The organism is Pseudomonas sp. DF11, assembly GCF_058148565.1.
The window spans coordinates 1,488,544-1,546,214 of record NZ_JBYVYN010000001.1 but is presented as its reverse complement, the minus strand read 5'-3'; the positions used below and the strand labels follow the sequence as shown (position 1 = coordinate 1,546,214).

The window sequence follows — 57,671 nt, the reverse complement described above, 5'->3', positions numbered from 1 at the left end:
CAGCCACGGCGCGCTGAGCAAGCATGCGTTCGCCTCGCAGCACTATTACGCCTTGAGCAGCGCCGATTGCGTGCTGCAATTCGCCACGTTCAACTTCGATGCCTTTGGCGAGCAACTGTTCGGCCCGCTGACCTGCGGCGCCTCGGTGTTGCTGCGCGGCAACGAAGTGTGGGACAGCGAAACCCTGTACCGCCAGATCGTCGAGCAGGGCATCACGGTCATGGACCTGACCACCGTCTACTGGAACATGATCGCCAAGGAGTTCGCCGCTGTCGGTCCGCGTGACTACGCGGCGCTGCGCCAGGTACACAGCGGTGGCGAGGCGATGCCGCCCGAAGGCGTGCAGGCCTGGCGCCGGGCCGGGCTTGAACAGGTCAAGCTGCTCAACACCTACGGCCCGACCGAAGCCACGGTCACGGCCACCACCCTTGATTGCAGCGACTATGTCTTCAATCGCCGACCACTGCCGCTGACCCTGCCCATTGGTCAACCGCTGCCAGGCCGGCACACCTATCTGCTGGATGCGCACCTTGAGCCCACCCCGGTGGGGGTGATCGGCGAGCTGCTGATTGGCGGCGAGTTGCTGGCGCGCGGTTACTTCCAGCGCCCGGGCTTGACCGCCGAACGGTTCATCCCTGATCCGTTTTCCACCACCGGCGCGCGCCTGTATCGCACCGGCGACCTGGCGCGTTTCAACACCTTGGGCCAGATCGAATACGTCGGTCGCGTTGACCATCAAGTGAAGATCCGCGGTTTGCGCATCGAGTTGGGGGAAGTCGAAGCACGCTTGCTGGAACTGGAGGCAGTCAGCGAAGCCGTCGTATTGGCGGTGCAGGGTGGCAGCAGCCTGCAACTGGTGGGTTACGTGGTGCCCCAGGACGCAGCGCTGGTGTCGGCCTCGGCCGAGGAGCAGGGCGCGGCGCGGGAAACCCTCAAGGCGCAACTCAAGGAGCGCCTGCCGGATTACATGGTGCCGACCCAACTGCTGTTCCTCGCGCAATTGCCGCTGAGTCCCAACGGCAAGCTCGACCGCAAGGCCTTGCCTTCAGTCGATGCCAGCCAGTTGCAGCAGGCCTTTATCGCGCCTCGCAGCGAGCTGGAACGAGGCATCGCGGCCATTTGGCAGGACGTGCTCAAGCTGGAGCAGGTCGGCCTGACCGACAACTTTTTCGAGCTGGGCGGCGACTCGATCATCTCGATCCAGGTGGTCAGCCGCTCGCGCCAGGCTGGCATTCATTTCACCCCCCGTGACCTGTTCCAGCATCAAACCGTGCAAGGGCTGGCGCGTGTCGCGCAGCAGGGCGGCAGTGGGCTGGTCATCGATCAGGGAGCAGTCATTGGCGAGCTGCCGTTGCTGCCCATCCAGCAAGTGTTTTTCGAGGACGCCATTGCCCAGCGTCACCACTGGAACCAGGCCGTCTTGTTGCGCAGCCATCTGCCGTTGCAAACACCGGCGTTGTTACAGGCGCTCAACGCATTGCTGGCGCATCACGATGCCTTGCGTTCGCGTTTCATCGAAACCCCCGACGGCTGGCGTGCCGAGGTGGCGCCGGTGGAGGTCGACCCTGAGCTGCTGTGGACGGCGGACAACCTGAGCGCCGCCGAGCTGGAGGAGCTCTGTGCCAAGGCCCAGTGCAGCCTGGATCTGCAAAATGGCCCGCTGTTGCGTGCGGTACTGGCGAGCATGGCCGATGGCAGCCAGCGTCTGCTGTTGGCCGTGCATCACCTGGCCGTGGACGGTGTGTCGTGGCGCATCCTGCTGGAAGATCTGCAACGGGCTTATCAACAGGCCAGTGCTGGCGGCGCCATCAAGTTGCCAGCCAAGACCAGCGCCTACAAGGCCTGGGGCGAGCATTTGCAGGCCTATGCCAGCACCGAAAGCGTGCAAGCCGAATTGACGTTCTGGCAGCAACAACTGCAAGGCGCTGTGGTCGATCTGCCTTGGGATAACCCCCAAGGTAGCCGGCAGAGCCGTTACGCCAAAGTGCTGCACAGCCGTCTCGACAAAAACCTCACCCAGCAACTGCTGCAACAGGCTCCCGCAGCGTATCGCACCCAGGTCAATGACCTGCTGCTGACCGCCCTGGCGCGGGTGATCTGCCGCTGGACCGGGCAGGCCGACACCCTGATCCAACTGGAAGGCCATGGCCGCGAAGAGTTGTTCAAAGGCGTCGATCTGACCCGCACGGTGGGCTGGTTCACCAGTCTGTTCCCGGTGCGCCTGACCCCGGCCGATAACGTCGGGGCCGCGATCAAGCAGATCAAGGAGCAACTGCGGGCGATCCCGAACAAGGGCATCGGTTTCGGTGTGCTGCGCTACCTCGGCGATGACACGGCACAGGTCCGTCTCAAGGCCTTGCCCTTGCCGTGCATTACCTTCAACTACCTCGGCCAGTTCGACGGCAGTTTCGATGCCCGCGAGGGGGCGCTGTTCAGCCCGGCGGGCGAAAGCGCCGGGCTCGAGCAGAGCCCCGATGCACCGCTGGACAACTGGCTGGGCGTCGAGGGCCAGGTCTACGACGGCGAGCTCGACTTGCGCTGGACGTTCAGCGATCAGCAATTCAACGAGGCGACCATCGCCCGCCTGGCCGATGACTATGCCCGCGAACTGGAAGCGCTGATCGGCCATTGCTGCTCGACCGATGCCATGGGCGTCACGCCGTCGGACTTCCCGCTGGCGCGCATCACCCAGGCGCAGCTGGATGCGATCCCGGTGTCGGCTGCTGCTATCGAAGACATTTATCCCCTGTCGCCGATGCAGCAGGGCATGCTGTTTCACACCCTCTACGAGCAGGGCACCGGCACCTACATCAACCAATTGTGCGTGGATGTCGACGGCCTGGACCCCGAGCGTTTCCGCGCCGCCTGGCAGGCGACCGTGGACGCCCATGAGATCCTGCGCAGCGGCTTCATCTGGCAGGGCGAGTTGCAAGAGCAGTTGCAGATCATCCACCGCCGTCTGGCGCTGCCCTACACCGTGCTCGATTGGCGCGCACGCCATGACGCCGCCCAGGCCCTCGAGGATTTCATTGCCGCTGACCTGGCCCGGGGCTTCGACCTGACCCAGGCCGGGCTGCTGCGGGTCACGCTGATTCAACTGAGCGATGCGCGCCATCACCTGATCGTCACCAACCACCATATCCTGATGGACGGCTGGAGCAGCGCGCAGATGCTCGGCGAAGTCCTGCAGCGTTATGCCGGTCAACAGCCGCCGCGCCCGGTCAGCCGCTATGCCGATTACATCCAGTGGCTGCAGCGTCAGGACGCCGCCCTCAGCGAAGCGTTCTGGCTGGAGCAACTGGCCGATCTGCAGGAGCCGACCGTGCTCGCCAACGCTGCGGCGGCGAGTGCTGAAGTGCGCAGTGAAAGCGGTCATGCGCTCAGGCATTACACGCTGAACGCGCCGCGCACTGAACGGCTCAACGCGTTCGCCCGCCAGCAGAAGGTCACCGTCAACACCCTGGTGCAGGCGGCGTGGCTGCTGCTGTTGCAGCGTTACACCGGCAGCGCCTGCGTGGCGTTCGGCACCACCGTGGCCGGGCGGCCGGCGGAGCTGGTGGGCATCGAGCAGCAGGTCGGCCTGTTCATCAACACCTTGCCGGTGATCGCCGGCTCGCGTCCGGACCAGACGGTCGCGGCCTGGCTGGCCGCCGTACAGGCGCAGAACCTGAGCCTGCGCGAGTTCGAGCACACGCCGCTGGCGAGCATCCAGCGCTGGGCCGGGCAGGGCGGTGGCGCGTTGTTCGACAGCCTGCTGGTGTTCGAGAACTTCCCGATTTCCGCGGCGTTGCAACGTGGCACCGCCCAAGGTGTGGTGTTCGGTGAAGTCGCCAACCAGGATCAGACGCACTACCCACTGACCCTGGGCGTGACCTTGGGCGAGACGCTGGCGCTGCACATGAGTTTCGATCAGGCGCATTTCAGCGTCGCAACCATCGAGCGCTTGAGTGCACAACTGCTGCACTTGCTGGAGCGATTCGCCGACTCCGCCGAGCGTCGCCTCGGCGAGATTGCCCTGGCCACTGACGAGGAGCACCAGGCGCAACAAGCCGCCAACCACCCGCAGCCATACCCGACCGACATCGCCGTACACCAGCGCATCGCCGATCTGGCAGCGCGCAAACCGCACAGCACGGCGGTGATCTTCGATGACCAGCGCTTCAGTTATGGCGAGATCGACCGCCGGGCCAACCAACTGGCTCACGTGCTGATTGCCCGTGGCGTGGGCCCGGAAACCCGGGTCGGCGTGGCCCTGCCGCGCAGCGAAGGGGTGATTGTCGCGCTGCTGGCGGTGCTCAAGGCCGGCGCTGCCTACGTGCCGTTGGACACCAGCTACCCCCGTGAACGCCTGGCCTACCTGATCGAGGATTCAGGGCTGGCGCTGTTGCTCACCGATTCCCGAGTGTTGGCGCAACTTCCCCTGGAAGCCGCGGCCCAGGTGCTGGAGCTCGATCGCCTGGACCTGAGCCGGCAGCCGGCGGATGCACCATCGATCACTGTCGATCCGCAGAACCTCGCCTACGTGATCTACACCTCCGGTTCCACCGGCAATCCCAAGGGCGTGAGCGTGGCCCATGGTCCGCTGGCGATGCACTGCCAGGCCATCGGCGAGCGCTACGAGATGCGCGACAGTGATTGCGAATTCCATTTCATGTCCTTCGCCTTCGACGGCGCCCATGAGCGCTGGCTCACCAGCCTGACCCACGGCGCCTCGCTGCTGATTCGCGACGACAGCCTGTGGACCCCGGAACAGACCTACAACGCGATGCGCGAGCACGGCGTGACGGTGGTGGCGTTCCCGCCGGTGTACCTGCAACAACTGGCCGAACACGCCGAGCGCGAGGGCAACCCGCCGAAAGTGCGCATCTACTGCTTCGGCGGCGATGCGGTGCCCAACGCCAGTTTCGAACGGGTCAAGCGCGCCCTGGATCCGGACTTCATCATCAACGGCTACGGTCCGACCGAAACCGTGGTCACGCCGCTGATCTGGAAGGCCGGCCGCGAGGTGGCGTGCGGCGCCGCGTATGCGCCCATCGGCAGCCGCATCGGCGACCGCAGTGCCTACGTGTTGGACGCTGATCTGAACCTGCTGCCCCAAGGCATGGCCGGTGAACTGTACCTGGGCGGCAGCGGGTTGGCCCGGGGTTACCTGAACCGTCCGGGCCTGACGGCCGAGCGCTTTGTCGCTGATCCATTCAGCGCTGCAGGCGGCTTGCTGTACCGCACTGGCGATCGGGTGCGCCAGCGCGCCGACGGCACGTTCGATTACCTGGATCGCATCGACAACCAAGTGAAGATCCGTGGCTTCCGCATCGAGCTGGGTGAAGTCGAAGCCAGCCTGCAAGCCCTCGATGGCGTGCGCGAAGCGGTGGTGGTGGCCCAGGAAGGGGCGGCTGGCAGCGGCAAGCGCCTGGTCGCCTATGTGGTGGCCGATGAACCCGTGGGCAAGGATTTCGCCGAGCACCTGCGCGAGCAGCTCAAGGCAACCCTGCCGGCGCACATGGTCCCGGCCTATCTGCTGCTGCTTGAACGCTTGCCGCTGACCCCCAACGGCAAGCTCGACCGCAAGAACCTGCCCAAGCCTGACGTCAGCCACTTGCAGCACACCTACGTAGCGCCACGCAGTCCGCTGGAGCAACAACTGGCGGCGATCTGGCAGGACGTGCTCAAGCTCGGGCAAGTCGGCGTGCGGGATAACTTCTTCGAACTGGGCGGCGATTCCATCATTTCGATCCAGGTGGTCAGTCGTGCCCGGCTGGCCGGTATTCACTTCACGCCGAAGGATCTGTTCCAGCACCAGACCATCGAGGCCCTGGCCGTCGTGGCGCAGACCGGCGCGCCGTTGCAAGCGATCGACCAGCAACCGGTGACTGGCGAAACCGCGCTGCTGCCGATTCATCAGTGGTTCTTCGCCCAGCCGATTCCTGACCGTCATCACTGGAACCAGTCGGTGATGCTCAAGCCGGCCCAGACGCTGGATGCCCAGGCGCTGGAGCAGGCCTTGGGCGCGCTGATCGCGCACCACGACAGCTTGCGCCTGGACTTTATCGAACAGGGCGAAGGCTGGACCGCGCGCTATCGTGACGTCGAGGCGCAGGCCGCCGGCACGCTGCTGTGGCAAGCCGACGTCGCCGATCTCGCCGAGCTGGAAATGCTGGGCAATCAGGCCCAGCGCAGCCTGCAACTGGACGGCGGGTCGCTGATCCGTGGGCTGCTGGCGAACCTCGCCGATGGCACGCAGCGGCTGCTGCTGATCGTCCATCACCTGGTGGTGGACGGCGTGTCCTGGCGGATTCTATTCGAAGACCTGCAAAGCGCTTATCGCCAGACCCTGGCGGGCACGGCGGTGCAACTGCCGGCCAAGACCAGCGCGGTCAAAGCCTGGACCGCAGCGTTGCAGGACTACGCCACCAGCGCGCCCTTGCAGGCCGAGCTGGGCTTTTGGCAGCAACAGTTGCAAGGCGCTGCAGCAGGGTTACCGTGGGATAATCCCCAGGGCGGCCAACAGCACTGTCAAGCCGTGACGATCCGCACGGCACTGGATAAAACCCTCACCCGACAACTGTTGCAGCAAGCCCCGGCGGCCTATCGCACCCAGGTCAACGACCTGTTGCTGACCGCGCTAGCGCGAGTGATGGTGCGCTGGACCGGCGTGGACAGTGTCTGGGTCCAGCTCGAAGGTCACGGTCGTGAAGATCTGTTCGCCCATGTCGACCTGAGCCGCACCGTCGGCTGGTTCACCAGCCTGTTCCCCGCGAAACTGACCCCGGCTGCCGATCTTGGCGCTTCGCTCAAGCAGATCAAGGAACAACTGCGCGCCATCCCCAACAAGGGCATTGGCTTCGGCGCCTTGGCGCACCTGGGTGATGAGCACGCACGTCAAACCCTGCAAGGCTTGGCGAAACCGCAACTGACCTTCAACTACCTCGGTCAGTTCGACGGCAGTTTCGATGGCGCCGACGACGCCTTGTTCGTGCCCAGCACCGAGCGCGGCGGCGAAGAAGTGAACCTGCAAGGCCCGCTGGGTAGTCCGCTGGCCCTCGATGGCCAAGTGTTCGGCGGCGAGTTGGACCTGAGCTGGACCTTCAGCGCTGACCTGTTCAACGCCGCGACCATCCAGCGCCTGGCCGATGACTACGTGCAAGAACTCACGGCGCTCATCGCCCATTGCTGCGACCACCACAGCGGTGGCGTGACGCCGTCGGATTTCCCCCTGGCACGGTTGACCCAGGCGCAACTGGACACACTGGTCCCACACCCCCAGGCCATCGACGACCTCTATCCGCTGTCGCCGATGCAGCAGGGCATGCTGTTTCATACCTTGTTCGAACAGGACGGCGGCGACTACATCAACCAGCTGCGCCTCGACGTCGAAGGCGTCGATCCGCAGCGCTTCCGAGCGGCCTGGCAAACGGTGGTCGATGCCCATGACATCCTGCGCAGCGGTTTCTTCTGGCAGGGCGACCTGGCGCAGCCGGTGCAGATCGTCCAGCGCCGGGTCGAGCTGCCGTTCCGTGTGCTCGACTGGAGCGGGCATGCCGATCTGGATGGCGCCTTGCAAACCCTCGCCGATGAGGAACGTGCCCACGGCGTGGACCTGACCCAGGCGCCGCTGATGCGCCTGGTGCTGGTGCGCACCGGCACGTATCGTCATCACTTGATCTACACCAACCATCACATCCTGATGGATGGCTGGAGCAGCGCGCAGTTGCTCGGTGAAGTGTTGCAGCATTACCGGGGCGACAACGTGGCCCGTCCGGCCGGTCGTTATCGCGATTACATTGCCTGGCTGCAACGCCAGGACGCGGCCACCAGTGAAGCGTTCTGGACGCCTGCGCTGCAACGCCTGGAGACACCGACGCGGCTGGCCGACGTCATGCCAAAGCCGGCGCAGGCCGATGGCGGTTATGGCGATCACATGCAGGTGCTGGACGAGGCACTGACGCGCCGCCTGGAAGCCTTCGCCCGTGCCTCGAAAGTCACCGTCAACACCTTGGTGCAGGCGGCATGGCTGCTGCTGTTGCAGCGTTACACCGGCCGAGACACGGTGGCCTTCGGGGCGACGGTCGCCGGGCGTCCGGCGGATTTGCCCGGTATCGAGCAGCAGATCGGTCTGTTCATCAACACCTTGCCGGTAATCGCCAGCCCGCGAGCAGAGCAGTCCCTGGACAGTTGGTTGCAAACGGTGCAAGGGCACAACCTGGCGCTGCGGGAGTTCGAGCACACTGCGTTGCTGGACATCCAGCGTTGGGCCGGGCAGGGCGGTGAAGCGCTGTTCGACAGCCTGTTGGTGTTCGAGAACTACCCGATTGCCCAGGCCCTGGAGCAGGGCGCGCCGGATGGCCTGCGCTTCGGCCCGGTGGCCACCCAGGAGCAGACCAACTACCCGTTGACGCTGTTGGTGGGCCTGGATCGGCAGTTGTCAGTGCACATGAGCTACCAGCGGGCCAGTTTCGAGCCCGCCAGCGTGGCGCGCCTGGCGGCGCATCTGACCCAACTGTTGGGTCAGATGACCGCCGACGGCGAGCGCTGCCTGGGTGAGCTGTCGATGCTTGAGTTCGATGAGCATCAGCGCCTGACCCATGACTGGAACCCGGTTGACGCACCGTTCGAGCAAGCGCTGTGCATTCACCAGATGATTGCGCGCCAGGTTGCAACCGAGCCAGAGGCCTTGGCGGTGACCTTCGCCAACACGCGTCTGAGCTACCGCGAACTGGACGCTCACGCCAATCGCCTGGCCCATAAACTCATCGAACTGGGCGTGGGCCCGGAAGTGCGAGTGGGCGTGGCTATGCCTCGCTCCGAGCAGTTGCTGATCGCCTTGCTGGCGGTGCTCAAGGCCGGCGGCGCCTACGTGCCATTGGACCCGGACTACCCGACCGAACGCGTGGCCTACATGCTCGACGACAGCCGTGCGCGGGTGCTGCTGACTGAACACGCAGTGGCGGCGACGCTGAGCGTTCCGGCCGAGACCGTTGTGTTGCTGCTCGATCAGCTCGACTTGACGCAGTACCCGCTGAGCGCCCCGCACACCCAGGTCACCCCAGACAACCTCGCCTACGTGATCTACACCTCCGGTTCCACCGGCAAGCCAAAGGGCGTGGCGATTGCCCATCGCAACGTGCTGGCGCTGATCGACTGGTCCAGATCGGTCTACAGCCGCGACGACATCCAGGGCGTGTTGGCCTCGACGTCGGTGTGCTTCGATCTGTCGGTGTGGGAGCTGTTCGTGACCTTGGCCAACGGCGGCTCGCTGATCATCGCCCGCAACGCGCTGGAGTTGCCGCAACTGCCGGCCCGGGATCAGGTGCGCCTGATCAACACCGTGCCCTCGGCCATCGCCGCGTTGCAGCGTAGCGGTGAGATTCCAGCCAGCGTGCGCATCATCAACTTGGCCGGTGAGCCACTGAAGCAAAGCCTGGTGGACGCGCTGTACCAATGTGGGAGCGGGCTTGCTCGCGAAAGCGGAGGGTCAATCAATGATGGGCTGACGGACAGGACGCCTTCGCGAGCAAGCCCGCTCCCACAAGTTGGTGGTGTTGAGCATGTCTATGACCTTTACGGCCCATCCGAGGACACCACCTATTCCACCTGGACCCGTCGCACCGTCGGCGGTACGGCGAACATCGGCCGGCCGCTCAAGCACACCGCCAGCTACCTGCTGGACGCCGACCTGCAAGCGGTGCCCCAAGGCGTATCGGCGGAGTTGTACCTGAGCGGCGCGGGCATCACCCGGGGCTACCTCGGCCGCGCTGCGATGACCGCCGAGAAGTACGTGCCCAACCCGTTTTCCACAAATGGCGAACGCCTCTACCGCACGGGTGACCTGTGCCGTTATCGCGCCGATGGCGTGCTCGAATACCAGGGCCGCATCGACCATCAAGTGAAGATCCGTGGCTTCCGTATCGAGCTGGGGGAAATCGAAGCGCGGCTGCTGCAACAGGCCGAGGTGCGTGAAGTGGCCGTCCTGGCCCAGGACGCAGCGGGCGGCCAGCAACTGGTGGCCTACGTGGTCGCCCCGGCGCTGAACCTGGATGCCCCTGAAGAGTTGCGCACACTGCGCGATCAACTCAAGGCCGGGCTCAGGGAGCATTTGCCCGACTACATGATTCCGGCGCACCTGCTGTTCCTCGAACAACTGCCCCTGACCCCCAACGGCAAGCTCGACCGCAAGGCGCTGCCGGGCGTGGAGAGCGGCCTGTTGCAGGCCGGTTATGTCGCGCCGGCCAGTGAGCTTGAACAGCAGGTCGCAGCGATCTGGGCCGAGGTGCTCACGGTGGAGCGCGTGGGCTTGAACGATCACTTCTTCGAGCTGGGCGGCCATTCGCTGCTGGCGGTCAATGCCGTCTCGCGCCTGGCCCTCGAACTGGGGCTGACGCTGACCCCGCAACTGATTTTCCAGCACCCCGTCCTGAGGGATTTTGTCGCGCAACTGGACACCGGGGACGGGCCAATCAATGAACAGAAACTGAACAAGCTGGAAGCCCTGCTTGATGAAATGGAGGAAGTCTGATGGACAAGAGTGTTGCTTTGAGGATTGCCAAGCGCTTTATCACTCTGCCGCTGGACAAACGCAGGCTGTACCTGGAGAAGATGCTCGAAGAGGGTGTCTCGCCGGCCAACTTGCCCATTCCCGAGGTCCGTGGCGGGTTCGAAGACCTCCCGCTTTCCTACGCCCAGGAACGCCAGTGGTTCCTGTGGCAGATGGATCCGCACAGCTCGGCTTATCACATTCCCAGTGCCCTGCGCCTCAAAGGGCAGTTGGACGTGCCAGCCCTGGAGCGCAGCTTCAACGCCCTGGTCGAGCGTCACGAGAGCTTGCGCACCACCTTCATCGAGCGCGGTGAGCAAGCCGTGCAGGTCATCCACCCGCAGATGCCTTTGTCTATTGCGCTGGAGGCGTTGCCCGCCGGTTCGCCGACCAGCCAGGACGAGAGCATCAAGGCTTTCGTCGAGCGCGAAATCGCTCGCCCGTTCGATTTGCGCCAAGGGCCGTTGCTGCGGGTTTCGTTGTTGAAAATCGCCGAGGACGATCACGTGCTGGTGCTGATCCAGCACCACATCATTGCCGATGGCTGGTCGATGCAGGTGCTGGTGGATGAGCTGGTCCGCCATTACGCCGCCGACACGGCCGGCGAATCGCTGGCATTGCCGGAATTGACCGTGCAATACGCCGACTATGCGATCTGGCAGCGTCACTGGCTCGAAGCCGGTGAGCGTGAACGGCAGTTGGCCTATTGGCTCCAGACCCTGGGCGGCGAACAGCCGGTGCTGGAGTTGCCGTTCGATCATCCGCGCCCGCCGGTGCAAAGTTTTCGCGGTGCACGGCTGGACTTGAACCTGCCGCCGCAATTGGGGGCAGCGCTCAAGCAACTGGCCCAGCGCCAAGGGGCCAGCCTGTTCATGGTGCTGCTGGCCTCGTTCCAGGCGTTGTTGCACCGCTACAGCGGCCAGTCGCAGATCCGTGTCGGCGTGCCGGTGGCCAACCGCAATCGGGTCGAGACCGAGGGCCTGATCGGCTTTTTCGTCAACACCCAGGTGCTCAACGCCCAGGTCGATGGGCAGTTGCCGTTCGATAGCTTGCTCGATCAGGTCAAGCAATCGGCCATGGCGGCCCAGGCGCATCAGGACTTGCCGTTCGAGCAGTTGATCCAGGCCCTGCAGCCGGAGCGCAGCCTCAGCCACAGCCCGATCTTCCAGGTCATGTTCAACCATCAGACCACGGGCGCCGCCCAGGCCCGGCAGATGCATTTGCCGCAGCTGGGCATCGAAGACCTGGTGTGGGAAGGGCGCACCGCCCAGTTCGATTTGACCTTGGGCACTTATGAAACCGAGCAGGGCCTCGCCGCGGAACTGACCTACGCCACCGACCTGTTCAAGCCGCAGACCATCGAACGCCTGGCCCATCACTGGCAGAACCTGCTGCAAGGTATCGTCGAGGCGCCGCAGCAACGGATCGGCGAGTTGCCATTGCTCGATGCCGCCCAGCAGCGTCTGATGCAGCACGACTGGCGACGTGAGGTCGATCATGGCCCGGTGGCGTGTGTGCATCAGCGCATCGCCGAACAGGCCCGTATTCACCCCGATGCCTTGGCGCTGACCATCGATGGTCAGGCCCTGACCTACGGGCAACTGGACGCGCGCGCCAACCAGCTCGCCCACCGCTTGCTTGCCTTGGGCGTCACGCCCGACCAACTCGTGGGCATCGCCGTGGAGCGTAGCGTCGAGATGATTGTCGGCCTGCTGGCGATCCTCAAGTCCGGTGGCGCCTATGTGCCGCTGGACCCGGCGTACCCCGAGGATCGCCTGGCCTACATGATCGAGGACAGCGGCATCGAACTGCTGCTGACCCAGGCCCGTTTGCAGGCGGTATTACCGATTCCGCCAACCCTGCAAACCCTGTTGCTGGACCAGCCCGACGCCGCGTTGCAGGAGGCACCGCACACTTGCCCGGCGGTGCCGCTGAGCGCCGAACACCTGGCCTACGTGATCTACACCTCCGGCTCCACCGGCAGACCCAAGGGCGTGATGGTGCGCCATGGCGCGCTGAGCAATTTCGTCACCAGCATGCTCGTCCAACCCGGCCTGACGGCCAACGATTGCATGCTGTCGCTGACAACGTTTTCCTTCGATATTTTCGGCCTGGAAATCTACGGGCCGCTGTCGGCGGGCGCCAGCATCGTGCTGACCGGCCAGAACGTCCATCAGGATCCGCAAGCGGTGCTGGCGCTGATCGAGCGTCACGACGTGAGCGTGCTGCAAGCCACGCCTTCGAGCTGGCGCATGCTGTTGGATCATGAGCACGTTGCGTTGCTGGCCGAGCGCACCTTCCTGTGTGGCGGCGAGGCGTTGCCCCTGGAGTTGGCGCAACGGCTGCTGGCGCTGTCGCCGAAGGTCTGGAACCTCTACGGTCCGACCGAAACCACGATCTGGTCGGCGCTGCATCCCTTGAGTCTGGAAAACAGCCGTCCGTACCTGGGCAAGCCCCTGGACAACACCGCGCTGTACGTCGTTGGCAGCGACCTGACGCTCAACCCGCCCGGCGCGCCCGGTGAACTGCTGATCGGTGGCGATGGCCTGGCGCGCGGATACTTTCAACGCCCGGCCCTGACCGCCGAACGTTTTGTCCCGGACCCGTTCTCCACCACCGGCGAGCGTCTGTACCGCACCGGCGACCTGACTCGCTATAGGGCCGAAGGCGTGGTTGAGTACATCGGTCGCATCGACCATCAGGTCAAGATCCGCGGCTTGCGCATCGAGCTGGGGGAAATCGAAGCGGCGCTGCTGGCCCAGGACAGCGTGCGGGAAACCGTGGTGGTGGCCCATGACGGCCCGACCGGTGCGCAACTGGTGGGTTACGTGGTGCCGGCGACCGGAGAAGTAGCGGACGAGTCTGCGTTACGCGCTTCGCTCAAAGCTGCGCTCAAGGCGCAATTGCCTGAGTACATGGTCCCGGCGCATCTGCTGTTCCTGGCGCAACTGCCGTTGACGCCCAATGGCAAGGTCGATCGCAAGGCGTTGCCGGCCCCGGATGCCGGCGATTTGCAACAGGCCTACGTGGCACCGCGCAGTCAGCATGAGCAACAAGTGGCGGCGATTTGGCAGGAGGTGCTCAAGCTTGAGCGGGTAGGGCTGGAGGACAACTTTTTCGAATTGGGCGGGCACTCGCTGTTGGTCACCCAGGTGGTCTCGCGCATCCGTCGGACACTGGGGATCGAGGTGCCGCTGCGCAGCCTGTTCGAGCACGGCACGTTGCGCGATTTCGTCGCGGCCTTCGACCTGGGCCAAGCTGAACGACCGTTGGCGATGGTGCCGGTAGCCCGGGACAAGCCGCTGCCGCTGTCGTTTGCCCAGGAGCGCCAGTGGTTCCTGTGGAAAATGGACCCCGACAGCGCCGCCTACAACATTCCCACCGCCCTGCGACTGCGCGGGGCACTGGACAAAATCGCCCTGCGCCGCAGTTTTGAAGCCTTGGTAGCGCGGCATGAGAGCTTGCGCACCCTGTTCGTGGAGAACGATGGCGGCACTTGCCAGGTGATCCGTGCGCAAGGGCAGGTCGACTTCGTCGAACGGTGTTTGGCCGGTGATGATGAGGCCAGTGTCCAGGCATTCATCGAGCAGCAGATGCAAGCCCCGTTCGATCTCTTGAACGATGCGCTATTGCGCGTGGCGTTGCTGGAGTTGGCCGAGCAGGAGCACATTCTGGTACTGACCCTGCATCACATCGTGTCCGATGCCTGGTCATTACAGGTGATGGTCGACGACCTGATGAGCCTGTATTCGGCCTTCACCCAGGGGCAGCCCGCGTCGTTGCCGGCGCTGGCGGTGCAATACGCTGACTATGCGGTCTGGCAGCGCCAATGGATGGCGGCCGGTGAACGCGAGCGTCAACTGGCCTACTGGACCGCGCAACTGGGCGGTGAGCAGCCGTTGCTGGAGTTGCCCACGGACCATCCGCGCCCGGCGCAGCAGAGTCTGCGCGGTGCGCGTTTGCCGATTGTGCTCGATCGTGCGCTGAGCGACGCCCTCACAGCGTTGGCCCGCAGGGAAAACGTCACGCTGTTCGTGTTGTTGCTCGGTTCTTTCCAGGCCTTGTTGCATCGTTATAGCGGCCAGGCCGACATCCGCGTCGGCGTGCCGATTGCCAACCGCCAGCGCCTGGAAACCGAGCGGTTGATCGGGTTCTTCGTCAACACCCAGGTGCTGCGCGCTGAATTCCATAGCGATCTGACCGGCGCCGGTTTGCTGCAACAGCTCAAGCAGACGGCCATGGCGGCGCAGACGCATCAGGACCTGCCGTTCGAGCAATTGGTCGATGCCTTGCAGCCGCAGCGTAACCTGAGTCACAGCCCGCTGTTCCAGGCCATGTTCAACCATCGCAACGAAACCGCCTCGGCCCTGGAAAGCGCCTTGCCGGGCCTGGCGGTCGAACCCCTTGGCTGGGAGCAGCGCACCGCGCAATTCGATCTGAGCCTGGAGGCCACCGACAGCCCGCAAGGCCTGCACGCCGCGCTGATCTACGCCACGGACCTGTTCGAGCCAGCCACCATCGAGCGCATGGGCCGGCATTGGCTCAACCTGTTGCAAGGCTTGGTGCAGGATCTGCATCGTCCCGTTGCGCAGTGGGCGTTACTGGACGCTGACGAGCGTCGGCACATGCTGGTCGACTGGAATGCGACAACGGTTTCCTACCCGCTCGATCGCAGTGTCCAGGGGCTGATCGAAGATCAGGTGCGCAGAACCCCGGAGGCCCCGGCGCTGGTGTTCGGCGAGCAACGCCTGAGCTACGCCGAGCTCAACGCCCGGGCCAATCGCTTGGCTCACACACTGATCGAGCATGGCGTGGGCCCGGATGTGCTGGTGGGCATCGCCGTGGAACGTTCGGTGGAAATGGTCCTGGGGCTGTTGGCGATTCTCAAGGCCGGCGGTGCCTATGTGCCGCTGGACCCTGAATATCCCCAGGATCGCCTGGCCTATATGTTTGAAGACAGTGGCATCGCTTTGCTGCTGACCCAGCAGCATTTGCTGGATCAATTGCCGATTCCGGCGGGCATCGACAGCCTGGTGCTGGACCTGCCTGGCGACGGGGTGTACGCAGGTCGTGACACGAATCCGGACGTCGTGGTCCACGGCGAGAACCTGGCGTATGTGATCTACACCTCCGGTTCCACCGGCAAGCCCAAGGGCGCGGGCAATCGCCATTCGGCCCTGGTCAACCGACTGTGCTGGATGCAGCAGGCCTACCAGCTCGATGCCACGGACAGCGTGCTGCAAAAGACACCGTTCAGTTTCGACGTGTCGGTGTGGGAGTTCTTCTGGCCGCTGCTGACCGGCTCGACCCTGGTGGTGGCCGCGCCGGGCGTGCATCGCGACCCGACGCAACTGATCGAGCTGATCACCGCGCAGCGCATCACCACGCTGCACTTCGTGCCGTCGATGTTGCAGGCGTTTGTACAAGACCCGCTCGTGGCCGAATGCACCAGCCTCAAGCGCATCGTCTGCAGCGGCGAAGCCCTGCCGGTGGATGCCCAGCAGCAGGTGTTCGCCAAACTGCCGAACGCCGGTCTGTACAACCTCTACGGCCCGACCGAGGCCGCCATCGACGTGACCCACTGGACCTGTGTCGAGGAAGGTCGCGACAGCGTGCCGATTGGCCAGCCGATTGCCAACCTGGGCACCTACATTCTCGATGATGAGCTGACGCCGGTACCGGTGGGGGTGATTGGCGAGCTGTACCTGGCGGGCGAAGGCCTGGCCCGTGGTTACCATCGGCGCGCGGCGCTGACAGCCGAGCGCTTCGTGACTGGCCCCTTTGGCCACGGCCAGCGGCTGTATCGCACCGGTGACTTGGCGCGCTACCGCAACGATGGCGTGATCGAGTACGCCGGGCGTATGGACCATCAGGTGAAAATCCGCGGCCTGCGCATCGAACTGGGGGAAATCGAGGCGCGCCTGGCTGAGCATGACGAGGTGCGCGAAACCGTCGTCGTCGCTCAGGACGGTAGCTTGCTGGTGGCTTACGTGGTGCCGGCACGTGCTGAGCTGCTGAACGCCGATGACGCCGTTCGCCAGGCGTTGCAAGGTCGCCTCAAGGGGCATTTGAGCCAGTCCTTGCCCGACTACATGGTGCCGCAGCACTGGGTGTGGCTGGAAAAACTGCCGGTCAGCCCCAACGGCAAGCTGGAGCGCAAGGCGCTGCCCAGAGCCGATATCAGCGCCAGCCCCAAGGCCTATATCGCGCCGAATACCGCCGTCGAACAGGCCCTGGCGGACATCTGGCAAAGCGTGCTCGGCCGCGAGCAAGTGGGGGTAGGTGACAACTTCTTCGAGCTGGGTGGCGATTCGATTATCTCCATCCAAGTGGTGAGCAGGGCGCGGCAGGCCGGGATTCATTTCAGCCCCAAGGATCTGTTCGTTCACCAGACCATCCGGGGCCTTGCCAATGTGGCGACTCGCGGCGACAACGGGCCGGGCATCGATCAGGGCCCGGTGACGGGGAATGCGTTGTTGCTGCCGTTCCAGCGATGGTTCTTCGAACAGGACATGGCCGAGCCCCATCATTGGAACCAGTCGGTGCTGCTCAAGGGGCTGCGACCTGTGCACGCCGGACACCTGGAGCAGGCGTTGCAGGCCGTGGTAAGCCACCACGATGCCTTGCGCCTGGCCTTCGTGCGTGAGAACGACGCCTGGACCGCCCGCCATCAAACCCTCACAGAGCAAGAAGCGGTTTGGCAGCGCTCACCGCTGTTGTGGACCGCCGAGGTGGCCGACGCCGCTGCGCTGGAGCGCTTGGCCGAACAAGCCCAGCGCAGCCTGGAACTGGAAAGCGGCGCCTTGGTGCGTGGGGTATTGGCAAGCCTGGCCGATGGCAGCCAACGGCTGTTGCTGGTGATTCATCACCTGGTGGTGGATGGGGTGTCCTGGCGGATTTTGCTGGAAGACCTGCAACAGGCTTATGAACAACTGCAAGCCGGCCAGGCCCCGAAACTGCCGGCCAAGACCAGTGCCACCCAGGCCTGGGCGCAACGCTTGAAAACCCATGCCGGCAGCGCGGCGCTACAGGCGCAGATGGCTTATTGGCAAGGGCAGCTTGCGGGCGCTCGCAACGATTTGCCTTGCGACCGGCCTGAGGGTGAATTGCGCAGGTGTCACGAGGCACAGGTGCAGACGCGCCTGGACAAGCACCAGACTAAACGACTCTTGCAGCAAGCGCCGGCGGCCTACCGCACCCAGGTCAACGATCTGCTGTTGACGGCCCTGGCCCGGGTGATCGGCCGCTGGACCGGCGACGCCTCGACCTTGATTCAACTGGAGGGGCATGGCCGTGAGGCGCTGTTCGATGGCCTGGAACCGGATTTGGACCTGAGCCGCAGCGTCGGTTGGTTCACCAGCCTGTTCCCGCTGCGGCTGACTCCGGCGGCGACCCTTGAGGATTCGCTCAAGGCGATCAAGGAGCAACTACGGGCGATACCCGACAAAGGGCTCGGCTTCGGCGTGCTGCGCTACCTGGGCGATGCGCAGACACGGCGCACCCTCGCGGCGCTGCCCATGCCACGCATCACCTTCAACTACCTGGGGCAGTTCGACAGCGGATTCAGCGATGACGCCAACGGGCTGTTTATCCCGGCCAGCGAACCGGCGGGCACCCCACAGAGCCCGCTGGCGCCGCTGGACAACTGGCTGACGCTCAACGGCAGCGTCTATGCGGGCGAGTTGAGCATCGACTGGACCTTCAGCACACAAATGTTCGATGAGTCGACGATCCAGCGGCTGGCCCAGGAATACGCTCAGGAATTGCAGGTATTGATTGAACACTGCTGCCAGCCCCGGCATCAGGGCTTCACACCGTCGGACTTCCCCCTGGCCGGGTTGAACCAGGCCCAGCTGGACGCCTTGCCGCTGGCGCCGCGAGACGTCGAAGACATCTACCCGTTGTCGCCGATGCAGCAGGGCATGCTGTTCCACTCGCTGTATGAGCAACAGGCCGGTCACTACATCAACCAACTGCGGGTTGACGTCGAAGGGCTGGACGTCGAGCGCTTCCGCCAGGCCTGGCAGGCGGCCATGGACACCCATGAAGTGCTGCGCAGCAGTTTCGTCTGGGAGGGCGATTTCAAGCGGGCGCTGCAGGTCGTTCACAAGCAGATGGCGGTTGCGTTCCTGTTCCACGATGGATGCGCCGCCGCGAACCCATCCCTGGACCTGGACGCCCTGGCGTTGGCGCAGCGCCAGCAGGGTTTCGAGCTGAATGCGGCGCCGCTGTTGCGCTTGCTGGTGGTGCGCGTGGCGGAGGAGCGCTATCACCTGATCTACACCAGCCATCACATCCTGATGGACGGCTGGAGCAATTCGCAGTTGCTCGGTGAAGTATTGCAACGCTACAGCGGCCAGGCACCGGTCCGCACATCCGGACGCTACCGGGATTACATCGACTGGCTGTCGCTCCAGGACCCACAGGCCAGCGAGCAATTCTGGACGGCACAGTTGGCCGAACTGGACGAGCCGACCCACCTTGCCGGGGCCTTTGCCCGGGATCATCGCGGCGAGACAACCGACGGCCACGGCGAATATGAGCAGGTGCTCGATAGCCATGCCACGGCGCGGCTGCATGCCTTTGCCCGTGAGCAGAAAGTGACGGTCAACACACTGGTGCAAGCGGCCTGGCAGTTATTGCTGCAACGTTGCACCGGGCAGGCGGTGGTAGCCTTTGGCGCCACGGTGGCCGGACGTCCGGCGCATATCCCCGGCGTCGAGCAACAGATCGGCCTGTTCATCAACACCTTGCCGCTGGTTGGCAGCCCGCGGGCGGAGCAGAGCGTCGGCCAATGGCTGCAAGAGGTCCAGGGGCGCAACCTGAGCCTGCGCGAGCATGAACACACGCCGCTGTTCGACATCCAGCGCTGGGCCGGGCAGGGCGGTGCGGCGCTGTTCGACACGTTGCTGGTGTTCGAGAACTATCCGGTGTCCCAGGCGTTGCAGCAGGGCGCCCCGGACACGTTGCGCTTCGGCGACGTAGCCAATCATGAACAAACCAACTATCCACTGACCCTGGCGGTGAACCTGGGTGACACGTTGTCGTTGCTCTTGAGCTACAGCCACGCCAGCTTCGCCCCAGACGACATTGCCGCTATCGGCCAGTCCTTGCGTTATCTCCTGGAGCAGATGGTGCTCGGCGGCGAGCGGTTGGTGGGGCAACTGTCGTTGCTCGATGCCGGACAGCAACGGATCCAGCAGGCTTGGAACGCCACCGCGACGCCGTACCCGCTCGATTGCAGTGTGCAGCGACTGATTGAAGCGCAGGTGGCCAAGACGCCTGATGCGTGTGCCCTGGTATGTGCCGGGCAACGGCTGAGCTATGCGACCCTCAATGCCCGGGCCAACCAACTGGCCCATATGCTGATGGAGCAGGGCGTGGGGCCGGATGTGCTGGTGGGCATCGCCGTGGAGCGTTCGGTGGAAATGGTCGTCGGCCTGCTGGCGATCCTCAAGGCCGGTGGCGCCTATGTACCGCTGGACCCCGAATATCCACAGGATCGCCTGGCCTACATGTTCGAAGACAGCGGCATTGGCTTGTTGCTGACCCAGCGCCACTTGCTTGAGCAATTGCCGCTGCCGGCGGGCTTGCGCAGCTTGGTGCTGGATCAGCCGGGTGACTGGCTGGCCGGCCACAGCGAGGCCAATCCGTCAGTCGTGGTCGATGGTGAAAACCTCGCCTACGTGATCTACACGTCGGGCTCCACCGGCAAACCCAAGGGCGCGGGCAACCGGCATTCGGCCCTGGTCAACCGCTTGTGCTGGATGCAGGACGCCTATCGGCTGGACGCGAGCGACCGAGTACTGCAAAAAACACCGTTCAGTTTCGACGTATCGGTCTGGGAGTTCTTCTGGCCATTGCTGACTGGTTCAACCCTGGTGATGGCGCCACCGGGTGCCCACCGCGATCCGGAACAACTGATCGAGCTGATCACCACGCAGCAGATCACCACCTTGCACTTCGTGCCTTCGATGTTGCAGGTCTTCATGCAAGACCCAGCGGTCGGCGATTGCCAGAGCCTGACGCGGATTATTTGCAGCGGTGAAGCCTTGCCGGTGGATGCCCAATTGCAGGTGTTCGCCAAGTTGCCGGCGGCCGGCCTGTACAACCTGTACGGCCCTACCGAAGCGGCCATCGACGTGACCCATTGGACCTGCATGGACGAGGGCCGCGACGCGGTGCCGATCGGTCAACCGATCGCCAACCTGAGTACGTTTATCCTCGACCACAATCTGTCGCCGTTGCCGGTGGGCGTGACGGGCGAGTTGTACCTGGGCGGTGAAGGCCTGGCCCGCGGTTACCATGCTCGTCCGGCGCTGACGGCCGAGCGCTTCGTCACCAGCCCATTCGGTGACGGCGCGCGCCTGTACCGTACCGGCGACTTGGCGCGCTACCGTGCCGACGGCGTCATCGAGTACGCCGGGCGCATGGACCATCAGGTGAAAATCCGTGGCCTGCGTATCGAGTTGGGGGAGATCGAGGCGCGGCTGGCCGAGCATGCCGAGGTCCGCGAAAGCGTGGTGATCGCTCAGGACGGTACGCTGCTGGTGGGCTATGTGGTGCGGCAATCCCCGGCGTTATTGAGCGCCGATGGCAACGTCGACCAGGAATTCGAGCAGGCATTGAAAGCCCACTTGAACCAGCATTTGCCGGACTACATGGTCCCGCAGCACTGGGTACTGCTCGAACGCATGCCGGTGAGCCCTAACGGCAAACTGGAGCGCAAGGCACTGCCTCGCTTCGATGCCAGCCAGCCGCAGCAAGGCTTCGTGGCACCGGAAGGGGCGCTGGAGCGACAGATTGCCAATGTCTGGCAAGAAGTGCTGGAGCTGGAGCAGGTCGGTCGCAACGATCACTTCTTCGAGCGCGGCGGCCACTCGTTGCTGGCGACCCAGGCCGTCTCGCGCTTGCGCCAGTTGACGGGTTATCCATTGAGTCTGCGCGACCTGTTCAACCATCCGCAGCTCAAGGCGTTGGCGGTCCTGATGGCCGGCCCCGCCGATGGACCGGGCCGGGTGGGTGATTCCCGTGGGGTGCGGCTCAAGGCTCATGGGCCGCGACGTTCGGCACCGCTGTCGTTGGTGCAGCGGCGTTTGTGGATCGCCGAACAATTGTCCGGCGGCACGTCAGCCTATGGCATGCCCATGGCGCTGCGCCTGTGCGGTGGGTTGTCGGTGGAGCACCTGATGAGCAGCTTCGCCGAAGTGGTGCGCCGCCATGATGTGCTCCGTACCGCGTATATCCAGGACGAAGAAGGCGATCCGCTGGCGCTGATTGCCGACGAGGTGCGGCTGGACTTCCCGCTGATCGATCTGTCCGACTTCTCACCCGCTGCCCAGCAGGAACAGGTGGTCCGGGCGACGCTGGAGAACGCACGCACCCCTATCGACCTGGAGCAGGCACCGCTGTTGCGCGGGCGGATCCTGCGCCTGGGGCCGAGCGAACATGTGTTGTTGTACGCCATGCATCACATCATCTTCGATGGCTGGTCGATGGGGCTGTTGGTCGACGAACTGGTGCAGGTCTATGAGGCGTCCCTTACCGGCAAACCGATGCCGCTGGCGCCCCTGGAGGTTCAGTACCAAGACTTCGCGTTGTGGCAGCAGGCGCTGGAAGAACAGGGCGTCCTGGCGCGTCAGGCCGAGTACTGGAAACAACGCCTCAGCGGTTACGAGGGGCGCCTGAACCTGCCGCTGGACAGCCCTCGGGGCCAGACCGCGTCCTATGACGGCGATGCGTTGCAGTTCCAGCTTTCCGGCAGTTTGACCGAGGCGTTGCGGCGGTTATCCAGCGAGGCCGGGGTCACGCTGTACAGCACGCTGTTGGCGGCTTTCCAAGTGTTGTTGCATCGAGTGAGCGAGGCGCAAGACCTGGTGGTCGGCGCTGACGTGGCCGGTCGTGAACAGCCGGCGCTGGAGCGGCTGATCGGTTTCTTCGTCAACGTGCTGCCCCTGCGTTCGCGCCTGGACGCCGAGGCCACGTTCGCCAGCTTCCTGGCGCAAACCCAGGACAACCTGCTCGACGCGCTGGAGCATCAGGACCTGCCGTTCGATCAGATCGTCGAAGCGTCAGGCGTACCGCGACACAAGGGCATGAACCCGTTGCTGCAGGTGCTGTTCGTGATGAACAACGTGCCAGTGCGCCCCCGGTCCATGGCGGGATTGAACATGGAGTTCCTGCCGGCGCTCGAGACCCATTCTAAATTCGAGATGGCGTTGTTCGTTGACGAAGAAGAAGGGCAATTGCGCGGTAATTGGCAATTCGCCACAACCTTGTTCGGACATGAGCGCATTCAGCACCTGATTCAGGCCTGGACAGCCCTGTTGGAACAGATCGTCGCTGATCAGGACATTCAATTGGGAGCTATCAGCATGCCAGTCGACCACTTGGCGGCAGCCGTCACGCCTGCCACCGTCCCAGGGCCCAAGGCCGACAAACTGGGCAAGTTTCTCAAGCGCTCCGTGACACCGCTCGCCAAGCCTCGTGCGGCGCGAGTGCGTGAATCACTGGTGGCTGCACCGCAACGCTTTCCCTTGATGCTGGAACCGGGTGAGCCCCATCTGGATGTCATCGAGTGGATCCAGCAGAACCGGCCACTGATCGAGCAAAAGCTCGCTGAGCACGCGGGCATTCTGTTCCGTGGTTTCGAGCTGGACGGTATCCAGGGTTTTGAAGCGTTCGCCGAAGCGGTACAGCCAGGGCTTTATGGTCAGTACGGCGACCTGCCGAAGAAGGAGGGCGGCAAGAACACCTACCGTTCCACGCCGTACCCCGAGCGCAAGATGATCCTGTTCCACAACGAGAGCTCCCACCAGGACCGCTGGCCGCGCAAGCAGATGTTCTATTGCGAGCAAGCCGCACCTGTGGGCGGGGCGACTCCGGTGGTGGATTGCCGCTTGATGTATGAACGGTTGCCGGCGGACCTTCGCGAGAAGTTCGAAGACAAAGGGTTGCTGTACGTGCGCACCTTCACCGACAAGCTCGACGTGTCGTGGCAGCACTTCTTCAAGACCGACGACCGCCTTCAAGTGGAGGCCCGTTGCCGGGCCGGTGGTATCCAATGGCGCTGGCTCGATAACGACGAGTTGCAGACCCGCACACCGGGCCCGGCGATCATCACTCACCCGATCACCGGGGAGAAGTCGTTCTTCAATCAGGTGCAATTGCATCACATCCATTGGCTGGATCCGGACGTGCGGGAGGACCTGTTGTCGATGTTCGGCCTGGAGCGCATGCCCCGGCATGTGTATTACGGCGACGGCACCCCGATCGAAGACGAGGTGATGGCGCGCATCGGTGAGTTGTACGAGGCCTGTGCGGTGCGTTTCGACTGGCAGAAAGGCGATGTGATCCTGCTGGACAACATGCTGGTGGCCCACGCCCGCGATCCGTTCGAGGGGCCGCGCAAGATCGTGGTGGCCATGGGCGACATGTACGACCGTAGCGCGCTGGAAAACCCGGTCAGTGCCGGGCCCACGACCCAGGGCAGCCGTAATCTGGAGGAAACCGGAGCATGAACGAGGTAAGGATGAACCAACAGGCGCCGAGTTTCGCCCTGACGCCCGAGCAACAAACGCTGCTCGAACGACTGTCGAGCACGGCAACCTGTGGCGAAGCATTGCACTGGCTGAACGTGGTGATCGACGGCGATCTCGATCCGCAGCGCTTGCAGGTCGCGTTCGATTCGCTCCTGGCGCAGCAGCCAATGCTGCTGGCGCGGCTGGGCAAGGTCGCCGGTTTCCACGGTGTGCGTCAGGCCGCCGCCAGCGCCGCTCGTTTCCCGCTGACGGTACAGGCCGGCGAGCAACGGGCCGAGGAAGTCCAGGCGCAGATCGAGGAATCGATGGGCCGCGCTTTTGTGCTCGGCGAATCGGACAGCGTCCAGGCCGTGCTCTATCGCCTGGCACCCCAGCAATGGCAATTGGTGCTGGGCATCGCCCGCTACAGTGCCGATGAGCAATCCCTGAATCTGCTGCTTGAACAAATCCAGCAAGCCTACGCCGGCGTTCAGGCAGAGGAAGACGAAACGCCGGGCGAGTTTGCCCAGTATTTGGAGTGGCGCAGTGAAGTGGTGCTGGATGAAGATGCCGCCAGCGGACGAACTTACTGGCAGCAACACCTGCAAGACGTGCAGACGGACATCGCCACGCCATGGTTGGCCGCACGCAGTGCCAGCAGTGAGACAGGTGCAGCCGATACGCGAGTGTCGCTGATTCTGGAACCTGCCCAGCGTGACGCTTTGCAACGTCTGGCCGAGCAGCTCGGCCAGCCGCTGGCCATGCTGCTACAAGGCGCGTGGTGGGTGTTGCTGGGGCGTTTGAGCGGGCTTGAACAGGCGCTGGTCGGTGTACGCCATGACAGCCGCAGCGACTATGAATACTTCGCCAATGCCGTGGGCGTGTTCGAGAAAACCTTGCCGCTGTGCGTTTCGCTGCCTGCCACCGCGTCGTTCAGCGAGTGGTTGGATGAGCTGGCGGCGCGCCTCGAAGCCCATCGCACCTGGCAGGAATACTGGGCGCCGGAGCTGGCGCCTGAGGTGGCGCGCCCGGCCTACGGCTTTACGCTGGGGTCGGCGCACCCTGGCGGGAGCAGTGGCGGTCTGAACTGGGCGGCCTCGGAGTCTGTGCTTGTGGCGGCAGATCCGTTCGAGTTGCTGATGCGGGTTCAATTGAACGAGGGGCATGCCACGCTCAATCTGCATTACGCCAGCTCGCGTTATTCGCCAGCCTCGGCCAGCGCGGTATTGGAACAGTACGGCGTGCTGTTGGCGTCGATCCTTGCCGCGCCGCAAACCGCACTGGCGCAACTCAACCTGCTCAGTCGCAGCGAAGAGCAGCGCTTGCGGGCGCTCAACCCGCCGATGCAGGCCTTGGCGGATGGCCGTTACCTGCCGCAGCGCATTGCTGATCTGGCGTGTCATACACCGGATGCCATTGCCCTGACCGACGCTCATCAGCACTTGAGCTATGGCCAGTTGCAAGCCCGGATCGACAGCGTGGCCCAGGGCCTCAAGGATCAAGGCCTGGGCCCGGGTTCGATGGTCGCGCTGGCGTTGCCACGCTCGGCGGAGCTGGTGATTGCCATGCTGGCGAGCTGGCGCATCGGTGCGGCGTACCTGCCCCTTGATGGGCAGTGGCCCCAGGCGCGCCAAGCGTTGATGCTGGAACAGGCCGGCGCCGCCGTCTTGCTCACCGACGCGACACAGCTGTCGGCCTGGCAGGGGCAGCCATTCAAGGCGCTGACATTGGCTGAACTCAGTCAGTCGACAGCGTCCTTGTCGGCGCTCGCCACCCAGGGCAACGACATCGCTTATGTGTTGTTTACGTCCGGCTCCACCGGTGTGCCTAAAGGTGTGGTGATCGAGCATCGGCAATTGCTCAACTACACCGCCCAGGCCAGTCAGGCCCTGGGGCTTGCACAGTGTAAAAACGTCGGATTCAGTTCCACCGTGGCGGCGGACCTGGGTAACACGACGTTGTTTGGCGCGTTGTTCAATGGCGCCACCCTGCATGTGGCCAGCGATGAACAGATGCAGGACGGCGAATTGTTTGCCGGGTACCTGCAACAGCAACGGATCGATTGCCTGAAAATCGTGCCATCGCACCTCGCGGCGCTGCTCGACAGTGAGCGGGCGACCCTGCCGCATACGCTGATTCTGGGCGGCGAGCCAATTCCGGCACCTTTGATCGAGCGCATCTCACGGTTGCGCAGCGATTGCCGGCTGTTCAACCACTACGGCCCGACCGAAGCCACGGTGGGGGTGATGATTCATCCGTTGTCACTTCACGGCGCGGCCGACGAGTGTTCAGCGCTGTCCCAGGTACTGGGCAACAATCAGGTCTACGTGCTGGACGCCGATCTGCGCTTGGCCCCGGTGGGCGTGCTGGGTGAGGTGTATCTGGGCGGAGCGCAGTTGTGCCGGGGCTATCTGAATGCCGAGGCCGATGGGCAGACGTTCATCCAGAGCCCGTTTGATCCGGCGCAACGCTTGTACCGCACCGGCGACTTGGCGCGTTATCGCGCGGATGGGGCGATCCAGTTGCACGGTCGGCGTGATCAGCAGGTCAAGGTGCGCGGGTTCCGTATTGAACTGGCGGAGATCGAGACCGAGCTGCTGCGCATGCCACAGGTGGCCGAAGCACTGGTGCTGCCGGCGGCGTCGGGCGAGCAGGGACTGTTGGCCTTTGTCGTGGCGCGGCAGGGGTCGTCGGCGGGCTTGCTGGATGCCGTGCGTACCGGTTTGAGCGCCCGCCTGCCCAGCGTGATGGTGCCGCAGCACCTGCAACTGATCGAGCAGTTCCCGCGGCTGGCCAATGGCAAGATCGATCGCAAGGCGTTGCAACAGTTAGCGGGCGCGGCAGCGCAGGACCAGGATGCCGCACCGCGCGATGCACTGGAGCAATTGCTCGCCGCACGCATGGCGCAGTTGCTTGGGCTGGAGCGATTGGGCATCGACCGCGACTTCTTCGCCGCCGGTGGGCATTCGTTGCTGGTGATCAAGTTGGTGGCCGGTATTCGCAAGTTGTTGCAGTGCGACATTCATCCGGGGCTGGTCTTCGATCATCCGACCGTGGCGTCGTTGGCACTGGCGTTGCGGGCGGTCGAGAGCAGCCCGGGGCAGTTGGAGAAAATGGCCCAGGTGCGCTTGCGCATGGAAGCGATGAGTCCCGAGGAAAAGGCCCTTCTGACCGAACAGGCTCGACAGCTGCAAGCTGCCAAGGTTGCGCAAGGCAACTGACAGCACACGAAACAAAAGGCCGTCGCCCATCAGCGGCGGCCTTTTTTTATTTTTTTCGCGAATGATAAATAAACTCATTCCGGTTTTTCGCAAGTGCTGCGTCTTATTTAGGTATGTGGGCAAATCGGGTCGGGCAGGACGTCCAGGCACCGGGTTTGTCCAGCAAAGATTTCGCCGTCCTCCAGCCAGATGACCGCGCCCGGGGAGGGGTCGGTCGGCCACGTACTGACAATTGCCCCGGGGCAATCGACGGTGCGGGTTCACCTGTGCTGGCGAGCGGCGGGCCCTTCGGCCCCAGGGACTTTTTACCTTTACCAATAATAGAGAGCACGATGTCATCCATTCATGAGTTGAAACCTCTGTTCAAGGCACTCGTCATGTCCCGCGGCCTGCGTTCGCGTCGGGTGTTGGGCGGTCTGGGGTTGGTCTGCGTACTGCCACTCAGCGCTCAAGTGATGGCTGAAGACGTCAGCATCAACATTCCTGCGCAACCGCTATCGCAGGCACTGCAAGCGTTCGGTCAGCAGACCAACCAGCAAGTGATCTACAACGCTGACGATATGGCCGGCCTGAAAAGCAACCGCGTCAGCGGCAAGATGAGCCCGCAGGCGGCCATCGCCGAATTGCTCAAGGGTACCGGCGTGCGCTACAGCGTCGAAGGCAATACCCTGATGCTGGTGCGCGGTTCCGCCGGTGAAGGCCTCGAACTGGGCGCGACCACCATCAGTGCCCAGGCGTTGGACGCGACGACCGAAGGCAGCAACTCGTACACCAGCAACGCCGTGACCATTGGCAAGGGCACCCACACCCTCAAGGAAATTCCCCAGTCGATCACGGTGATGACGCGCAAGCAGATGGATGACCAGAACCTGGTCAGCCTCAAGGATGCCGTCAACCAGACCACCGGCATCGTCGGCCTGCAGGGCGTTGGCCAAGGCATGATCCTGTCGTCACGCGGTTTCCAGATCGACGACTGGCAGTACGACGGCGTGCCGATCCTGCGTAACAACTATTCGCTGGGCAACTGGGCGACCCAGGACCTGATCTTCTTCGACCGCCTGGAAATCATGCGCGGCGCCTCCGGCCTGCTGCAAGGCACTGGCAGCCCCGGCGGTGCGGTCAACCTGGTGCGCAAGCGTGGCCAGAACGCACCGACCGTGACCCTGACCGGCAAGGCCGGCTCCTGGGATCACTACGGCCTGCAACTGGACGCCGGTGGCCCGCTGAACGAGGCCGGTAACATCCGCGGTCGTATCGTCGCCGATGAGGACCAAAGCAACTCGTTCGTCGACCATGCGTGGAGCAAGACTCACTCGCTGTACGGCGCGCTGGACATCGACCTGAGCGAAGACACTACTCTCGGCTTCGCGGTCAGCCAATCCAACGGCGAATCGCGCGGCAACATCCGCGGCCTGCCACGCTACGCCGACGGTTCGATGCCGGACGTGTCGCGTTCGACCTACACCGGCGCGCGCTGGAACCGTTCCGAGATCGATGTCACTACCTACTATGCCGATCTGGAGCATCGCTTCAACGAGGACTGGGCGTTCAAGGTGGGGGGCATATACATGACCGAAGACAACCAGGCGAAAAACCAGAGAACGCAAAATGGCGGTGTCGGCCTCAACCCCGATGGCAGCGGTGTGCAATATGCCGACTTCGTGACGGATTTCCAGTCCACGAAGGCCGGTCTGGACATGAACCTGACTGGCAAGTTCGAAGCCTTGTCGATGCAGCAGGAAGTCATGTTGGGTGCCAACTTCTCTCAGTTGGAGACGGATGATAAATTCGCCCGTACCTTCAACAACAGCAGCACCGACACGATCTTTGACCTGAACAACGATCGTCCGAACATCAGCTACGAAGGCCTGATCAACAGCCCGGGCGGGCGGGGCACCCTCAGCAAATACGATATCCGCCAGAAGGGTGTGTACGGCACCTGGCGCGTCAAGCCGGTCGACGACCTGACCTTGGTGCTGGGTTCCCGAGTCAGTTGGTATGACTTCAGCTACAAGTCGAAAACCGAAACCGCGGCCAACGGCATCACGCCCAACGACCCGAGCACCGCAACTGAAACCGGGGTGGTCACGCCGTACGGCGGTATCATCTATGACCTGAGTCGTGAGTGGGCGGTGTACGCCAGCTACACAGATGTATTCCAGCCCCAGACCGAGGTCGATCCCAGCGGTTCGGTGCTCAAGCCCATCGTCGGCACCAACTACGAAGTTGGTCTCAAGGGTGAGCTGATGGATGGTCGGGTCAACACCTCCCTGGCTGTCTTCCGTTACGACCACGAGAACCGTGCCGTCTCCATCCCCGGTTGTACTGACGTGAACTGCTCCACTGCTTCGGGGAAAGTGCGCAGCCAGGGTATCGATGCCGAAATCAGTGGTGAAGTAATGGAGAACCTGCAGTTGTTCGCGGGCTACACCTACAACACCACCAAGTACCTGGAGGACCCGGACAATGAAGGTCGTATCTACAGTACCTGGACGCCGAAACACATGTTGCGTGTGTGGGGTAACTACCAGTTCACCGGTGACTGGAGCCGTGTTAGCACCGGCTTGGGCTTCACCACCCAAAGCCACACGATGGTTTATGACTATGACCGTGAAATCCCGGGTTACACCGTGTGGAATGCTCGTGTCGGCTACCAGCTGACGCCTGAAATCGCCTTGGCGGTCAATGCCAACAATCTGTTTGATAAGACGTACTTGACGTCGGCTTACAACCAGCTCAATGGCAACAACAACTTTGGTGATCCGCGTAACCTGATGTTCTCTGTGAAGTACACGCCGGAGTTCTGATTCTTGCGTGAATGAGATAGATGCTGTCTTGGGCGTAATGTTGTTTGTTTGAGGAAACGGCGCTTTTTCCGGATAGGGGAAGCGCCGTTTTCTTTTGGGTTGGATTGGAGTGGATTGGGGGGCATATCCGTTGCTGCGGTAACGGCCACTTATGGTTCCGCTCTTACAGCGGGTCACTTTCGAAAAGCGCGAAAGTAACCAAAGCGCTTCTGCCCCACCACTTGGTGCCTCGCTTAGGCTCGGCATGCCCGAACGCAGGCATTGCTCCGTGGGCCGCCGCGAAGGGCCATCCATGGCCCAGCGCGGCTACCTCGGCATCCATGCCGAGGTGCCCACTGCGCAACACCTGCGTTCGGCCATCGTGGTTAACGGGGCGCCAAAATCTACGTCCACCGCGAGGCGGCCTGACAGCCGGCCTGGCTCTTGCGGGCGTACACCCATCCGACCTGTTGAGCATTAGCTGTGGGAGCAAAGCTTGCTCGCGAGGCGGCCTTATAGCCGACCTGCTCTTGCGGGGGGATTCAATCCAATTGTGGGAGCGGGCTTGCTCGCGAAAGCGGCGGGTCAGTTTGCGGGGTTGCTGGATGTGCCGATGTCATCGCGAGCAGGCTCGCTCCCACATGAGTTTGCGGGTGTTCACAGCATCTGCAAACGACACAAAAAACTGTGGGAGCGAGCCTGCTCGCGATAGCGGTGGTTCAGCTGCATAGATGCTGGACATCTACTGTTCTTGCTTTGCTTTGCTTTGCTTTGCTTTGCTTTGCTTTGCTTTGCTTTGCTTTGCTTTGCTTTGCTTTGCTTTGCTTTGCTTTGGATCTTGATCTTGATCTTGATCTGGGCGCCCCGTTAAACCACGCTGGCCGAACGCAGGCATTGCGCAGTGGGCAACCCGGCATGGATGCCGGGTTAGCCGCGCTGGGCCATGGATGGCCCTTCGCGGCGGCCCACGGAGCAATGCCGGAGTGAGGGCATGCCGAGCCTAAGCGAGGCACCGAGTGGTGGGGCAAAAGCGTTTTGCTTACTTTTGACTGGGCCGGCTTCCGGGCTTTTCAAAAGTGACCCGCTGTAAGAGCGGAACCTTAAGTGGCCGTTACCGAAGAAACGGATATACACACTCACGTTTGGGAACACACAAAACCTGTGGAGGGGAGCTCCCTCACCACAGTATCGGCTGTCGGCTCTATTGCTCCTGCGCCGTACTGCCCAAAAAAACCTCAACCAGCGAATCAAGCAACCCATCATCAAAGATCATACTGCGGTGACGCAACGGCGAGCGCACCGAGCATTGCAGCTCCCCGGTCAAGCTGTACCCCTTGATCAAGCCCTCGCAGAATGCCAACTCTTCCGGCGTTTTTTCCGCCTGGGTCCACCAGCAACTGGGACGTACCCGTACCGGTTTGAAGGCGAATCCATCGAAGGCTTCCAGCAACCGATCATGCACCGAGAACGCCTGGGCGTTCATGACTTCATCCTTGACGCTCTGCACGATTGACAGCAAATCGCCTCGCCCCGGCTCGATCTGGCGGGTAGCCCATTCATGGAAGGCCTGAACCGTGCTATCGGGATGTTCCTGACGGTAAGCCGCCGTACGTTCGGTGAGGGTCGGGAACAGCAGGTCGAAATATTCGATGGCCTCAAGCAGATCCTGGGAGGCCGGATCGACGGGTTCATCGTCTGGCAGATGCCGATGACGCGACAACGTCGCCGGATACAGGTGTTCAGGAATCGTGCTGTCCACCAGACCGAGAAAGCTCACGGTGTGGCCCTGGCTTTCCAGAGTCGCCGCGATGTCCAGTGCGATGGTCCCGCCCAACGACCAGCCCATCAGGTAATACGGGCCTTGGGGTTGGGCCATGACGATTTCCCGGCTGTAGTCGGCAATCATTTCGGCCCAGGCCTCAGGGCTTGCATGAGGTTCGCTGAAGCCGCGGTGCATGACGCCGCTGACGCGCGCTCGTTGGTTGAGTTTGCGTGCCAAGGGCTGGTAACAGAACACGATGCCCCCGCTGGGGTGTAGGCAAAACAACTGCGGCGCGCTGTTGGGGGCGCTGTTCAACGGGATGAGGCATTGGGTCTGCTCTCGATGATTTTGCGCAATGAACAGCGCCAGCTGTGCGACGCTCGGGTTGGCCAGCAACGCTTGCAGGCGCACGCTGATGTTCAGGCGTGCCTTGAGATTGGCAATCAGCTCGATCGCCAGGATCGAATGCCCGCCCAGTTCAAAGAAGCTGTCGTTGATGCCCACGCGCTCAACCCTGAGGGATTGTTGCCAGAGCTGTGCCAGCGCCTGTTCCAATGACGTACGCGGCGCCACGTAATTGGTTTGCCGGAGAGCGGCGTCGGGTTCCGGCAAGGCCTTGCGGTCGAGCTTGCCGTTGGCATTGAGCGGCCAGTGATCGATGAACAGCAGGTGACTGGGCACCATGTAGTCCGGCAATTGCGCTTTGAGGGCGGCCAACAGGCCTTCGCGTAACTCGGCCGTGGCCGCTTGCGCGGCAATCACGTAAGCGACCAGTTGCAGGCCGGCGGGGCCTTCATGGGTCAACACGACACAATCCCGGACCGCTGGCAGTGTTTGCAAACGCGCCTGGATTTCCCCCAGTTCGATGCGGAAACCGCGGATCTTGACCTGATGATCCAGGCGCCCGATGTATTCGATGCTGCCGTCGCTGCGGTAGCGTGCCAGGTCGCCGGTGCGATACAGGCGGCCACCCGGCAGCGGATCGAACGGGTCGGGGATAAAGCGGCTGGCGGTCAGGTCGGCGCGCTGGTGGTAACCACGGGCCAGGCCGGCCCGGCCGACATACAACTCACCGATGCAGCCCTTGGGCACTGGGTTCAGATGGGCGTCGAGCAAATACCAGGACAGGTCGACGATGGGCTGGCCGATAGGGCTCGCGGCCTCGCTGTGCAAGTCAGCGATCGACAGCGGCCGCCAGGTGACGTGGACCGTCGTTTCGGTGATGCCATACATATTGATCAATTGCGGCGACTGGTCGCCGAAGCGTTCGAACCAGGGGCGCAAGCTCTGCACATCAATCGCTTCGCCGCCAAAAATGACTTGGCGCAACCGGTGGACCAGAGGTTGGTCGGGCGTGCAGGCGACCTGCAGCAACGCCTTGAATGCCGAGGGCGTCTGGTTGAGCACCGTGACGTTTTCCTGGCAAACCAGGGCGTAGAACTCCTGCGGCGAACGGCTCACGGCGTGGGGCACGATGACCAGCCGACCGCCGTGCAGCAGCGCGCCAAAAATCTCCCACACGGAAAAGTCGAAGGCGTAGGAGTGGAACAGGCACCAGACGTCCCGGTGATCGAAGCTGAACCAATGGTCAGTGGCCTGGAACAATCGGCTGACATTGTGGTGCGCCAGCAAGGCGCCTTTGGGCTGGCCGGTCGAGCCTGAGGTGTAGATCACATACGCCAGGTTATCCGGGTGCATCGGCACATCCGGGTTGTGCTCGGGATAGTCGCCATCGGCCTCGGCTGGGTCGAGCAACAAACAGTTGATGTCGGCGGGCAACGCCAGGGATTCACGCAGATGAGCCTGGGTCAGGATCTGCGTCACGCCACTGTCCTCGATCATGTAAGCCAGGCGATCGGCGGGGTAGGCCGGGTCCAGCGGCACGTAGGCGCCACCGGCCTTGAGGATCGCCAGCAGGCCGATGATCATCTGCGGTGTGCGCTCGGCGGCGATGCCGACCAGTACGTCGGGTCCGACACCTTGTTCGATCAGCCGATGGGCCAGTCGATTGGCCTGGCGGTTGAGCTCGGCGTAGCTCATGTGCTGCCCTTCAAAGGTCAGGGCTATGGCCTCACCGGTGGCGGCGGCATGGGTTTCGATCAACTGGTGCAAGCAGTGTTCACGGGGCAGCCGGGTCGGCTGGCGGTTCCAGTCCTGCAGGGTGTGCTGGCGCTCATCAGCACTGAGCAAGTGCAGTTCGCCGAGGGCGCGTTCCGGCGTCTCGATCAGGCCCTGCACCAGGTTTTGCCAGTGGCCGGCCATGCGCTCGATGGTTTCAGTGCGGTAGAGATCACGGCTGTATTCGAACGTCGCCAGTATCTGCTGCTGTGAATAGTCGACATCCAGCGCCAAGTCGAACTTGGCCTGGCTGTCGCCTGTGTCGAGAAACTCCAGGGCCAGTTCGCCTTTGGGCGAGATCGGCAGGGGCGCAGAGCCAGTGCGCCAGTTGAACAAGACCTGGAACAAGCCCTGTGCGCCGGGACGTTGCAGTTGATCGAGGATCAGCTCCAGCGGGTAGTCGGCATGTTCCAGGGCGGCGAGGGACTGGGCGCGCAAACTGCGCAGAAAATCCAACGCGCTGTGGGTCAAGTCGATCCGCGCTCGATACACCTGGCTGCTGACGAAGAATCCCACCAGGTCCTGGCTTTCATGGCTGTTGCGGTTGGCATTGGGCACGCCGACGGTGAAGTCGTGCTGGTTGCTGTAGCGGCCCAGCAACAGTTGCCAGGTACCCAGCGCCACCACGAAAGGCGTGAGTCCCTGGCGTTGGCAGAACGCATCCAGGGCCTGGGTCACGGCGGGGGCAAGCGTCACCTGCACGCGTCCGCCCCGGTGTTGCTGGCCTGCGGTGCGGGGGAAATCCAGGGGCAATTCCAGGGTGGGCAGGTCGTGGCCCAGGTAGTGACGCCAGTATTCGCCGCTGCGCCGGCATTGCGGACTTTGCAAATACTCGCCTCGCTGGTGGGTGGCGTAGTCGGCGTATTGCATGGGCAACGGCGGCAGTGGTGACGGATCGCCGAGCAGGGCTCGGGCATAGGCCTGGGTCATGTCCTGCATGAGGATCGTGTTGGACCAGGCGTCGGAGACGATGTGATGCATGTTGAGCAGCAGCACATGTTCGTCGTTGTCCAGCCTGAGCAGCGTTGCCCGCATCAGCGGCGCGCGGTTGAGATCGAACGGTTGCCGGGCGTGTTGCTCGATGCGTTGCAAGAGCGCCGTGGCACGTGTCTGCTGATCGAGGGCGCTGAGGTCCTCCCGATACAGGGTGAGGCAGGCGTTGCGCTCGACCACCTGGACCGGCGCAGCGTCGATGTCGTTGAACGCGGTGCGCAGGATGTCGTGGCGGTCGATGACCCGATTCAGCGCCCGCTCCAGGGCGTCGCCATCGAGTTCGCCCGTCAGGCGCAGGGCGCGGGGCAAGTTGTAGGCCGAACGGGCCGGGTCACGCTGGTGCTCCAGCCACAGGCGTTGCTGGGCGAAGGACAGGGGCGCGCGGTCCAGCCGGCCGTTGGACCCGGTGTGCACGTCGCGAGCGACATCCTCCAGCAGCAGCGTCAGCAGATCATCATCTAGCAGTTCGTTCATGGTGTTCTCGCGGCAAATAGCATGGCGTCGGACGGGCTCAGGCAAACGCCGCCGGAGCTTTTTCACTGATGACCTGACCGGCCTGCATCCGGACCAGTTGATCGGCGATGTCGAAATAGCGGTCGTCGTGGGAAATGACGATGATGGTTTTGCCCAGCGCCTTCAGTTCCGGCAGCAGCTCGGTGTAGAACACCCGGCGAAACAGCGGATCCTGGTCGGCGGCCCATTCGTCGAACACCAGCACCGGGCGCTCCTCCAGCCAGGCGTTGAGCAACGCCAGGCGTTTGCGCTGGCCAGTGGAGAGGTCAGTGGTGCTGAAGGCGCCGTCCTGAATGCTGACCTTGTGGGCGATTTCCAGACGCTCCAGGTAGCGGTTGGCGTTTTTGGGCACTTGTTGATCGCCCTGGACCAACTCATCGAACAGGTAGTAGTCGGCAAAAATCGTGGTGAACAACTGGCGATAATCGTCCCGTTGCGCAGCCCCTACCGGCGTGCCATCCAGGAGGATTTCACCGCCCTGGGGGAGATAGAGGCCCAGCAGCAGTTTGATCAGCGTGGTCTTGCCGCCACCGTTTTCACCGACGATAAACACAATGTCCCCTTGGGCGATGGACAGGTTGACCGGTCCCAGGGCGAAGGGTTGGCTACCTTCGACCATTGGAAAGGCGTAGTGCACATCACGCAGTTCAAGCTGCTGGATCGTTGGTTTGCAACGGTTCTTGTCGTTGAGCAGCAGGTGCGGCTCCGGCGAGGAAAACTGCTCGGCCAGTTCGGCAATGCGCTTGAACGCAACGTTCGCCCGGCTGATCACTGGCAACGTCATCACCAGGTATTCCAGCGGGCCTTTCATATACAACAGCACCAGCACAAAACCGCTGAGCACGACCCTGTCCGTGCCCAGCCACAGCGATTGCAGGGCCAGGACCAGGCCAATGACCACAAAAAACAGCATCGAGCCGAAGGTCTTGGCCACCACGAAGGTGTTGACCGAACGAATGTTGGTGTCGCAGATGTAATCGGCGGTCGCTTCGATGCGCTGGCTGAACATGCGCTGGCGGCGTGGGCGATGAATGCGCAGTTCCTTGGCCCCGGCGGCGATGGCGCCGTAGTGTTTCTGCAGTGCGTCCTCGGCTTCACGGGCGGCTTCGAAACCCCTGATGCCACGAGCCCGCGCCAGGTACTGCACGACCGTGCCGATCACCAGGGCCACCAACAGCAGCAAGAACATCGGCAGTGACAGGTAGGCCAGGTAGCCCAGGCAACCGAGGGTGACGGTAAAGGCGATGGCCAGCGGCGCGAACGAAAAGGCGAAGTCGCTGACGGTATTGACGTCGTGGGTCAACACCGGGATGAGCCGATGGCTGCGATAGCGTTCGATCTGCTCGATGGGCGCCAGCAGGACTTTCTTGCCCAGGGATTTACGCAGCTCGGCGATGATGTTCTGGCCGACATGGTTAGTGCCGATGTCGGAAAGAATCGAGGTCAGCAGCGCCGCCGCGCAAAGCCCGGCGAACGTCGCCAGCACCTGGGGCGTGGGCGTTGTGGCGGCGTTCAGGGCGTCGTTGATGGTTGCCAGCAGGGCAGTGATGCTCAGGCCGCCCAGCATGCCCAAGAGGATGGAGCCTACGACAATCAGCCGGAAGGGTTTGAGCAGGCTGAACAGTTCACTGATCACCCCGCGTGTTGGTTGGCTCATGGAGGTTTCCCTGCTTGATGAAAAAGTCGAAGGCCGTCGCGGGTGGTTGCCGGGAGGGCTTTAGGGCGCAGGCGCGCCTGTCTGTAAGACGGTTGGAGTGGGAGGGGATTTAACGGCGAATGGCCTGAGAAACACCGTTTGTGGCGAGGGGATTTATCCCCGTTGGGCTGCGAAGCAGCCCCAATGAATATTGCCTGGATATTCCTGACTGATCTGTGTTGCCTGTTTGGGGGGGCTGCTTCGCAGCCCAGCGGGGATAAATCCCCTCGCCACAGGGTATTTGGGTGAACCTGTTGATTTACATATCCCGCGCCACCCGAAAACCGATCCAGTCGCCGCGATCACTCGGCACCAAGGCATTGCGGTTGCCGGAGCGGGAGAACACTGGCGCTTCACCCCAGTCGTTGCCGCGGATGCGCTTGAACTCGCACTTGCCGGTCAGCCAGGCGCTGCCGTCGCTGGGGGCACCCACGTAGTTTTCGTTGTAGCAATCGGCGGTCCACTCGTAGATGTTGCCGTGCATGTCGTACACGCCGAAGGCATTGGGCGCGAAGCTGCCGGCCGGGGCCGTGAAGTTGTAGCCGTCGGCCGCGCCGTAGGTGTTGGCGTGTTGGGCGATGCTGTATTCCTTGCCCTCGTCGAACGGGAAGGGGAACGGGCCGGTGCTGCCGCCGCGTGCCGCGTACTCGCGCAGGGATTCGCTGACCAGCCGGTATGGTTTGCCGGTCTTTTTCGACAGCCACGCCACATAAGCGTTGGCCTCGGCGAAATCCATGCACACCGCCGGGTGGCGGTCGGTGTATTGCTTGCGCGGGTCGCTGCCCTGGTAATCCGGGATGCCGGCCTTGCAGGCGCGGCCGGGGCGCTTGTCGCCATCGGGCATCTGGTAACCGGTGTCGCGCAGGTAGGCGAACCATTCGCCCTTCAAGACTTGGAAGCGGCTGATCGCCAGTGGCTTGGCGAAGGTCACCGGGTGCATCGGCCCCTCATCAGGCTCGCGGCCCACTTCGTCTTCCGGGGTGCCCATCTGGAAGGTGCCGGTGGGCAGCACGACCATTTCCGGGCAGTCCTTGCAGTCGCGAAAGACCTGGCCCGGTTGCGAGGCCAGGGCGCCGGAGGGCAGCAGGGCGACGAGGGCCAGTGCCGGGAGTAGCGTCAAGGAAAAACTGTTCATCCATCTCTCTCGATAAAGTCAGGTTCAGAGTGTCTTGGCCAGCAAGCCCATGAAGCGATCGATCTCGGCTTCGGTGTTGAGCAACCCCGGCGCGGTGCGGATTACCGGCCCGGCGTCGCGATGCACGGCGTCGGCGATCACCCGGTTCTTCATCAGGTAGCCGGCGATCTCATCGCTGTCGCGACCCTTGACCCGGAAGAAGGTGAAACCGGCGGACAAGTCCGGGCTCAGGGGCGTGACCAGTTCGATCTGCGGCAGCGCCACCAGCTGTTTTTTCAGGTAGGTGTTGATGGCATGAATGCGCGCCTGCACCTCGGTCTTGCCCAGTTGCAGGTGCAGCTTGAACGCTTCGTCCGCCGCCCAGCGATGCTCGAAAGCGTGGTAACCGCCGGGCGTCATGGTGGTGGAAAACGCCGTGGCTTCGGAGAAGGTCGGAATGATCGGCGTGACGTACTTGACCTCCTCGCTGCGGCTGCACACCAGGCCAGTGCCACGTGGGCCGAACATCCATTTGTGAGTGCCGGCGATGAAGAAGTCGCAGTTCATCGCCGGGAAGTCCAGGTCCTCGACGCCGAAACCGTGCACGCCGTCCACCACGTAAATGATCCGTTGCTCATCGCTGCGGCCCTGGTTGTGCTTGTCCACCAGGGCGCCGATCTTGTCGATGGGCAGTTTCACGCCGCTGCCCGAATGCACCCAGGTCATGCCCAGCACCCGCGTCTCCGGGCGGATGTTGCGCTCGATGGCGGTGAGGATTTGCTCGTGGCTGGCGTCGTGGGCGTTTTCGAACAGCTTGATCTTGCGCACCCGGGTGCCGTCCCGTTGGGTGCGCAACTCGAGAATGGTGTGGGTGGCGTAATGTTCGTGGGCGGTGGTGAGGATTTCCTGGTCGGCCGCCACATGGGCGCCGCCGTAGATCATCGACAGGCCTTCGGTGGTGCTGCCGGTGAGGGCGATCTGCTTCGGGCTGGCATGCAGGTAGCGGCCGGCCCAGGTCCGCACGTTTTCCTCGCGTTCTTCAGTGACGCCCAGGTCCCAGTCCATCAACAGCCCGGGGTTTTTATCCAGGGCGGCGCGGTGCTTTTCGATGGCCTCGCGCACCGGACGCGGGTGGGTGGTGACCAGGAAATTGGAGAAGTGCAGGTAGTCCGGGTCCTGGTTGAACAGCGTGCGCAATTGCGCCCATTTGTTGCGCGGCAGTGCCGGTAGTGAATCGGCACGGGCCGAGGCGGGGAGGCTGGCGGCCAACGGCAAACCGGCGGCGAGAATCCCGGCTTGCTTCAAGAATGTGCGGCGTTCATTCATGGTTGGACAGCCTTCTGATTCGAGGCCAATGCGGGTTTTGCGGCTTGCTGGACCTGATCCCAGACCCGCAGAAAGTTTCCGCCCCAGAGTTTGGCGATGTCCGCTTCGGAGTAGCCGCGGGTCAGCAGTTCGGCGGTGACGTTGCGGATGTCGCCAACGTTCTCCCAGCCTTTCACGCCGCCGCCTTCGTTGAAGTCCGAACTGATGCCGACGTGGTCGATGCCGATCTTGCGCACGGTGTAATCGATGGCATCGCCCAGGTCCTTGAGGCTGGCCTTGGGTTCTTCTTCGAGGATGGCGTAGAGCTGGCTGGCGTATTCGCCAAACCTTTGCTCCGGCCAGGCGGCGATGATCGGGTCGCCCGGCATCAGCGCCATCGCCAGGTTCGGCAGCGGCGGCAGGTCGAACCGTTCGCGCAGGGCGTTGAGTTTGTCCTGGGTCTTTGGCGTCAGCGGGCGCAGGTATTGGGAGAAACCGACGATCTGCACCACGCCGCCGCTGGCCTTGATCAGTTGCATTTCCTTGTCACTGAGGTTGCGCGGGATGTCGACCATGGCTCGTGGCGCCGAATGGGAGGCCACCAGTGGCGTGCGGCTCAGTTGCGCGACTTGCTCCAGGGCCTGGGTCGACATCTGCGACACGTCGATGATCACGCCCAGGTCGTTCAGGCGCGTCACCGCTTGCTTGCCAATCTCCGAGAGGCCACCGAGGGCGTCGGGCGAGTCGTTGAAGAACGGCAGCGGCCGCGAGGAGTCGGCCCAGTCGTTGTTGCCGATGTAGCTGAAGCCGAACATGCGCATGCCGCGCGCCGTCCACAGGTCTAGCAAGCTCAGGTCGTGGCCCAGGGGGTAGGCGTTGAGCATGCTGATGAAAATCGCGAACTTGCCTTCGCCGTGCAGGCGCCGGAAATCATCCGGGGTGTAGGCGATGGCGACCTGGTTGGGAAAGTCCCGGACCAGGCCGGTGATGATCTTGTAGCGCACCTCTTGCTGGTTGCGTGCCTCTTCGACGAAACCGGCGGTGGGCTTGTGCGGGGCGTTGGGGCCGTTCCAGATCTCGGGCCAGCCGAACACCGTCAGCGCCGCGCCGGAGAGCTGCCCGCGATTGGCTTTGACCAGGTCGAACTGGCTGCTGCCGTCCTTGTCGGCTTCATTGCCAGCGGTGCCGAAATCCAGCGGCACGGTGATGTGGCTGTCGAAGGACAGCAGGCGCTCGTGCAGTTCCCTGGCCTCTTTCATCACCTTGACCGGGTAGCCGGGGTTGTCCCGCCACCAATGGTCCCAGGCCGCGAGGCCGCCACCCACGGCCAGCGCCAGGATCAGGGGCACGCCGGTGAAAAGAGCCTTTTTCGAACGTGGTGTTGTCATTGCCGATCTCAGTCAGGTTCGCCTTGGAAGGACAGGCGCGGGGGGCTTTGCTATCTGGGGAGAACGAGTGATCGGCGGGGAAATTTAGGCGGCCTTCAGGCCCTCATCGCGAGCAAGCTCGCTCCCACATTGGAACGCGGTCACCTGTGGGAGCTTGCTCGCGATGGCGGTCTGACAGTCGCCCGATCTCTCGCGGATGTACCTGATCCATTGTGGGAGCGAGCCTGCTCGCGATGAGGCCCTCACAGCCTCTATAAATTTGTCAGCCCCCCCATCGTTCTAGCTTGGATAAAGCCCGCTCCAGGGCCGAACACAGGTAAGGCAATGACGATTACTCGACGATGGTTCATGGCAGGCCTGGCGCTGACCGGTGCCGCCGTGCCTGCGGTGTATTACGGGCATCGCGAACTGACCCGGCCGGACCCCACCATCACCCCCGGCGAGGCCTCGTTCGATGTGGCCGACGTGGCGGGCCAGCGCCGGGCCGATACGCTGCGGGGGATCTGGACCATCCGTTTCACCGGGCGCGATGCCGGTCTCGACGGCTTGCCCCAGGACGATCTGCAAGTGCTCCTCGATATCGGCCACAAGGGCCGTGGCCTGGTGGGTTACCTCGACACCGCCGAACGCCTGCGTGCCGGGGATGAACCCCGTTATCGGGTGTTGGGGGATTTGGCCGGCACCGACCCGAAGCAACTGAGCTGGCGCTTGATCGGCGCCCAGGCCTCCGGTGGCGCGCCGGACTATGAATTCACCATGACCCTGGACGAGGTCTGGGCCGGCTTCGGCAATGCCGGCAGCGCGACCCTCAGTGGCCGGGTGTCACGGCTGGACCGCCCGTTGGCCCTGCCGGAACTCGACAATCAGTTCATCGCCGTCAAGCAGCGCTTCCCCGAAGCCCGCGAGCGCACGCCGCTGAGCCCGGCGTTGCTGGCCTGGCTGGTGTCGCCCGAGCATCGGTTGTTCCACCAGCTCTGGCATGCCTCGCGGGACAAATGGCACACCCTGGACGAAGACAAACGCAACGCCCTGCGCGGCATTGGCTGGCAACCCGGCCCACGGGATCAGGAACGCGACGCCCGCGGCCCGCGCAAGGATCGCAACGGCTCGGGCATCGACTTCTTTTTCATGCACCGGCACATGCTCGGCACCGCACGTTCGATCCAGCCGCTGCCATCGTGGTCGCGCTTTCCGTTGCCGCAACCGGAGCTGGAGCGTGATCGCCAGGGGTTCGCCCGTTATTTCGACAACCACGACGGCACCGCCTTGCCGCCCACCTGGCTGGCCGACGGCGACGAGCAATACGCCCAGTGGGTCAGCGACATCAAGACCGCCGAGACCTACCACAGCAATTTCCAGGTCTGGGAATCGCGCTACCGCGACCCGCGCTACCTGGCGAAACTGACCCTGGGCCAGTTCGGCTCGGAAGTGGAACTGGGCCTGCACGACTGGCTGCACATGCGCTGGGCCTCGGTGCCGCGCGACCCGTCCAACGGCCATCCAGTGCCGTTCGCCCGCGATCCGGACGACTTCGCCGGGCGTTGGTTCGCGCCGGAAAACGACTTCCTCGGCGATCCGTTTTCCTCCCATGTGAACCCGGTGTTCTGGGCCTTCCACGGCTGGATCGACGACCGCCTCGAAGACTGGTTCCGTGCCCACGAACGCTTCCATCCGGGCGAAGTGAGCCGGCTTGAAGTCAACGGCGTGCCCTGGTTCGCCCCGGGCCGCTGGGTCGAAATCGCCGACCCCTGGCTAGGGCCGGACACCCACGGCTGCAGCACCACGCCGGGGTTGCAGACCGGTCGCTCGGTGGAAATGGACCCGGAAACCATGAAGCTGGCGCTGCGCATCACCTTCGGCAGCGATGACAAAAAGCTCACTGAACTGTTCCGCCGCGTGCCGCAACGGCCGTGGTATGCGCGCAATCTGAAGAGCAAGCCGGTTTAACTCCCTCTGCACGCTGCCCACAGAACATAAGGCAAGACCCTGTTGTGGCGAGGGGATTTATCCCCGCTGGGCTGCGCAGCAGCCCCAAACCAGCTCACTCAAAAATATCTGACACACCGAGGTGTTGGTGATTGGGGCTGCTGCGCAGCCCAACGGGGATAAATCCCCTCGCCACAAATGTCACTTGGCTTGAGGGTTGTGGTGTGGGCTTTTAGCGCGGCGCGGCGATGTCCAGGGCGCGGTTCGCCAGCAGCTCACTCAGCTCGACCATCTGTTGGATCCCCAGGGCAAAACTTCGCCGCGCGCCTTCCAAATCAAATGCCAGTTCGTTGGCCATGACATTGACCGAAGCCAGGGTTTCGCTGAGGTTGGCCAACAGGCATTCCAGGTCCGCGCCTTCTGCCACGGTGAACAGCTGGCCCGGCGGTGGAGTGGGGTTTTCAGGTTTGGGGTCGAGGTAAAAGGCGAGGGCGCGGTCGGCGGCTTCGTTGAGTTTTTTGGAATCGTCTTCGGGGGGATTGGGGGTGATCTTGAACATGGTGCAGCTCCTGATTATTCAATGGACGCTGCCAGACATCACTTGCAGATGATGAGGTGGCAGCTATGCGCGGGTCTGCAAGACCGGGAAACCAGGAACCCGGCAGACCCGAAGGTCTCCCGCACACAGCCGCCATAAAACGAACACGAACGTGTCGATAGGCTTCGGCTATGCGCCTGGTATTCGTCGGGCTTGCAGACCCGATCACTGATGAGCAGTGACGGGGAACAAGTTATCGATGGGGTGCCAAGCGCACAAGCCGGCGGATTCTGGCGCAGTTGTAGGCAACGACGCAAGGCGACGTAGCCTCGCTCGGGAGTCCTACATGGCCGGATAAACAGAGCCAAAGCCGAACATTCTTTATGAAGATGAGATCCATCTGTGGCGAGGGGATTTATCCCCGCTGGGCTGCGCAGCAGCCCCAAACCAGCTCACTCAAAAATATCTGACACACCGAGGTGTTGGTGATTGGGGCTGCTGCGCAGCCCAACGGGGATAAATCCCCTCGCCACAAATGTCACTTGGCTTGAGGATTGTGGTGTGGGCTTTTAGCGCGGCGCGGCGATGTCCAAGGCGCGGTTCGCCAGTAGCTCACTCAGCTCGACCATCTGCTGAATCCCCAGGGCAAAACTTCGTCGCGCGCCTTCCAGATCGAATGCCAGTTCGTTGGCCATGACATTGACTGACGCAAGGGTTTCGCTGAGGTTGGCCAGCAGGCATTCCAGGTCCGCGCCTTCTGCCACGGTGAACAACTGGCCCGGCGGTGGAGTGGGGTTTTCAGGTTTGGGGTCGAGGTAAAAGGCGAGGGCGCGGTCAGCGGCTTCGTTGAGTTTTTTGGAATCGTCTTCGGGGGGATTGGGGGTGATCTTGAACATGCTGTAACTCCTAGTATTCATTTTCAGGAGCCGACACCATCGCTACCAAACGATTGGGTGGCGGCCGTACGCGGGTTGGTAGACCGGAGCACTAGGAACCCGGCGCGCCCGAAGACGCCCTGCGCACGGCCACCATGAAACAGACGCCGAGACAGCATCTGTAGGAGGTGGCGCTTGCGCCTAGTTGACTCGCGGGCTACCAAACCCGATCGCTGAAATCAGCGACCCGGAAACAGTAAAAGCCACGAGCCAAGCGCACAAGCCGGCGGATTCTGGCGCAGTTGTAGGCAACGACGCAAGGCGACGTAGCCTCGCTCGGGAGTCCTACATGGCCGGATAAACAGAACCAAAGCCGAACATCCTTTATGAAGATGAGATCCATCTGTGGCGAGGGGATTTATCCCCGCTGGGGTGCGAAGCAGCCCCAAACCAGCTCACTCAAAAATATCTGACACACCGAGGTGTTGGTGATTGGGGCTGCTGCGCAGCCCAGCGGGGCGGTGCGACGTTTCGCTAAATCCCCTCGCCACAAATGTCACTTGGCTTGAAGGTGTGGTCGAGGCCTACATCACCCGCCAACCCCCACCCAACGCCCTGTACAACGCCACACTCGCCTGCACCCGCGCCAGTCTCAATTGCACGTTCATGTCCTGGGCGGCATAGAGCGTGCGTTGGGTTTCCAGCACCGTGAGCAGGTCTTCGGCACCGGCCTGGTAGCGGCGCTGGGCGAGGTCGAAGGCGGTTTGGGCCTGGTGCAGTTCTTCGCCTTGCCACTGCCGTTGCTGGTCCAGGCCGTGGATGCTGTTCAGGGCTTTTTCGACGTCGGCGAAGCCGTTGATGATGGCGGCACGGTAGAGCTCCAGCAGTTCTTCATGGCGCGCGGAGGCTCGGTCGCGTTCGGCACTCAAGCGACCGTTATTGAAGATCGGTGCGGCCAAACCGACGCTGAGGTTGTAGACGTTGTTGCGCAGCAACTGGTCGGCAATGTCGGCGCCTGTGCCCAGGCTCAGGCCCAGGGTCATGGAGGGCAGCATGGCCGCGCGGGCCACGCGGATGTCGGCCTGGGCGGCGGCGAGGCGGGCTTCGGCGGCGGCGATGTCCGGGCGGCGACTGAGCAGGTCACTGGGCACCCCGGCGTCGATAGTGGGCCAGTGCAAACGGTCGAAGTCTTCAGCGTCGAGCCTGACCGATTGCACCGGTTGCCCCAGCAGCGCCGCCAGGGTGATCAAGGCGTCCCGGGCTTGTTGCTGCACCTGCGGCAACTGGCGCTGTTGGGCCGCCACCAGGCTTTTCTGCTGGGACAGTTCCAGGGCCGTGGCGCTGCCGGCGTCGTAGCGGGTCTGCACCAGGTCGAGCACGCGCTGGGCGTTGGCCAGGTTCAGTTCGGCGATGCGCTGTTGTTCGCGCAATGACAATGCCTGGGTGTAGCTGTTGGCGACGCTGCTGAGCAGGGTCAACTCCACGGTCGCGCGGTCGAACTGGCTGGCCGAGAGCGTGCTCAGCGCACTGTCTCGGGCTGCCCGTTTACCCCCCCAGAAATCCAGCTCATAGCTGGCACTGAGGTTGGCGTCGTAGTAGTCGATGGTGCGGTTGTCCCGATCCACGTCCAACTGGCTGTAGCCCTTGCCCCGCAATAACTCCTGGCGATTGCCGTTGAGCCCGGCCGTGATTTCCGGCAGCAGTGGTGCGCCGGCAATGACGGCACTGGTCTGGGCCTGGCGCACCCGGGCCATGGCGGCGGCGAGGTCGTGGCTGTCCAGGCGCGCCTGTTCGATCAGCCGGTTCAATTGCGGGCTGCCAAAGTGCGTCCACCATTGCTGGTTATCGGCTCGGGCGCTGGGGGTATCGAGGTTTTGCCAGGCCGCTGGTGGTTGGATGTCGCTGTCCGGGACCGGCAACGGGCTGGCGCAGGCTGCCAGTAACAGGCCGGTCGCCAGGAGGGTCAGGTGCGCTTTCATAGGATGGAGTTCATTCACTGGTAAGGGCCGCGACCGGGTCGAGGCGGGCCGCCTTGCGGGCCGGCATGAAACCGAAGACGACGCCGGTGACCAGGGCGCAGCCGAAGGCGCCGAACACCGCCAGCCACTCGAACGCCACGGCGATCTTGCCCAGCAGCAACGCGCCGCCCACCAGCAGGGCCAGGCCGATACCGGCCAGCCCGCCGACCACCGAGAGCATCACCGCCTCGGTGAGAAACTGGCGCAGGATGTCGCGCTGGCGCGCGCCGGTGGCCATGCGGATGCCGATCTCGCGGGTTCGTTCGCGCACGGTCATGAGCATGATGTTCATCACCCCGATGCCGCCCACCAGCAGCGAAATCGCGGCAATGGCGCCGAGCATCAGCGACAGTGTGCCTTGGGTGCGGGCCTCGGCCTGGATCATCGCGGCGTTGTTGGTCAGTTCGAAATCCTGCTTGCCGTTGTGCAGGCGCAACAGCGTCCGAGACACGGCTTGCTCGGCTTGCTTGACCTTGCCCGCGTCCTTGGCGGCGATCACCACGTACTCCGGATGACGTGTGCCGAACAGCCGCACGCTGGCGGCGGAGTAGGGCACCGCGACACGGTTGTCGGCGTCCGAGTCCCCGGAGCTGGCGCCTTTTTCCGCCAATACGCCGACCACCTGGAATGGCACGTTCTCGATCAGGATGTAGCGGCCGATGGGGTCGGCGACGTCCTTGAGCAGTTTCTGCCGGACCTTGTGGCCGATCACCGCGACTGCGGCGGCGCTGCGCTCATCGGCCTCACTGAAATAGCTGCCCTCGGCCACCGGCCAATTGAAGATGGTCGGGAAATTCGTATCGTTGCCGCCCACGTAGCTGGTGTGGTCGAGGTTGCCGAAACGCACGCTGGCTTCGGCACCGTTGACCGGCATGATCCGTTGCACCTCGGGCAGGGCGGCGAGGGCAGCCAGATCGTATTCGCTGATAATGCCCTTGGCGGCGCGCGGGGTGGGCGCGCTGCCGTTGAGGTAGATGATGTTCGAGCCAAAGGCGCCCATCTGGGCCATGACCTGGCGCTTGCTACCTTCGCCCACGGCCAGCATCACCACCACCGAGGCCACACCGATGACAATGCCGAGCAAGGTCAGGGCAGTGCGAAAGCGATTGATCCACATCACCCGCCATGCCGCTTGTACCGCGTCCACCAGTTCGCCTTTCCAGGCGCCGTTGTGTTCGCTGCCGGCACTCAGGCGCTGGCGCAGGTCCACGGCTTGCAGTGCCTTTGGATTGGCTTGCGCGTCGGTGGGCGAAGCGGTGGCGCTGTCGCTGATGATCAACCCGTCGCGGATCTCGATGATGCGCTTGGCCCGGGCCGCCACTTCGCGGTCGTGGGTGATCAGGATCACCACGTGGCCCTGGCTCGCCAGTTCGTCGAGCAAGGCCATGACCTCGATGCCGCTCTGGCTGTCGAGGGCGCCGGTGGGTTCGTCAGCGAGGATGATATGGCCGCCGTTCATCAAGGCCCGGGCAATCGACACCCGTTGCTGCTGCCCGCCGGACAATTGATGCGGGCGGTTGCCGGTGCGGCTGGCCAGCCCCAGGCGGGCGAGCAGGGCGCTGGCGCGGGCGTGGCGTTCGGCGGCCGAAGTGCCGGCGTAGATGGCCGGCATCTCGACGTTCTCCTGGGCCGTGCCGGAGGGGATCAGGTGATAGCCCTGGAACACGAACCCGAAGGCCTCGCGCCGCAACCAGGCCAATTCATCGCTGCCCAGGTGGGCGACGTCTTCACCGGCGAAACGGTACTCGCCGCTGGTGGGGCGGTCGAGGCAGCCGAGGATGTTCATCAAGGTCGATTTACCGGAGCCGGACGCGCCGACAATCGCCAGGAATTCCCCGGCGTGAATGGATAAGTCGATGCCACGCAGCACCTCCACCCGAGGGCTGTCGCCACCGCCGTAGGCCTTGCGAATGTCCCGCAGTTCGATCAGGGGCGTGCTCATTCAGCCTCCGCTGCCGTCAGCCGGGCTGATCAATACCCGGTCGCCTTCACTCAGGCCGTCGAGAATCTGCGTGCGCAATCGATCACTGACGCCGGTGCGAACGCTGCGTGGCTGGACATCGCCATTGTCGGCCAGTACCCGCACCTGGTCGCTGTCCTGCAAGGCGGCGATGGGGATGGTCAGCACATCCTTGGCTTGGGCGGCGACGAAAAACACCTGGGCGGTCATGTCGGTCATCAAGGCGCGGTCGGCGTTGTCGACGTCGAGCAACACGGTGTAAAGCACCACCCGCTCGCTGCCGTTGCGGCCACCGCTGGGGCTGCCGCCCTGGCTGGCCTCCAGCGGGCGTGGCGGCACCGGCAGGATCTGCCGAACCGTGCTGCTCCAGCGCCGGTTGCCGCCGGCCAGGGTGGTGAAGTAGGCGGTCATGCCCGGCTTGACGTGGCCGATGTCGGCTTCCGAGACTTCGGCCCAGACCGTCATCGGCGACAGCCGGGCGATACGCAGGATCAACGGGGTTTGCTGCTGGGCGTTGAGGGTCTGGCCTTCCCGGGCCCCGACGGCGACCACGGTGCCGCTCATCGGCGCGTAGATGCGCGTGTAGCCCAACTCGGCCTCGTCGCTGCGCAAACTGGCCTGGGCCTGGCGGATCTGGGCCTGGAACATGTCGATGCGCGCCTGGGTTGCCCGCACCTCGGCCTGGGCGGTCTGCACGTCTTCCTCACGGGTGGCGCCGCCGGCCTTGAGCTGCTGCTGACGGCGGAATTTCTGCTGGGCCAGGTCGTGTTGAGCGCGCTGTTCCTGAAGCTGGGCCTTGAGGTTCTCGATCGAAAAACGCCCGGCGTCGAGCCGGGCTTTTTGTGTGGAAGGGTCGATTTCCACCAGCAACTGGCCCTCGCGAACCTCGTCGCCGGCCTCCACATGAATCTTCTGGATCTGTCCGGAGGCCTGGGCGCCGACGTCCACATAACGCCGCGGTTGCAGGGTGCCCAGGGCGGTGACGCTGTTTTCGATATCGCCACGGGTGACGGGCGCGGTGACCAGGGGCGCGCGGCTCGGCACGACGGCTTGCCACGCGGCGAAGGCCACGGCAGGAAGCAGGGCGAAGGTGACAAGCCAGGCGCGTCGGGTAGGGCGGGGACGTTTCATGCAGGGTTCCGGCCGGTGGTATCGGGGCCATCCCAGGACGAACAGGGACGGCAGGCTGTTCTGGTAGACGAGCGTTCCGGGCGGGAATTTAGCGGGTGAAACACTTGGTAGCAGTTGGCGGAAGGGCAACGCAACAACCAAGCCAGGTGATGTTGTGGCTAGGGGATTTATCTGTGGCGAGGGGATTTATCCCCGCTGGACTGAAGCAGCCCCTTATGGCCAACAACGCGGTGTGCCAGATGTTTCGAGTAGCAGGTTTTGGGGCCGCTTCGCAGCCCAGCGGGGATAAATCCCCTCGCCACAACAGTAGTGCTTGGCGCCAGTAGAAATGAACGAATCAGCCTTGATACAAACCAAAGCTTTAAATCTATATGAGAATTACTATAAATTACGCGATTGAATCTGCCACTATCGTGCCATTGCCTATTCCAGGCATGTCGAGTGGGCACAGGGATAGCGGTCGCAGCCATTGCGCACGGGAGTCATGTTGGAAAACTACTATCGCGAGCTGGTGTGTTTCCTGAACGCCAGGCTAGGCAACCGCCAGGCGGCCGAGGATGTGGTGCATGACGCCTATGTACGGGTGCTGGAGCGTGCCAGCGATGTCCCCATCGAACAGCCCCGGGCATTTCTCTACCGCACGGCGTTGAACCTGGTGATCGACGGCCATCGGCGCAATACCCTGCGCCAGGTCGAATCCCTGGATGTGCTGGACAGTGAAGAGCGTTTCTTCACGCCATCGCCCCACACCAGCTTCGACCATGGCCAGCGCCTGGACATGCTGCAGCGCGCCCTGGCCGAGCTGCCGCCGCTGTGCCGCGAAAGTTTCCTGCTGCGCAAGCTCGAAGGCCTGTCCCACCCGCAAATCGCCGAGCGCCTGGGCATTTCCCGGGCATTGGTGGAAAAACACATCGTCAACGCCATGAAGCACTGCCGCGTTCGCATGCGACAGTGGGATGCGCCCTGATGGGCTTGTCGCCGGTCGCACGGCGGTAAATTTTTTTTCATTGTCCTCGTTCATCTCAACAGACGACTTGCCGGTGCTTAAGACGCCGGTCAGGTTCCCCAGGCTTTTCGTGCCCTGTTGAGGGGCTTTTCCAGAGGACACTGGACATGACTCAGGCAATTGCATCGCCCATCGTTCATGACTTGATCGGCATTGGCTTCGGCCCTTCGAACCTGGCGTTGGCCATCGCGCTGCAGGAGCGGGGGCCGGTCCAGGGTGAACTGGACGTGCTGTTCCTCGACAAGCAGGCCGACTACCGCTGGCACGGCAACACCCTGGTGACCCAGAGCGAGTTGCAGATTTCCTTCCTCAAGGACCTGGTGACCCTGCGCAACCCCACCAGCCCTTATTCGTTCGTCAATTACCTCAAGCACCATGGCCGCCTGGTGGACTTCATCAACCTCGGCACGTTCTACCCGTGCCGCATGGAGTTCAATGACTACCTGCGCTGGGTGGCCGGGCACTTCACCGAACAGAGCCGCTATGGCGAGGAAGTGCTGCGTATCGAACCGGTGCTGCACAGCCAGCAGGTCGAAGCGCTGCGGGTGATTTCCCGCACGGCCCAGGGCGAAGAGTTCGTGCGCACCACCCGTTCGCTGGTGGTCAGTGCCGGCGGTACGCCGCGCATTCCTGACGTGTTCAAGGCCTTCAAGGATGATGCCCGGGTGTTCCACCATTCCCAGTACCTGGAGCGCATGGCAGGCCAGCCGTGCGTGAGTGGCCAGCCAATGAACATCGCCATTATCGGCGGCGGGCAGAGCGCGGCGGAGGCTTTCATCGACCTCAACGACAGCTTCCCTTCGGTGCAGGTCGACATGATCCTGCGTGGCTCGGCCCTCAAGCCGGCGGACGACAGCCCGTTCGTCAACGAAGTGTTTTCGCCGGAATTCACCGATCTGGTGTTCCAGCAACCCCACAGCGAGCGCGAGCGCCTGGTCAACGAGTACCACAACACCAACTATTCGGTGGTGGACATCGATCTGATCGAGCGCATCTACGGGATTTTCTATCGCCAGAAAGTCTCCGGCATCGCCCGCCATGCTTTCCGCACCCTCACCACCGTGGAGAAAGCCACGGCCACCGACGCCGGCGTGGAACTGGCGGTGCGCAACAACGCCACCGGTGAGCTGACGGTGCGCCGCTATGACGCCGTGGTGCTGGCCACCGGTTACGAGCGGCAGATGCACCGTACCCTGCTGGAGCCGCTGGCCCAGTACCTGGGGGATTTCGAGGTGGATCGCAACTACAAGCTGATCACCGACGAGCGCTGCAAGGCAGCGATCTACATGCAGGGCTTCTGCCAGGCCAGCCATGGCCTGAGCGACACCCTGTTGTCGATCTTGCCGGTGCGTGCCGATGAAATCGCCGGCTCGCTCTATGAGCACGGGAACAATCGTGGGCAGGCGCGGGCGGTGCGCGACTTGCTGCTCGCCGCCGTGTAGACGAGACCTGAGCTACGCGTTGGTCCATGCAAAACCCTTTCTGGGAGCGCAATGCTGTTCACTTGAGGCGTGACTGATTCATTGTGGCGAGGGGATTTATCCCCGCTGGGCTGCGTAGCAGACCCAAAGCAGCAGACTCAATCTGCCTGACACACCGAGTAGGTGATCTTAGGGCTGCTTCGCAGCCCAACGGGGATAAATCCCCTCGCCACAGGTTCGTCTACCTTCTCAAGTGAACAGCATTCCCCAGTTCCGGCCCCGGAAAAGGCCGGCCTCAGCTCACTCGCCAGGAAATTCTTCAGAAGTTTCCTACACTCATTTCACGCGTCCTGCCTGTTTGACAGACGCGTCGACGGTTCGCTGTTCCCTCGTATTGGCAGTCTGAACCCCCAAGCCGGTCCACCCTGACGAACGTGACGTCGGTGTGCGCCGGGCCGACTACGCCAAACGAAACAACCTGACCAGATGATGCAGCTTTTACGCACAGGCCTGGTGGCGCTGTTGCTGGGCTCATTGAGTGTGGCGCCACAGGTGGGCGCGGCGCCTGAGTCGCTGCAGGTGCTCGGACGCTCCAATGTGAGCGATTATTCGGTGTCCCTGGACGATGCCGATTGGGCCTGGCTGCGTCAAAAAGGCACGTTGCTGCTGGGGGCTTCGGCGCCGGACTATGCGCCTTTCAGCATTACCGGCACGGGGCGCGACTATGAAGGCCTGACCGCCGACTATGCGCAATTGCTCGGGCAACTGCTGCACGTCAAGGTGCAGGTCCGACGCTATCCATCCCGTGCCGAATCGCTCCAGGCCTTGCGTGGCGGTGAGATCGACATGCTCGGCACCGCCAACGGCTTCGAAGCGGCCGAGCCAGACCTGGCGATGTCCCAGGCCTACGCCGATGACCTGCCCACCCTGGTGGCGCGCATCGACGACAGCCAGGACTTGCCCACGGACCTGGCGGGCAAGCGGGTGGCGATGCTGTATCACTACTTGCCGCCGGAGACGGTCGAGGCGTTTTATCCCGATGCTTCGTTGCAGCTGTTCCCCTCGACCTTGAGCGCCATCGGTGCCGTGGCGTTTGGTCAGGCTGACGTTTATCTGGGGGATTCGATCAGTTCCAATTACCTGATCAGCAAGAATTACCTGAACAATGTTCAACTGGCCGATTTCTCGCGCATGGAAGTGCAGCCGTTCGCCTTTGCGGTCAGTCGTGACAACGCGCGCTTGTTGCGCATCGTCAATGCCGCGTTGCAAGCCATTCCCGCCAGCGAACGCATGAGCATCCTGCGCCGCTGGAGTGCCGGCGGCGCGAGCATGCCGGGTCAGCAGGCGCTGCATTTCAGCGTCAATGAGCAGCGTTGGCTGGATGCCCATCCGCGAATCAAAGTGGCCGTCAACGAGAACTTCCTGCCGCTGACGTTCTTCGATGAACAGGACCATTTGCGCGGCATCGGTGCCGACGTGCTGGCCCGGATCAGCTTACGCACCGGTCTGAAATTCGATGTGCAGCGCGGCGGCTCGGTTGACGACTTGATCGGGCAGATCAAGAGCGGCAAGGCCGACATCCTGGCCACCGCCATACCCAGCACCGAACTCGAAGACGAGTTGCGCTTTACCCGACCGTACCTGACGAACCCGTTCGTGCTGGTGGTACCTGTTCGGTCCAAGGGCCCGCTGACCCTGGACCAGATGGCCGGCAAGCGTCTGGCGCTGGTGCGTGGCAACGTGCTGCGCGAGTTTCTGCTGGAGCAGTTTCCCCGTGTGCAGTTGGTGACGGCGCAAAATGCCGCCGACGCCATGGCTATGGTCGCCGCCGGCACGGCGGACGCGGCGATCAACCCGCTGATCAGCGCCCGCTACATGATCTCTCGCCAATACCGTGACAAGCTGCAGGTCACCAGTACCGTGGGCACCGTGCCCGCGCGCGTTGCGTTGGCGACGAACCGGGGGGCGTTGGAGCTTTACTCGATTCTCGACAAGGCACTGTTGAGCATTTCTCCTGAAGAGATGGACGAGTTGACCAACCGCTGGCGCAGTGAGGTAGTGATCGACGACAGCTACTGGCTGCGCAACCGCACCACGATTCTCCAGGGGTTCACCGTCGCTGCGCTGCTGTTGCTGGTGACCTTGGGGTGGGTGATTTATCTGCGGCGGTTGCTGGAGCAATTGCGCGTCGCCAAGGAAAGCGCCGACGACGCCAATCGGGCCAAGACCACCTTCGTGGCGACCATGAGCCATGAGATCCGCACACCGATGAATGCGGTGATCGGACTGCTGGAACTGGCCCTGAAAAAAGCCGACCAGGGTATCGTCGACCGGCACGCCATCGAGGTCGCGTCGGGGGCTGCCCATGGTTTGCTGGATTTGATCGGCGACATCCTCGACATTGCCCGCATCGAGTCGGGCCGGCTGTCGCTGGCGCCGCAACGGGCCAATCTGCACGAGTTGATCGAGTCGGTGGCACGGATTTTCGAAGGCCTGGCCCGGCAGAAACACCTGCGCCTGCTACGGGTACTGGACGCTGCGGTCAACCGTGATGTGTTGATTGACCCCTTGCGCTTCAAGCAGATCGTCTCGAACCTGTTGAGCAACGCCATCAAATTCACCGACCAGGGCGAGGTGCGCCTGAGTGTGCGCGCAGAGCCGGACGCTGAGCTCAGGCGCCTGAGCATTTGCCTGCGAGTCGAGGACACCGGCTGCGGTATTTCGCCCGATGACCAGCGCCGCCTGTTCAGCCCCTTTACCCAGGCTGGCCATAGCACCCAGTCGGCCCGCAGCGGTTCCGGGCTGGGGTTGGTCATCAGTCGCACGCTGTGCGAAATGATGGGCGGCACCCTGACGTTGCGCAGCGTGGTGGGAGAGGGCACGCAGGTCGAGATTCTGCTGGACCTGCCCGTGCTCGACGCCTTGCCGGCAGCGCCACTTGTCGAGGACGAGACGCTGCTGCCGGCCCGGGCGCTGAGTATCCTGGTGGTCGACGACTATCCGGCCAACCGCTTGCTGCTGTCCCAGCAACTGGGCTACCTGGGCCATCGGGTCCGGGAGGCGCAGGACGGTGTCGAAGGTCTGCACGCCTGGCGCAGCGAACACTTTGATGTGGTCATCACTGACTGCAACATGCCCTTGATGAGTGGCTACGAACTGGCCCGCGCCATTCGCGACGAAGAGCGTGTGCAAAACCTGTCGCCCGGCGTGATCGTGGGGTTCACGGCCAACGCCCAGCCAGAGGAGAAGGAGCGTTGCACCGAGGCCGGGATGAACGATTGCCTGTTCAAGCCCATCAGCCTTCGGGAACTCAACGCGTGCCTGGCTTCGGTCACGCCGGATGCGCCGGCGCATGAGCCCAGCGATAGCATCGACTTGACCAGCCTGGAACAACTGACCAGCGGCGACACGGCCGCCATCAGCGCTCTGCTGGAGGAACTGCTCAGCAGCAATGCCGAAGACGCAGCGCGACTGTTGCAGCTGTCCACCCGACAAGACTTGCCGGGCCTGGCGGACCTGGCGCACCGGATCAAGGGCGGGGCGCGGATCATCCAGGCGCAACGCCTGATCGCCGCCTGCGAGGCGTTGGAAAGCGCTTGTCGGGGAGGCGATACGCCGCTGCTCGCCGATGCCGCGGCAGATCTTCACCAAGCCATGGAACACCTGGCCGAATACCTGAAAACCCATGTGGCAAGGGGATAAATCCCATCTTGTGGAAGCAAGGCTTGCCCGCGATGAAGCGAGGCGCTCTTTCAGGAACCGCGGTGCCTGTTTCGCGAGCAAGCTTTGCTCCCACATAAATCCCCTCACCACGGGGCTGCGTTCGGCTCCGGTTTCCCCGGTTGATCGGGTTGACGCTTTTCCCTCATCTTTTTCGGATTAGTCCTACAGCGCCTCACAAAAGCTTCCTCTAGCCTGACGGCCCTGCTTCATACCCGTCAGTGTTGCTACTGGAATGCCTGCCATGCCGAACAAAGCCCTCCGTATCCTGATTGCCGACACACAACATGCTCATCGAGTAGTGCTGGAGCGCCTGTTCAATCAACAGGGCTATTTCCGGATTGTCCCCGTGAGCCATGTGCAGGAGTTGCTGACGCTGGTGGAATACGGCAGCGAGCCGTTCGACCTGATTGTCGTCAACGCCGGGCTGGCAAGCGGGGCGCTGGACCTGCACGATTTTGTTATCTATAACCCACAGGTTCGTCACGGGATGATTTACAACGCGCAGCTGACCAGCCTGTCGCCGGTGCCTGTGGCGCGCCGATCGAGCATGCACCTGAGCCAGGCGCCACTGCCTGACCTCGCTTCCCTGCGGCGCCTGATGGAGCGGGTCGACCCTCACGCCAGTGAGTCGCTGCAACCGTGGACGCGCCCTCTCAGGCAGGGCCATGGACGCTGAGAGAGACCGTCGGTCTGCACTGTCGGATCTGACAGGTGGCATGGCCTGGCGCTTGTGCAAGAGTCCGGTGCAGTCATGGCACCGGTGCCGTTTGTAATGACCTGGGGAATTGCCTTTGAAAGACGTGTTGATCGTGGATGACCACCCTGTCATACGAGGGGCGTTGCGGCTCATTTGCCAGAATGAGGCGTTCACTCATATCAGGGACGCCAGCGGGGTGGCCGATGCCAGGGCTCTCATCAAGGAGGCAGTGCCAGACCTGGTGATTCTGGACCTGGTGATGAACGGTTTCGATGGCCTGGACCTGCTGGTCTGGATCATGGCCCAGTTTCCTGAATGCAGTGTGCTGGTGTTCACCTCCCAGGATGCGCAGCACTTCTGCAACCGCTGCATCTCGGCCGGGGCCCGGGGCTTTGTGACCAAGAAAAGCGATCTCAAGGAACTGACCAAGGCCATCCAGGCGTTGAAGTCCGGCTATGCCTATTTTCCGCAGATGTCCGTCAGGCTGGATTTCCAGCAACGCAGCGAACAGCAGGCCCTGGAAAGCCTCTCCACCCGCGAGCTTTCTATCCTGCGCATGCTGGCCATGGGCATGCGCGGCAAGGACATCGCCGAAAGCCTGTTCCTGAGTCCTAAAACCGTCAGCACCTACAAGACTCGCCTGTTGGAAAAACTCGGCTTGCAATCCTTGGTGGGGTTGTCGGAGTTTGCCAAGCGCAATCACCTTTGAATGAGCTACACCAAATAAGGTGGGAGCGAGCCTGCTCGCGATAGCAGTCTGACAGTCGATGCATCATCGGCAGAGGCACCGCCATCGCGAGCAGGCTCGCTCCCACAGTTTTTTGATCGCTGTTCTCCAGATAGAACGCTAAAGCCGGTTTTTGCCATCTAGTGCTTCAAGGGTGTCGGTTTTAAGCTGCGTTCATCGAATCGCAGTACCTGATTTTGGAGACACGGCATGAAAAACATCATCGGCCTCTACACCAGTCCACGGCCCCATTGGGTCGGCGATGGCTTTCAGGTTCGTACGCTGTTTTCCTACGACAACCTGGGCAAGCACATCAGTCCGTTCCTGCTGCTGGATCATGCCGCCCCCACGGAATTTACGCCCACCACCGAGCGTCGTGGCGTCGGCCAGCACCCCCATCGCGGTTTTGAGACCGTGACCATCGTCTACCAGGGCGAACTGGAGCACCGGGACTCCACCGGCAGCGGTGGCAAGATCGGCCCTGGCGATGTGCAATGGATGACCGCTGCTTCCGGCATCATCCACGAAGAGTTCCACTCCGAAGCCTTCGCCCGGCAGGGTGGGTTCATGGAAATGGTCCAGCTGTGGGTCAACCTGCCCGCCAAGGACAAGATGGCCCCGGCCGGCTACCAGACGATCCTCAAGGGTGACATCCCGAACATCGCCTTGAAGGACGCCGCCGGCAGCCTGCGCTTGATCGCC

21 protein-coding genes (2 of these 21 only partly in view) are annotated in these 57,671 nt (G+C 63.2%); 11 read left to right on the top strand and 10 right to left on the bottom strand.

Annotation, left to right across the window (positions count from 1 at the left end):
• From AC30D9_RS06585 to AC30D9_RS06570, 4 genes are all read left to right on the top strand, one after another.
• Positions 1 to 10,513, top strand: partial view of a non-ribosomal peptide synthetase gene (locus tag AC30D9_RS06585; protein ID WP_490143707.1) — the 3' portion only. Its footprint begins 2,021 nt before the window's first position; the window shows 10,513 of its 12,534 coding nt (coding positions 2,022-12,534); its start codon lies off the left edge, out of view; the stop codon is at positions 10,511 to 10,513.
• The gene (locus AC30D9_RS06580; RefSeq protein ID WP_490143706.1) at positions 10,513 to 24,051 is read left to right on the top strand and encodes a non-ribosomal peptide synthase/polyketide synthase; all 13,539 of its coding nucleotides are present in this window, start codon (positions 10,513 to 10,515) and stop codon (positions 24,049 to 24,051) included. The genes AC30D9_RS06585 and AC30D9_RS06580 overlap by 1 nt, the downstream gene beginning before the upstream one ends.
• The gene (locus AC30D9_RS06575) at positions 24,048 to 27,272 is read left to right on the top strand and encodes a non-ribosomal peptide synthetase (RefSeq protein ID WP_490143705.1); all 3,225 of its coding nucleotides are present in this window, start codon (positions 24,048 to 24,050) and stop codon (positions 27,270 to 27,272) included. Before AC30D9_RS06580 ends, AC30D9_RS06575 begins: the two co-directional genes overlap by 4 nt.
• 332 nt (positions 27,273 to 27,604) lie before the next feature.
• Complete coding sequence (locus AC30D9_RS06570; RefSeq protein WP_490143704.1) at positions 27,605 to 30,079, top strand: TonB-dependent siderophore receptor; 2,475 nt, start codon at positions 27,605 to 27,607, stop codon at positions 30,077 to 30,079.
• A 1,180-nt stretch (positions 30,080 to 31,259) separates the two neighbouring features.
• Here AC30D9_RS06570 and AC30D9_RS06565 read toward each other — a convergent pair.
• From AC30D9_RS06565 to pvdM, 5 genes are all read right to left on the bottom strand, one after another.
• Positions 31,260 to 35,405: an amino acid adenylation domain-containing protein gene (locus tag AC30D9_RS06565; protein ID WP_490143703.1), complete on the bottom strand. Its 4,146-nt coding sequence runs from the start codon at positions 35,403 to 35,405 to the stop codon at positions 31,260 to 31,262.
• Between the two features lie 37 nt (positions 35,406 to 35,442).
• Entirely contained in the window at positions 35,443 to 37,101 is a 1,659-nt protein-coding gene (locus AC30D9_RS06560; RefSeq protein ID WP_307576500.1) for a cyclic peptide export ABC transporter, read from the bottom strand.
• Between the two features lie 298 nt (positions 37,102 to 37,399).
• Positions 37,400 to 38,275: a dihydropyoverdine dehydrogenase gene (pvdO, locus tag AC30D9_RS06555; protein ID WP_490143702.1), complete on the bottom strand. Its 876-nt coding sequence runs from the start codon at positions 38,273 to 38,275 to the stop codon at positions 37,400 to 37,402.
• A 24-nt stretch (positions 38,276 to 38,299) separates the two neighbouring features.
• The gene (gene pvdN / locus AC30D9_RS06550) at positions 38,300 to 39,580 is read right to left on the bottom strand and encodes a pyoverdine-tailoring periplasmic protein PvdN (protein ID WP_490143701.1); all 1,281 of its coding nucleotides are present in this window, start codon (positions 39,578 to 39,580) and stop codon (positions 38,300 to 38,302) included.
• Complete coding sequence (gene pvdM / locus AC30D9_RS06545; RefSeq protein ID WP_490143700.1) at positions 39,577 to 40,947, bottom strand: pyoverdine-tailoring dipeptidase-like protein PvdM; 1,371 nt, start codon at positions 40,945 to 40,947, stop codon at positions 39,577 to 39,579. Before pvdM ends, pvdN begins: the two co-directional genes overlap by 4 nt.
• Before the next feature lie 324 nt (positions 40,948 to 41,271).
• On the opposite strand from pvdM, the gene pvdP reads away from it, so the two are divergent.
• A complete protein-coding gene (gene pvdP, locus AC30D9_RS06540) occupies positions 41,272 to 42,894 on the top strand; it encodes a pyoverdine maturation tyrosinase PvdP (RefSeq protein WP_490143699.1) in 1,623 nt (540 codons plus the stop codon).
• 211 nt (positions 42,895 to 43,105) lie between these two features.
• Here pvdP and AC30D9_RS06535 read toward each other — a convergent pair whose 3' ends face one another.
• The 5 genes from AC30D9_RS06535 to AC30D9_RS06515 all read right to left on the bottom strand — a co-directional run bounded on the left by AC30D9_RS06535 (position 43,106) and on the right by AC30D9_RS06515 (position 49,395).
• Complete coding sequence (locus AC30D9_RS06535) at positions 43,106 to 43,432, bottom strand: DUF6124 family protein (RefSeq protein ID WP_134925145.1); 327 nt, start codon at positions 43,430 to 43,432, stop codon at positions 43,106 to 43,108.
• A gap of 548 nt (positions 43,433 to 43,980) precedes the next feature.
• A complete protein-coding gene (locus AC30D9_RS06530; RefSeq protein WP_134925145.1) occupies positions 43,981 to 44,307 on the bottom strand; it encodes a DUF6124 family protein in 327 nt (108 codons plus the stop codon).
• Positions 44,308 to 44,870: 563 nt separating this feature from the next.
• A complete protein-coding gene (locus AC30D9_RS06525; protein WP_490143698.1) occupies positions 44,871 to 46,265 on the bottom strand; it encodes an efflux transporter outer membrane subunit in 1,395 nt (464 codons plus the stop codon).
• 10 nt (positions 46,266 to 46,275) lie between these two features.
• Positions 46,276 to 48,246 (bottom strand): MacB family efflux pump subunit, encoded by a 1,971-nt coding sequence (locus AC30D9_RS06520; RefSeq protein ID WP_307571648.1) that lies wholly within the window; start codon positions 48,244 to 48,246, stop codon positions 46,276 to 46,278.
• Entirely contained in the window at positions 48,247 to 49,395 is a 1,149-nt protein-coding gene (locus AC30D9_RS06515; protein WP_307571649.1) for an efflux RND transporter periplasmic adaptor subunit, read from the bottom strand.
• A gap of 484 nt (positions 49,396 to 49,879) precedes the next feature.
• Between AC30D9_RS06515 and AC30D9_RS06510 the strand changes: the two genes are divergently transcribed.
• From AC30D9_RS06510 to AC30D9_RS06485, 6 genes are all read left to right on the top strand, one after another.
• Entirely contained in the window at positions 49,880 to 50,362 is a 483-nt protein-coding gene (locus AC30D9_RS06510; protein ID WP_134925141.1) for a sigma-70 family RNA polymerase sigma factor, read from the top strand.
• A 146-nt stretch (positions 50,363 to 50,508) separates the two neighbouring features.
• On the top strand, positions 50,509 to 51,843 hold the full coding sequence (locus AC30D9_RS06505) for a lysine N(6)-hydroxylase/L-ornithine N(5)-oxygenase family protein (RefSeq protein ID WP_134925140.1): 1,335 nt from the start codon (positions 50,509 to 50,511) through the stop codon (positions 51,841 to 51,843).
• A 465-nt stretch (positions 51,844 to 52,308) separates the two neighbouring features.
• Positions 52,309 to 55,524 (top strand): transporter substrate-binding domain-containing protein, encoded by a 3,216-nt coding sequence (locus tag AC30D9_RS06500; protein WP_490143697.1) that lies wholly within the window; start codon positions 52,309 to 52,311, stop codon positions 55,522 to 55,524.
• A gap of 262 nt (positions 55,525 to 55,786) precedes the next feature.
• A complete protein-coding gene (locus AC30D9_RS06495) occupies positions 55,787 to 56,221 on the top strand; it encodes a response regulator (RefSeq protein ID WP_490143696.1) in 435 nt (144 codons plus the stop codon).
• A gap of 115 nt (positions 56,222 to 56,336) precedes the next feature.
• Positions 56,337 to 56,951, top strand: coding sequence for a response regulator transcription factor (locus tag AC30D9_RS06490; protein ID WP_134925137.1), 615 nt, complete (start codon positions 56,337 to 56,339; stop codon positions 56,949 to 56,951).
• Positions 56,952 to 57,179: 228 nt separating this feature from the next.
• Positions 57,180 to 57,671, top strand: the 5' portion of a protein-coding gene (locus tag AC30D9_RS06485; protein ID WP_249015359.1) for a pirin family protein. 375 nt of this gene lie beyond the right edge of the window; the window shows 492 of its 867 coding nt (coding positions 1-492); it begins with the start codon at positions 57,180 to 57,182; its stop codon lies beyond the right edge, outside the window.

What these genes read in the sequence shown, in the direction of transcription:
- AC30D9_RS06580 (WP_490143706.1), top strand. Translation starts at nt 10,513, where the DNA reads ATGGACAAGAGTGTTGCTTTGAGGATTGCCAAGCGCTTTATCACTCTG.
- AC30D9_RS06575 (WP_490143705.1), top strand. Translation starts at nt 24,048, where the DNA reads ATGAACGAGGTAAGGATGAACCAACAGGCGCCGAGTTTCGCCCTGACG.
- AC30D9_RS06570 (WP_490143704.1), top strand. Translation starts at nt 27,605, where the DNA reads ATGTCATCCATTCATGAGTTGAAACCTCTGTTCAAGGCACTCGTCATG.
- AC30D9_RS06565 (WP_490143703.1), bottom strand. Translation starts at nt 35,405, where the DNA reads ATGAACGAACTGCTAGATGATGATCTGCTGACGCTGCTGCTGGAGGAT.
- AC30D9_RS06560 (WP_307576500.1), bottom strand. Translation starts at nt 37,101, where the DNA reads ATGAGCCAACCAACACGCGGGGTGATCAGTGAACTGTTCAGCCTGCTC.
- pvdO (WP_490143702.1), bottom strand. Translation starts at nt 38,275, where the DNA reads ATGAACAGTTTTTCCTTGACGCTACTCCCGGCACTGGCCCTCGTCGCC.
- pvdN (WP_490143701.1), bottom strand. Translation starts at nt 39,580, where the DNA reads ATGAATGAACGCCGCACATTCTTGAAGCAAGCCGGGATTCTCGCCGCC.
- pvdM (WP_490143700.1), bottom strand. Translation starts at nt 40,947, where the DNA reads ATGACAACACCACGTTCGAAAAAGGCTCTTTTCACCGGCGTGCCCCTG.
- pvdP (WP_490143699.1), top strand. Translation starts at nt 41,272, where the DNA reads ATGACGATTACTCGACGATGGTTCATGGCAGGCCTGGCGCTGACCGGT.
- AC30D9_RS06535 (WP_134925145.1), bottom strand. Translation starts at nt 43,432, where the DNA reads ATGTTCAAGATCACCCCCAATCCCCCCGAAGACGATTCCAAAAAACTC.
- AC30D9_RS06530 (WP_134925145.1), bottom strand. Translation starts at nt 44,307, where the DNA reads ATGTTCAAGATCACCCCCAATCCCCCCGAAGACGATTCCAAAAAACTC.
- AC30D9_RS06525 (WP_490143698.1), bottom strand. Translation starts at nt 46,265, where the DNA reads ATGAAAGCGCACCTGACCCTCCTGGCGACCGGCCTGTTACTGGCAGCC.
- AC30D9_RS06520 (WP_307571648.1), bottom strand. Translation starts at nt 48,246, where the DNA reads ATGAGCACGCCCCTGATCGAACTGCGGGACATTCGCAAGGCCTACGGC.
- AC30D9_RS06515 (WP_307571649.1), bottom strand. Translation starts at nt 49,395, where the DNA reads ATGAAACGTCCCCGCCCTACCCGACGCGCCTGGCTTGTCACCTTCGCC.
- AC30D9_RS06510 (WP_134925141.1), top strand. Translation starts at nt 49,880, where the DNA reads ATGTTGGAAAACTACTATCGCGAGCTGGTGTGTTTCCTGAACGCCAGG.
- AC30D9_RS06505 (WP_134925140.1), top strand. Translation starts at nt 50,509, where the DNA reads ATGACTCAGGCAATTGCATCGCCCATCGTTCATGACTTGATCGGCATT.
- AC30D9_RS06500 (WP_490143697.1), top strand. Translation starts at nt 52,309, where the DNA reads ATGATGCAGCTTTTACGCACAGGCCTGGTGGCGCTGTTGCTGGGCTCA.
- AC30D9_RS06495 (WP_490143696.1), top strand. Translation starts at nt 55,787, where the DNA reads ATGCCGAACAAAGCCCTCCGTATCCTGATTGCCGACACACAACATGCT.